The 57,671-nt window shown below is 44.6% G+C and carries 57 protein-coding genes, 1 other RNA gene and 1 other annotated feature (2 of these 59 only partly in view); of the genes, 16 read left to right on the plus strand and 42 right to left on the minus strand.

The features are described 5' to 3' along the window. The 5 genes from FFM64_RS03140 to FFM64_RS03160 form a co-directional block, all read right to left on the minus strand. Positions 1 to 1,143: the 5' portion of a glucose-6-phosphate isomerase gene (locus FFM64_RS03140; RefSeq protein WP_137606548.1), read on the minus strand. It extends 207 nt beyond the left edge of the window; only the first 1,143 of its 1,350 coding nucleotides appear in the window; its start codon is at positions 1,141 to 1,143; its stop codon lies beyond the left edge, outside the window. A 223-nt stretch (positions 1,144 to 1,366) separates the two neighbouring features. After that, positions 1,367 to 2,224, minus strand: coding sequence for a GRP family sugar transporter (locus tag FFM64_RS03145; RefSeq protein ID WP_137606549.1), 858 nt, complete (start codon positions 2,222 to 2,224; stop codon positions 1,367 to 1,369). A 227-nt stretch (positions 2,225 to 2,451) separates the two neighbouring features. After that, positions 2,452 to 3,633 (minus strand): class I SAM-dependent methyltransferase, encoded by a 1,182-nt coding sequence (locus tag FFM64_RS03150; protein ID WP_137606550.1) that lies wholly within the window; start codon positions 3,631 to 3,633, stop codon positions 2,452 to 2,454. 234 nt (positions 3,634 to 3,867) lie between these two features. After that, positions 3,868 to 5,385 carry a sensor histidine kinase gene (locus FFM64_RS03155; RefSeq protein WP_137606551.1) on the minus strand — a complete coding sequence of 506 codons (1,518 nt, stop codon included), beginning with the start codon at positions 5,383 to 5,385 and terminating at the stop codon, positions 3,868 to 3,870. Then, entirely contained in the window at positions 5,382 to 6,110 is a 729-nt protein-coding gene (locus FFM64_RS03160; protein WP_137606552.1) for a response regulator transcription factor, read from the minus strand. The genes FFM64_RS03155 and FFM64_RS03160 overlap by 4 nt, the downstream gene beginning before the upstream one ends. 281 nt (positions 6,111 to 6,391) lie before the next feature. Between FFM64_RS03160 and FFM64_RS03165 the strand changes: the two genes are divergently transcribed. The 5 genes from FFM64_RS03165 (at position 6,392) to ssrA (ending at position 9,505) form a co-directional block, all read left to right on the plus strand. Continuing rightward, positions 6,392 to 6,841 (plus strand): LytTR family DNA-binding domain-containing protein, encoded by a 450-nt coding sequence (locus FFM64_RS03165; RefSeq protein ID WP_137606553.1) that lies wholly within the window; start codon positions 6,392 to 6,394, stop codon positions 6,839 to 6,841. Further along, complete coding sequence (locus FFM64_RS03170) at positions 6,838 to 7,284, plus strand: DUF3021 domain-containing protein (protein ID WP_137606554.1); 447 nt, start codon at positions 6,838 to 6,840, stop codon at positions 7,282 to 7,284. The genes FFM64_RS03165 and FFM64_RS03170 overlap by 4 nt, the downstream gene beginning before the upstream one ends. Before the next feature lie 46 nt (positions 7,285 to 7,330). Further along, positions 7,331 to 7,963: a pentapeptide repeat-containing protein gene (locus FFM64_RS03175; protein ID WP_137606555.1), complete on the plus strand. Its 633-nt coding sequence runs from the start codon at positions 7,331 to 7,333 to the stop codon at positions 7,961 to 7,963. Positions 7,964 to 8,143: 180 nt separating this feature from the next. Continuing rightward, positions 8,144 to 9,070: a DMT family transporter gene (locus FFM64_RS03180; RefSeq protein WP_137606556.1), complete on the plus strand. Its 927-nt coding sequence runs from the start codon at positions 8,144 to 8,146 to the stop codon at positions 9,068 to 9,070. 66 nt (positions 9,071 to 9,136) lie between these two features. After that, positions 9,137 to 9,505: a transfer-messenger RNA gene (gene ssrA / locus FFM64_RS03185) on the plus strand. 195 nt (positions 9,506 to 9,700) lie between these two features. Here ssrA and FFM64_RS03190 read toward each other — a convergent pair. From FFM64_RS03190 to FFM64_RS03220, 7 genes are all read right to left on the minus strand, one after another. Continuing rightward, a complete protein-coding gene (locus FFM64_RS03190) occupies positions 9,701 to 10,255 on the minus strand; it encodes an ECF transporter S component (RefSeq protein ID WP_137606557.1) in 555 nt (184 codons plus the stop codon). Between the two features lie 93 nt (positions 10,256 to 10,348). Further along, the gene (locus FFM64_RS03195) at positions 10,349 to 10,669 is read right to left on the minus strand and encodes a hypothetical protein (RefSeq protein ID WP_137606558.1); all 321 of its coding nucleotides are present in this window, start codon (positions 10,667 to 10,669) and stop codon (positions 10,349 to 10,351) included. Positions 10,670 to 10,926: 257 nt separating this feature from the next. Further along, complete coding sequence (locus tag FFM64_RS03200; RefSeq protein WP_137606559.1) at positions 10,927 to 12,102, minus strand: MFS transporter; 1,176 nt, start codon at positions 12,100 to 12,102, stop codon at positions 10,927 to 10,929. Positions 12,103 to 12,199: 97 nt separating this feature from the next. Beyond that, positions 12,200 to 12,967, minus strand: a complete 768-nt coding sequence (locus FFM64_RS03205; RefSeq protein WP_137606560.1) for an NrtR DNA-binding winged helix domain-containing protein — start codon at positions 12,965 to 12,967, stop codon at positions 12,200 to 12,202. 60 nt (positions 12,968 to 13,027) lie between these two features. Then, on the minus strand, positions 13,028 to 13,189 hold the full coding sequence (locus FFM64_RS03210; protein ID WP_137606561.1) for a hypothetical protein: 162 nt from the start codon (positions 13,187 to 13,189) through the stop codon (positions 13,028 to 13,030). Between the two features lie 460 nt (positions 13,190 to 13,649). Continuing rightward, positions 13,650 to 14,522 (minus strand): alpha/beta hydrolase, encoded by an 873-nt coding sequence (locus FFM64_RS03215; protein WP_137606562.1) that lies wholly within the window; start codon positions 14,520 to 14,522, stop codon positions 13,650 to 13,652. Positions 14,523 to 14,547: 25 nt separating this feature from the next. Then, positions 14,548 to 15,444, minus strand: coding sequence for a C40 family peptidase (locus FFM64_RS03220; RefSeq protein WP_137606563.1), 897 nt, complete (start codon positions 15,442 to 15,444; stop codon positions 14,548 to 14,550). A 162-nt stretch (positions 15,445 to 15,606) separates the two neighbouring features. Here FFM64_RS03220 and FFM64_RS03225 point away from each other — a divergent pair, with 162 nt between their 5' ends. Further along, on the plus strand, positions 15,607 to 16,071 hold the full coding sequence (locus FFM64_RS03225) for an Lrp/AsnC family transcriptional regulator (RefSeq protein WP_137606564.1): 465 nt from the start codon (positions 15,607 to 15,609) through the stop codon (positions 16,069 to 16,071). Between the two features lie 42 nt (positions 16,072 to 16,113). Here the strand turns inward: FFM64_RS03225 and FFM64_RS03230 are convergent, their stop codons facing one another. The 4 genes from FFM64_RS03230 to FFM64_RS03245 all read right to left on the minus strand — a co-directional run bounded on the left by FFM64_RS03230 (position 16,114) and on the right by FFM64_RS03245 (position 19,372). Next, the gene (locus tag FFM64_RS03230) at positions 16,114 to 16,347 is read right to left on the minus strand and encodes a hypothetical protein (protein WP_137606565.1); all 234 of its coding nucleotides are present in this window, start codon (positions 16,345 to 16,347) and stop codon (positions 16,114 to 16,116) included. Between the two features lie 118 nt (positions 16,348 to 16,465). Further along, the gene (locus FFM64_RS03235; RefSeq protein ID WP_137606566.1) at positions 16,466 to 17,059 is read right to left on the minus strand and encodes a TMEM175 family protein; all 594 of its coding nucleotides are present in this window, start codon (positions 17,057 to 17,059) and stop codon (positions 16,466 to 16,468) included. Positions 17,060 to 17,143: 84 nt separating this feature from the next. Next, positions 17,144 to 18,697 (minus strand): ABC-F family ATP-binding cassette domain-containing protein, encoded by a 1,554-nt coding sequence (locus FFM64_RS03240; RefSeq protein ID WP_137606567.1) that lies wholly within the window; start codon positions 18,695 to 18,697, stop codon positions 17,144 to 17,146. Between the two features lie 87 nt (positions 18,698 to 18,784). After that, the gene (locus FFM64_RS03245) at positions 18,785 to 19,372 is read right to left on the minus strand and encodes a GNAT family N-acetyltransferase (protein ID WP_137606568.1); all 588 of its coding nucleotides are present in this window, start codon (positions 19,370 to 19,372) and stop codon (positions 18,785 to 18,787) included. 174 nt (positions 19,373 to 19,546) lie between these two features. Here FFM64_RS03245 and FFM64_RS03250 point away from each other — a divergent pair, with 174 nt between their 5' ends. Continuing rightward, the gene (locus FFM64_RS03250; protein WP_223876879.1) at positions 19,547 to 19,927 is read left to right on the plus strand and encodes a VOC family protein; all 381 of its coding nucleotides are present in this window, start codon (positions 19,547 to 19,549) and stop codon (positions 19,925 to 19,927) included. A gap of 580 nt (positions 19,928 to 20,507) precedes the next feature. On the opposite strand, the gene nagE is transcribed toward FFM64_RS03250, so the two are convergent. From nagE to FFM64_RS03280, 6 genes are all read right to left on the minus strand, one after another. Then, on the minus strand, positions 20,508 to 22,493 hold the full coding sequence (gene nagE / locus FFM64_RS03255; RefSeq protein WP_223876880.1) for an N-acetylglucosamine-specific PTS transporter subunit IIBC: 1,986 nt from the start codon (positions 22,491 to 22,493) through the stop codon (positions 20,508 to 20,510). 224 nt (positions 22,494 to 22,717) lie between these two features. Further along, positions 22,718 to 23,689 (minus strand): ketopantoate reductase family protein, encoded by a 972-nt coding sequence (locus FFM64_RS03260; protein WP_137606570.1) that lies wholly within the window; start codon positions 23,687 to 23,689, stop codon positions 22,718 to 22,720. Between the two features lie 499 nt (positions 23,690 to 24,188). Further along, the gene (locus FFM64_RS03265) at positions 24,189 to 25,079 is read right to left on the minus strand and encodes a DegV family protein (protein WP_137606571.1); all 891 of its coding nucleotides are present in this window, start codon (positions 25,077 to 25,079) and stop codon (positions 24,189 to 24,191) included. 168 nt (positions 25,080 to 25,247) lie between these two features. Then, entirely contained in the window at positions 25,248 to 26,555 is a 1,308-nt protein-coding gene (locus tag FFM64_RS03270) for a homoserine dehydrogenase (protein WP_137606572.1), read from the minus strand. Positions 26,556 to 26,590: 35 nt separating this feature from the next. Next, positions 26,591 to 27,460 carry a homoserine O-acetyltransferase/O-succinyltransferase family protein gene (locus FFM64_RS03275; RefSeq protein WP_137606573.1) on the minus strand — a complete coding sequence of 290 codons (870 nt, stop codon included), beginning with the start codon at positions 27,458 to 27,460 and terminating at the stop codon, positions 26,591 to 26,593. Positions 27,461 to 27,851: 391 nt separating this feature from the next. After that, the gene (locus FFM64_RS03280; protein WP_137606574.1) at positions 27,852 to 28,298 is read right to left on the minus strand and encodes a hypothetical protein; all 447 of its coding nucleotides are present in this window, start codon (positions 28,296 to 28,298) and stop codon (positions 27,852 to 27,854) included. A 519-nt stretch (positions 28,299 to 28,817) separates the two neighbouring features. On the opposite strand from FFM64_RS03280, the gene trpX reads away from it, so the two are divergent. The 3 genes from trpX to FFM64_RS03300 are packed head-to-tail and all read left to right on the plus strand — an operon-like array spanning position 28,818 to position 31,493. Next, positions 28,818 to 29,822, plus strand: coding sequence for a tryptophan ABC transporter substrate-binding protein (trpX, locus tag FFM64_RS03290; protein ID WP_307722839.1), 1,005 nt, complete (start codon positions 28,818 to 28,820; stop codon positions 29,820 to 29,822). Further along, entirely contained in the window at positions 29,819 to 30,727 is a 909-nt protein-coding gene (locus FFM64_RS03295; protein WP_137606575.1) for an ABC transporter permease, read from the plus strand. Before trpX ends, FFM64_RS03295 begins: the two co-directional genes overlap by 4 nt. After that, positions 30,714 to 31,493, plus strand: coding sequence for an ABC transporter ATP-binding protein (locus tag FFM64_RS03300; RefSeq protein ID WP_137606576.1), 780 nt, complete (start codon positions 30,714 to 30,716; stop codon positions 31,491 to 31,493). The genes FFM64_RS03295 and FFM64_RS03300 overlap by 14 nt, the downstream gene beginning before the upstream one ends. Before the next feature lie 491 nt (positions 31,494 to 31,984). On the opposite strand, the gene FFM64_RS03305 is transcribed toward FFM64_RS03300, so the two are convergent. From FFM64_RS03305 to hisJ, 13 genes are all read right to left on the minus strand, one after another. Beyond that, positions 31,985 to 32,857: an NAD(P)-dependent oxidoreductase gene (locus tag FFM64_RS03305; protein WP_263389374.1), complete on the minus strand. Its 873-nt coding sequence runs from the start codon at positions 32,855 to 32,857 to the stop codon at positions 31,985 to 31,987. 1 nt (position 32,858) lies between these two features. Continuing rightward, a complete protein-coding gene (locus FFM64_RS03310) occupies positions 32,859 to 33,620 on the minus strand; it encodes a TerC family protein (RefSeq protein WP_137606578.1) in 762 nt (253 codons plus the stop codon). Positions 33,621 to 33,740: 120 nt separating this feature from the next. Continuing rightward, positions 33,741 to 34,805 carry a histidinol-phosphate transaminase gene (gene hisC, locus FFM64_RS03315; RefSeq protein ID WP_137606579.1) on the minus strand — a complete coding sequence of 355 codons (1,065 nt, stop codon included), beginning with the start codon at positions 34,803 to 34,805 and terminating at the stop codon, positions 33,741 to 33,743. A gap of 11 nt (positions 34,806 to 34,816) precedes the next feature. Continuing rightward, positions 34,817 to 35,137, minus strand: a complete 321-nt coding sequence (gene hisE, locus FFM64_RS03320) for a phosphoribosyl-ATP diphosphatase (protein ID WP_137606580.1) — start codon at positions 35,135 to 35,137, stop codon at positions 34,817 to 34,819. 17 nt (positions 35,138 to 35,154) lie between these two features. After that, positions 35,155 to 35,472, minus strand: a complete 318-nt coding sequence (hisI, locus tag FFM64_RS03325) for a phosphoribosyl-AMP cyclohydrolase (protein ID WP_137606581.1) — start codon at positions 35,470 to 35,472, stop codon at positions 35,155 to 35,157. Continuing rightward, the gene (gene hisF / locus FFM64_RS03330; protein WP_137606582.1) at positions 35,469 to 36,227 is read right to left on the minus strand and encodes an imidazole glycerol phosphate synthase subunit HisF; all 759 of its coding nucleotides are present in this window, start codon (positions 36,225 to 36,227) and stop codon (positions 35,469 to 35,471) included. Before hisF ends, hisI begins: the two co-directional genes overlap by 4 nt. Beyond that, complete coding sequence (gene hisA / locus FFM64_RS03335) at positions 36,221 to 36,940, minus strand: 1-(5-phosphoribosyl)-5-[(5-phosphoribosylamino)methylideneamino]imidazole-4-carboxamide isomerase (protein WP_137606583.1); 720 nt, start codon at positions 36,938 to 36,940, stop codon at positions 36,221 to 36,223. Before hisA ends, hisF begins: the two co-directional genes overlap by 7 nt. Beyond that, a complete protein-coding gene (gene hisH, locus FFM64_RS03340) occupies positions 36,921 to 37,547 on the minus strand; it encodes an imidazole glycerol phosphate synthase subunit HisH (protein WP_137606584.1) in 627 nt (208 codons plus the stop codon). Before hisH ends, hisA begins: the two co-directional genes overlap by 20 nt. Continuing rightward, on the minus strand, positions 37,548 to 38,132 hold the full coding sequence (gene hisB, locus FFM64_RS03345) for an imidazoleglycerol-phosphate dehydratase HisB (RefSeq protein ID WP_137606585.1): 585 nt from the start codon (positions 38,130 to 38,132) through the stop codon (positions 37,548 to 37,550). 12 nt (positions 38,133 to 38,144) lie between these two features. Next, positions 38,145 to 39,431 (minus strand): histidinol dehydrogenase, encoded by a 1,287-nt coding sequence (gene hisD / locus FFM64_RS03350; RefSeq protein ID WP_137606586.1) that lies wholly within the window; start codon positions 39,429 to 39,431, stop codon positions 38,145 to 38,147. Then, positions 39,428 to 40,087, minus strand: a complete 660-nt coding sequence (gene hisG, locus FFM64_RS03355; protein ID WP_137606587.1) for an ATP phosphoribosyltransferase — start codon at positions 40,085 to 40,087, stop codon at positions 39,428 to 39,430. Before hisG ends, hisD begins: the two co-directional genes overlap by 4 nt. Beyond that, complete coding sequence (locus tag FFM64_RS03360; RefSeq protein ID WP_137606588.1) at positions 40,080 to 41,231, minus strand: ATP phosphoribosyltransferase regulatory subunit; 1,152 nt, start codon at positions 41,229 to 41,231, stop codon at positions 40,080 to 40,082. The genes hisG and FFM64_RS03360 overlap by 8 nt, the downstream gene beginning before the upstream one ends. A 215-nt stretch (positions 41,232 to 41,446) precedes the next feature. Next, positions 41,447 to 41,680, minus strand: a binding site (T-box leader). A gap of 58 nt (positions 41,681 to 41,738) precedes the next feature. Continuing rightward, entirely contained in the window at positions 41,739 to 42,575 is an 837-nt protein-coding gene (hisJ, locus tag FFM64_RS03365; protein WP_137606589.1) for a histidinol-phosphatase HisJ, read from the minus strand. A 170-nt stretch (positions 42,576 to 42,745) separates the two neighbouring features. On the opposite strand from hisJ, the gene FFM64_RS03370 reads away from it, so the two are divergent. Both FFM64_RS03370 and FFM64_RS03375 read left to right on the plus strand, forming a co-directional pair. Continuing rightward, positions 42,746 to 43,675 carry a VanZ family protein gene (locus tag FFM64_RS03370; protein WP_223876881.1) on the plus strand — a complete coding sequence of 310 codons (930 nt, stop codon included), beginning with the start codon at positions 42,746 to 42,748 and terminating at the stop codon, positions 43,673 to 43,675. A gap of 299 nt (positions 43,676 to 43,974) precedes the next feature. Beyond that, positions 43,975 to 44,883, plus strand: coding sequence for a magnesium transporter CorA family protein (locus FFM64_RS03375; protein WP_137606590.1), 909 nt, complete (start codon positions 43,975 to 43,977; stop codon positions 44,881 to 44,883). A gap of 103 nt (positions 44,884 to 44,986) precedes the next feature. On the opposite strand, the gene FFM64_RS03380 is transcribed toward FFM64_RS03375, so the two are convergent. Next, positions 44,987 to 46,045: an aspartate-semialdehyde dehydrogenase gene (locus tag FFM64_RS03380; protein ID WP_137606591.1), complete on the minus strand. Its 1,059-nt coding sequence runs from the start codon at positions 46,043 to 46,045 to the stop codon at positions 44,987 to 44,989. A gap of 190 nt (positions 46,046 to 46,235) precedes the next feature. Between FFM64_RS03380 and FFM64_RS03385 the strand changes: the two genes are divergently transcribed. After that, complete coding sequence (locus FFM64_RS03385) at positions 46,236 to 47,189, plus strand: linear amide C-N hydrolase (RefSeq protein WP_137606782.1); 954 nt, start codon at positions 46,236 to 46,238, stop codon at positions 47,187 to 47,189. Positions 47,190 to 47,270: 81 nt separating this feature from the next. Here the strand turns inward: FFM64_RS03385 and FFM64_RS03390 are convergent, their stop codons facing one another. From FFM64_RS03390 to FFM64_RS03410, 5 genes are all read right to left on the minus strand, one after another. Then, positions 47,271 to 47,492 (minus strand): CREC-EF hand family protein, encoded by a 222-nt coding sequence (locus FFM64_RS03390; protein WP_137606592.1) that lies wholly within the window; start codon positions 47,490 to 47,492, stop codon positions 47,271 to 47,273. Continuing rightward, positions 47,489 to 48,121, minus strand: a complete 633-nt coding sequence (locus FFM64_RS03395; RefSeq protein WP_137606593.1) for a TMEM175 family protein — start codon at positions 48,119 to 48,121, stop codon at positions 47,489 to 47,491. The genes FFM64_RS03390 and FFM64_RS03395 overlap by 4 nt, the downstream gene beginning before the upstream one ends. A 153-nt stretch (positions 48,122 to 48,274) precedes the next feature. Beyond that, positions 48,275 to 50,452, minus strand: a complete 2,178-nt coding sequence (locus tag FFM64_RS03400) for a SpaA isopeptide-forming pilin-related protein (RefSeq protein WP_137606594.1) — start codon at positions 50,450 to 50,452, stop codon at positions 48,275 to 48,277. A 251-nt stretch (positions 50,453 to 50,703) separates the two neighbouring features. Beyond that, positions 50,704 to 51,270: a hypothetical protein gene (locus FFM64_RS03405; RefSeq protein WP_137606595.1), complete on the minus strand. Its 567-nt coding sequence runs from the start codon at positions 51,268 to 51,270 to the stop codon at positions 50,704 to 50,706. Positions 51,271 to 51,320: 50 nt separating this feature from the next. Further along, complete coding sequence (locus FFM64_RS03410; RefSeq protein ID WP_137606596.1) at positions 51,321 to 51,761, minus strand: GNAT family N-acetyltransferase; 441 nt, start codon at positions 51,759 to 51,761, stop codon at positions 51,321 to 51,323. A 220-nt stretch (positions 51,762 to 51,981) separates the two neighbouring features. On the opposite strand from FFM64_RS03410, the gene FFM64_RS03415 reads away from it, so the two are divergent. From FFM64_RS03415 to FFM64_RS03425, 3 genes are all read left to right on the plus strand, one after another. Then, complete coding sequence (locus tag FFM64_RS03415; protein WP_137606597.1) at positions 51,982 to 54,144, plus strand: LTA synthase family protein; 2,163 nt, start codon at positions 51,982 to 51,984, stop codon at positions 54,142 to 54,144. 104 nt (positions 54,145 to 54,248) lie between these two features. Then, complete coding sequence (locus FFM64_RS03420; protein WP_137606598.1) at positions 54,249 to 56,042, plus strand: glycerophosphoryl diester phosphodiesterase membrane domain-containing protein; 1,794 nt, start codon at positions 54,249 to 54,251, stop codon at positions 56,040 to 56,042. Positions 56,043 to 56,174: 132 nt separating this feature from the next. Beyond that, positions 56,175 to 56,687 (plus strand): hypothetical protein, encoded by a 513-nt coding sequence (locus tag FFM64_RS03425; RefSeq protein ID WP_137606599.1) that lies wholly within the window; start codon positions 56,175 to 56,177, stop codon positions 56,685 to 56,687. Positions 56,688 to 56,799: 112 nt separating this feature from the next. Here the strand turns inward: FFM64_RS03425 and FFM64_RS03430 are convergent, their stop codons facing one another. Then, positions 56,800 to 57,671 carry the 3' portion of an NAD(P)/FAD-dependent oxidoreductase gene (locus FFM64_RS03430; protein WP_137606600.1) on the minus strand. 130 nt of this gene lie beyond the right edge of the window, so only the last 872 of its 1,002 coding nucleotides appear in the window; its start codon lies off the right edge, out of view — the gene reads right to left on this strand; the stop codon is at positions 56,800 to 56,802.

Raw genomic sequence — 57,671 nt, forward strand, 5'->3', positions numbered from 1 at the left:
CATGTTAGGAACACCGCCATCAACGTGGGCCATAATAACCCCTTCAAAGGCTTTGGTGTTAACTTGTGCCATCGTCTTACCTTCAAGATACTTCAAACCATCAAGGTTTTCAGCTTCTTTAGGGATGTCAACGTCACTAGTGGCGTTTTCAACTTTGATGACAGTTTCCATCAAGTTACGACGACCTTCTTGGATATATTGACCCAATGAATGTAAGTCAGTCGTAAAGTTAGCTGATGATGGGTAGATACCCTTTTGGTCTTTCCCTTCGGATTCGCCCATTAATTGCTTCCACCATTCTGAGAACATCGCCATATTTGGTTCGTAGTTTTCAAGAATTTCAGTAGTATAGCCCTTCCGGTATAAAATGTTCCGGAAAGCAGCATATTGGTATGCTTCGTTCTTAGTCAAATCAGCATCACTGTATTGACTGCGACCATCAGCAGCACCCTTCATTAATGAATCGATGTCGCCGCCTGAAACAGCAATTGGCAATAAACCAACTGGGGTCAAAACAGTGAAACGACCACCAACATCATCAGGAATAACGAATGTTTCGTAACCTTCAGCGTCGGCTTCTTGCTTCAACGCACCACGTTTGCGGTCAGTTGTGGCAAAAATACGGCCTTTGGCAGCTTCTTCACCATACTTAGCAATTAACTTTTCCTTGAATACTCGGAAAGCGATTGATGGTTCAGTCGTTGTCCCAGATTTTGAGATAATGTTAACAGAGAAGTCACGGTCACCGATCATGTGCACTAGATCGTTGACGTATGAAGGTGAGATAGAGTTCCCAGCAAAGACAACTTGTGGGAATTTACGGTCTTCACGTGAAAGTGATGACCAGAATGTTTCATGTAAGAATTCAATGGCTGCCCGGGCGCCGAGGTATGAACCACCGATCCCGATTACTACTAAGACATCTGAGTCTGATTGAATCTTCTTTGCTGCCGCTTTGATGCGGGCAAATTCTTCCTTGTCGTAATCTGTTGGTAAGTCAATCCAGCCGCGGAAATCATTTCCGGCGCCAGTGCCTTCACGCAGCTCCTTGTCAGCAGCTGTGACCATAGCTTGCATTTCGCCAAGTTCGTTATCATGAACGAAGTTAGTTAAATTAGAGCTGTCAAATGAAATGTGTGCCATTTATTATTACCTCTTCCTATACATATTTAACAACTCATATTATACAATACGAGCGAACCTAATGAACAGCGCTTACCTCGCTTTTTCGTAAATTTTCGCGAATTATGTAAAAAATAAGCAAATTTATAGCAAAAAAAAGGCGCTGATAACGAAAAGTTATCGCGTCTGATTACGTTTTGACCCATAAAAAAATAAATTAACTAATTTTCAAATAATACATTGCCTAAGCCTTCATCAAAGACAGCGCAATCCCACCTATGATGACTAAAATCGACCCGATGACGACGTAAACCATTTCACGTTTCGTCTTATGCTCGCCTAACAGATAAATACTCCCGAAAGTTGAAATCACAATTCCCATCTGTGATAGTGAATATGCGATTGCTTGACCGATCTGGGCCATCGCCATAAACATGAACAAGTTACCAACGCCCCATACAAGGCCGGTAACGATGTTACGATACGTTGCTTGGTCTTTCCAAGGCTTATCTTTAAAGGACCAGATTAACGCCCCAATCAACATCCCGACGGCTTGTGGCATTACGACCGCCTGTGCATTCACATTACCATAATGCACAACAATGGTGTAACCCGCGAAACCAATCGTCGAGATGATTAGTGCCCGAATCCCAACGCCCCAGCTTTCAGAAGCGCGCCGGTTCGGATCTGAACGGTCAGTCAATGACGTCAGAACGGCCCCAGTAATCAAAACAATGACTGAGATTGAGCCAATCCAGTACATGTTTCCGTGCCATTCATTAAATAGCAATACTCCGGCTAAGGCATTGGCCACTAACTGCATCCCAGTTGACATTGGGGTTGTCCGTGAAATCCCAATCGCCTTCATTGACGTGAATTGTTGTCCCTGACCAACACTCCAGAATAACCCGGAGATGATCCCAGTCACCCAGACCGCCGTAGTTAAGGATGGTTGTTTCACAATCCAAAGAATGAGTCCAAAAACCAAAGCACCCATTGTCATACCAAGGGTCTGTTGCCGCGCAGAACCACCCATATGACCACTAATTAAGCCGATACTACCCCACGCAATCGCAGGAATCAGTGCAATTAGAATTCCCATTAATCATAATCCTCATTTCTATTTTTTCTCTCGTGCCTAACGACAAGAAATAATTTTATCAGGAAAGTAACCGTTTTACCAGCGTTAAATAGCGTTACAGGCTAGAATATAATTATTTTTATATTTTCATGAATTCGTTTTCTTTATCAATAGAGACCGTTTTCAAGTACTGAAAACGGCCTCCAAAATACGGTTTAAATTTTTTTTATTTACGCAGTTATTTTGGCCTATTTATCTAATGTTAAGACCAAAACCTTTAAATAGTTACTTGCAAGATATGCCTTGCGCGTCACAAAATCTTCTGGCAAGCGCAACGTTTCAGTAACCGTATAAGTCCGATCACTACCAATGAAGGCATCGTCAACAGCTTCACTGAAACGCTTCATGGAGAAATTATTTGCAGTCGTTGCCACGACCAATTGACCATCACGACGGACCGTTGGTAAAGCTTGTGCTAATAAATCAGTCAAATCCATTGCCACTTGGAACTTTTGCTTCTTCACCCGGGCAAAGGTTGGTGCGGTCACAACAACCACATCATAACTTAAATGATGCTTAGCCGTGTAATCCAAGTAATTTGGCACTTCAATCGTCCGAATTTCATGCTTGTCGGGGTCAATGTTATTCATTGCCAATTGTTCAGCAGTAGCAGTGGCACCTTTTTTAGTCGTTTCAATTGAAATCGTCTTGGCAGCCCCAGCGACAGCGGCAGCCGCAGTGATTCCATTTTCCTGGCTAAATAAATTCAAAACCGTTTTACCTTGTAATTCGGCACTTGCAACCCAATCACGAATGGGACGCATATCAAGCAAGAGACCGGTCGTCAAATCATCTGCCAAATGAACGGGGTAAGTCACTTCACCTTCAGTAACCAATAATGGTTCGGGGGCAGCAGTCCCAGTCACGAGCTGACTCTTCAAGTTGGCTTCACCAACGTTGAAACGTAACTTCGCATACAGTCCTTTAAATTGATGATCAGTGGCCGTTTCAAAAGCGGCATAAATCATTTCGCGTTGTTGATAAACGCCTTCTGCGTACCAAGTGAAGACATAATAGTCATCATATCGATCAATCGTGACACCACCCAAGCCATCACCAGCCGCATTAAACACCCGTTGTGGGACGCCAGCTGGCATCGTTGTTTGCCGCCGTACCAAAGCCGTTTTAAATAATTTGCGGAAATAATCCACCGTTGGCGTTTGGGTTTCGTCCACACTCAAGACCCAGCCGAGTTGGCGACGATGCTTCGCAATTAAGGCATAGCCCATGAATTGCGTGCTAGCCATTAAGGTTACAAATGAGCCATCCGTCAATTTCATGCTTGGATCTTTAAGGTCATCTTCAACTAATAAGGGATAACCATCCTTAACTTTCCGTTGAGAATTCCCGGTAATTTGTACTTTTTGCATAGTTTGTTGCTCCTATTCGTTCAATTCTGGCGAAACTAGCCGCGACCTTTTGCGGACGGACCAGTTTCTACTTATTTATCTAAAATAGCGGTAAATCGCTGTTCACAGCCATGTTAAGAGTAACATACTCACGGCTTGAGCGCGACCAGTAGTTCACGTCTCACGCTATTAATGAGACAAGCAAAAAGTGGCTCAAGTAAACTGCACTCAAACCACTCGCTATCAAACCACTATTTAATCTTCAATAATTGGTTTATCAAAGCCCTCATCTGGGAATGTCACGGTGAAGCGTGTTCCTTGATCCGGTTCACTTTCAACTTCAATCGTCCCACCATGTTGCTGGACCAATTGATGTGAAATCGCTAACCCTAAGCCAGATTCACCATACTTGGTGTTTTTCCGCGATGGGTCAGCCTTGTAGTACCGTTCCCAAATATTCTTGACCTGATCCGGCGTCATGCCAATACCATGATCTTGTACGACAACAACCGTGGTATGGGGGCCACGACTAGCCGTCACTTCGATAGTTCCCTGCTGGGAGAACTGGATGGCATTTTGCATAATGTTAAATAACACTTGGACAAAGCGATCGTAGTCCGCCCAGACCGGTAATGTTTCTGGTGTGCTGAGCTCAAATTGATCCTCAGAAGCAGCTGCTTTCTTTGTGAGTTGTTCAACTAAGTTATGCAAAACTTCGCTTCCATCAAAATTGGTCTTGTTCAATGCAATCTGACCGGTGCGAATTTTTTCATAATCCAAGTTTTCGTTAACCAAACGAATCAAGCGTTTAGTCTCATTTTGCATCAATTCGATTGAATGTGCCTTATCCTCTTCGGGAATCGCATCATAGGCGAGTCCTTCCAAGATTCCGTTAATGGTCGTTAGCGGTGTCCGCATTTCATGAGCCGCATCCGCCATAAACTCTCGACGACGTTTCTCTTGGCGTTTAATCTCTTCATTAGAAGCTCGTAGTGAACTGACCATGCCATTAAAGTCATCCGCCAAATCGTCAATTTCATCTTTATGATTACTATCCACGTGGATATCAAAGTCACCACTTGCAACCGAATGCGTCGCATAACGTAGGCGATTAATTCGCCGAACCGAGTAACGCGCAAGGATGTAGCTGAGCAGTAATGCGGCAATCCCGGAAACTAGCAACGCAATAAACAAGTTATTTTCAATCTGTTGCTCATTAGCTTGCAACGTCTGTTCAAATGACCCAATCGAGATTGCGCCGACAAACTTTTTAGCCGTACCATTTTTATAGAACAACGGTACCAGGACGTCAATGGTCCGTAGTGCCGGCGTATTGACCGGCCGATCATGATTACGTGACTTGAACGAAACATGTGGTGACTTCGTAATAGTCTTATTCTGTTTCAGCTTCTGCCAGTCCTCTGGTGAGATGCTGGGCGCATAAAAAGACCCGTTCGGCATACTATCCAAGCCAATTGAGGTGGGGTAAACGACCCGTTTGTTGGCATCGTATACCGAAAAATGAATGTTTTGATCACGTAAAATTGCAGTCCCATCATTTAGAAACTGTTGGTTAAACCCCACGACTTTCTTGGTTTGCGTGTTATACCGAATCGCTTCTTTTTCGATACTCGTCGCATACTGTTGAAGTTGTTGCCAAGAGTTTTGGTAAATCATGGTTTTAGTCGTTCGGATAAACGCAAATCCCAAAACGACAATTACCGTGATAATAACTGCGAAAAACGCCAGCATTTGTTGGTAAATCAGTTTCATTTAGCGTCAAGGCCACTGTCATCGAACTTGTAGCCTACCCCCCAGACCGTTTGAATAATTTGAGGACCGGCTTTTTCAATTTTCTGACGTAATTTTTTAATGTGCGCATCAACCGTTCGTTCGTCACCATAATATTCATAATCCCAAACTAATTGGAGTAATTGTTCACGTGAGAAGACTTGGCGCGGTTTTTGAGCTAACGTCTTCAGCAAATCAAATTCCTTCGGCGTCAAGTCTTCAATCTGCTTGCCAGCCAAGTAAGCTTCACGCGTCTTCGTATTTAACTTAAAGTGATCCGTTTGCACATCAAAGTCACTGATGGCATCATCCGCCTGTTCGGCCGGTGCTGCCTTGCTTAAATCGGCGCGCCGATGTAAGGCTTTAATCCGTGCAATCAATGTAATTGGGGAAAATGGCTTGGTGACGTAATCATCCGCGCCCATTTCCAATCCCAAAACTTGGTCACTTTCGGAGTCACGCGCCGTCAGCATAATAATTGGTACAGTTGGTGAAGCCTTGCGAATATCTGCACTAACCGCCATGCCGTCTTTTCCTGGCAAATTAAGGTCCAACGTAATCATGTCCCAGCTATCAACATCCTCATTGAACATGTCAACCGCTTCATTCCCGTCATACGCGAAATGGGCATCCCATTGTTCTTTCTTAAAAAACATCGCCATCATTTCTGAGACGGATTTGTTATCTTCAATCATTAATAATTTCATTTACATCGTCCTCCAAGTTTATCGGTTTAATGACACGATAAATTCAGTTGGCATCCGGTGAGTCACCAAACACTCAACCCAAGTTTAATCATACCCCACTTGAGGTTAATTATCAGTGTTAGTATATCAAGAAATTTGTAACAAATCGTGGTTCAATTGTGAAAGAAATGTGGCGATAACCACTTAGTCCGCTAAAGTGACCAATTGGCTGTCATCGCTAGTCAACTGATCCACCCACCATTTATACTGATGCTATAACCAGTTAGAAGGAGTGCGAGATAATGAAAATCACGTATGATCTATCCGTCAAACTCTTGTCAACATTTGTCACGATCCACACCGCCCACCAAGATGCGCAGACCAATGCGCTTGCTCAAGCTATTCAACAAGCCGCCGAGCCACTGACCGTCATCGGGCACAGCAATAAGCGACGGCGCGCCATTCCGATCTATACAATCAATCGTTGTTACCACGAAGGCAAACACGTTTATTGTGAGCTGGTTGATGATTCTGAGCGCTACCAACTATCACAACCCATTTATCAGCTCGCCGACCTGCTTCCTACCAATCTATTTTTACGGGTCTCACAGTCAGAAATTATCCGAATTGCTTTTATCAAAAATTTCAGTCTAACCAAGGCTGGCATGTATCAAGTCAACCTTCGTGACGGCACGACGACCTTTGCGTCACGCCGTTACACTCAGAAGTTAAGAAAGGACGTTTTAAAATGACTAAATTACTAAAACTCATTATGCGCAGTGCCACAATCGGCATCACGATTGGTTATCTAGTTGCGCTAAGCTTTTCCGAGATTTATCAGACACACGATTTTGTCCCCTCCGCGTCGGCCTATGTCACTAGTTTTTCATCACCATTAATGGCAACCTTAACTTCCACCGGGCTTTGGGCCATGATTGGAATCGTCTTCGGTCTGGCTAGCCTAACATTTAAACGGTCAAGCTGGAGTATTACTCGTCAAACCGTCGTCAACTTCTGCCTCACCTACCTGGGATTCACCCCACTAGCCATCTTATGCGGCTGGTTCCCACTTAATGTGCAATGGCTCCTGAGTTTTACCGGCATTTTCATTCTCATGTATGCTGGTATCTGGCTTAATTACTACCTGGCAAACTATCACGAGGTCAAGCGTCTCAATCGCCTCTTAAAAAAGTAGTCACTTCCTGCTATATTAATATAGGAATAAAAAGGAGCGACTCTCGATGCAAACACCTAGAATTAACTTTGCTGGTTTAAGTACTACCGATTTTCGTGAAATCTACACCAATGAAGATCAACTACTCACGAATGCCTCAGTAACTGATCAACTTATTGCAACTCAAAACGCCGAGCACTTCATTATTGAACAAAGCCAATTTAAAAAAACGACTTTTTCAGCAGATAACTTTTTTCGGATTGAAGTCACAGATGTTATTTTCAAAGATTGTGACCTCTCCAATTGTCAATTCGAAAAATCGAGCTGGTACCGCGTCCAATTTATCAATTGTAAATTAGTCGGCACAACTTTTGATCACAGTCTTTTTAAAGCCGTCAGTTTTGACAACTGTAACCTCAACTTTGCCAATCTAAATGAAATGAAACTGGTCAATGTGACCGCCAAGGACAGTCAGCTGACTGAAATCAACTGTATGGAAACGAGTCTCAAAACAGTCCATCTCACCGATTGCAATCTGAATAATGCCGATTTTACCAACACACCGCTGAATAATAGTGATCTGCGTCGCTGTGAATTTGACGCACTCCGAGTACAACCAATCGACATTCGCGGTTGCCGCGTCTCTGCCGCCCAGGCGCTCTATTTCGCAAACCAGTTTTTAGCGTTACGCATCGACTGACTTGTTAGAGCTATAGTCTACCCTAAACTAATAACTTCATGATAATTGCGTGAAGAATCACTGACGTCACCGCTTATGTTGACTAAGCTTTGTTATAATGAAAAACGCTGGTTAATTTTCAGAATAAGGGGTGTCATCAATGATTTTAAAAGTTACACGTGACGGGGAGGCACCTGTCCAATGACGCGCCAACATCATTTACGCGGGGTCTTACTCGCGAGTATCGCTTGCATCCTCTGGGGGATTTCCGGAGTAGCAGCTAGTACCCTTTTCATCAATAATGCTCACATCACGCCACTTTGGCTCACACAAATTCGAATGATTAGTGCCGGCATCATCATGTTGGCTTGGGGGCAGTTAGCTGGGACTAAGCCACTCGCCATTTGGCATCAACGGCATGATACGTTTCAGGTCATCTGCTACGGTTTGTTAGGTCTGATTCCGGTACAGCTCTGCTACTTTGAGGCAGTTAAGTTCGGAAATGCGCCCATCGCAACCATTATTCAATTTCTAGGACCGTTTATTATTAGTGCCTATTATTTCTTATTTAAGCATACCAAGCCGCACCGCGCCGAAGCAATCGGCATGTTGATGGCCTTCGTTGGCACACTGCTAATTGTGACTCACGGCCATCTGAATAGCCTAGCCATTTCACCGGTCGTGCTCTTCTGGGGTGGCCTGTCGGCAGTTGGCGTTGCCACCAACACGTTGATTCCACGACCGTTATTGCCGAAATATGGCGCTTTGACCGTTACTGGTTGGGGATTATTAATTGCCGGGATTTTTCTAATGTTTTTGAAACCAGCTTGGACCATCAAGCTAAGCCTAACGCCAACTGAATGGTTGCTGATTGCAGTCATTATTCTCTTAGGGACAGTGGCACCATTCTTCATGTTTGCACGGAGTTTAAATGATATCTTGCCGACCACAGCGAGTTTGTTGGATGCCTTTGAACCACTGGCCGCAACAGTTTTTTCTGTGACTTTCTTGAACGTTCAACTGACCGGCTTTGATTTATTTGGTGGCGTCCTGATTATCCTTGCCGTCATGGCACTATCGATAAATGTTCGCAAGATGATGGCCTACCTGCACCGTCAAACTGACTGAAAACGATACAAACATATTAGTTGGCAGTGCACTGGCACTATGCTAAACTAAATATGTATCGAATTTGGGGATGTTCTGGATTCGACAGGTATAGTTTGAGTTCGGATTGCGATTCGTGGTTGTGCCACGTAAAACCACTCAGTTTATTTATAACTGCAAAAAATAATAACAATTCTTACGCTTTAGCTGCCTAAACAGCGCTAACCGTAGATCCTCCTAAGATCGTCCATGTCTTAGATCTGGGTCCTAAATTTAGTGGACTTACGCTCAATGCTCACACCTGAAGCAACGAGAAGAGACTAATCGGGTTAGCTGTTACTGGGTGCCCTGACATACGGCGTTTGTAATGGCGAATTTCAAATAGTATGCATATGATCGTAGATATTCGAAAGGCAATATGCTTGGACGCGAGTTCGACTCTCGCCATCTCCATAACAGTTAGTCACCTACCAGAACAGGTGCGCAGGAATGCCGGTATGACGGCATTCCTTTTTTTTGTTTTAAGAACTGATAAGAAGCATTTGGAACACTAAAGGAAACATTTTGGAAACATCCTAAGCTTAAAAATCAGAATAGCCAAAGAAGCAGCACCTCCCCAAAACGGGAAGTGCTGCTTCTTTGTTTGCTCACTCAGCTAAACCGTTTTCGACTAAAACCAAGTTGAGCCAGCAATTTATAGATTAATGGGACTAATACAAAACAGGCTACCGAATTGATAGTTGCTGCTAATAGACTTGAAAAAGCCCCAATCATCGCAACCTTCAGGGACGTCCCAGCCATTAACGCAACAATCACACCGTTGCCCCACGACGTGATAATTTTAATCACACCGGCAGCTAATGAAACCACGTACAACTTCGACAAGTGTTGTTCATCATAACCCATGAGGCGGAAAAACAAACTAACCGTGGCGGCTAAGATAAGTGCCTCTAAAACGGTTAACCACGATGTGGCAGCATAGCCATTCAGAATATCAAATAATCCAAGCCCAATTGCACCAGCAGCGGCACCATAGCCAAATCCCAATTGCATGACGGCGATAACTGTTAGTATGTTACCAAAGTGAATAAACGGTCGACCTACAATTGCGGGTAACGGAATTCGTAAAATACTAATCCCAATAAAAATAATTGCAGCAAACAGTCCCGCAAAAACAATCTTTCTCAATTGGACATTTTTTCCCATAGGGCACCTCTTTCAACAATTTACTAATTTCATTTTAATGCAATTGTCAGTAAAATCATAGTCCTGTTTTCCAGGTGCCACTCACGCCTAGCCCTAAGAACGATCACGTCTCAAAGACATCAGTTGTCCGGGTTGCGCTGGTGATGTCATCACTAATTGAGTGACGGCTAATAAGTCGTAAGCTGCGCGGGGCATCTGGTACTCATGGCAAAATAAATAGTAGCCCAGATCTACGCCGATTTGACGCGCCACTGCCGCACTATCCCCTGTCAGCTGGAGACGATGTCCCGCTCGCCGCACTAACCGTTGCAACACCGGATCTCGCCGAATTTCAACATTTGCGCTCGCCAACATTAACTGTGACCGCAAACGCGCACTCTGCTCAGCCTTCACACGTAATTCCGCATTTACCATTTTCTTCACCCCGCTCATATTATCGGCTTAATCATAGGTGTTATTTATAGGACTCGCAACCCAATGCACCTCTAAAAAGGCCCATCGAACGGGGATTTTATCGAATGATAAATGAATTTATTGCCATACATTCACGACTCATCAGTCGTTGTCGAACAACTGCCGAACATCAATCCATTTGAAAATTATATTACGAAACTATTTTGTCATAAAAAAAACTTGGATAATTAATATCCAAGTCTACATTTGAAACAGTGTTAACGATCTTCATCGTGCAGACCGACCAATAGGACGATAACGCCAATAATTAGCGCACCGACAAAGACCATAAAAATTGCTGGAATCTTGAAACCAACTGCAATTAATGACCCTACAAGGTATGGCCCGATGGTTGCGCCAATTCGACCAATGGATTGGGCAAAGCCCATCCCCATCCCACGTACAGACACATCAAATTGTCCAGGTGTAAAAGCAATCATAATTCCCCACGCACCTAATGTAAAGAACGATAACCAAGCACCACTAATGAGAATCATTGTCTCCGTCGTGGCGGTTCCAAATGCCCAGGCACTCAGCATCGTGCCCAACAAATAAACAGTCAAAACGGCCTTGCGTGGTAATTTGCCGATTAACCAAGCCGCTAAGTAGTAGCCAGGTAATTGTGCCAAGCTCATGAGCACCGTGTAACCAAAACTATGCACCACGGAAAAACCGCGCATCACTAGTACACTTGGTAGCCACAAGAACATGCCGTAATAAGCGAACATGATTATGAACCATAACGTGCTCAAACAGAACGTCGCACGGCGGTACTGCGCTGACCAGACTTCTTTCAGTGCTGGCCCAAAACCAAGTTTATTAGTTTCCTCAGTGAGTGTCTTTTCAGGTAAATGCCGTCGCATTAGTAGCGCATAAAGCCCCATCAAAGCAGTGATGAGCACCGTCACTCGCCAGCCAAATTTCGGCATAACCACAAATGACAAGATTGACGCCAGAATCCACCCAAATGCCCAAAAACTATCAACTAAGACTAACATCCGAGCCCGTTTCGTTCCGGTAAAATGGTCGGCAATAATCGTTGCGGCTACTGGTAATTCGCCCCCAAGACCAATCCCAGTAATAAAACGGACCGCTAAGAACCAACCCACGTTTGGTGCCATCGTCAAAAGCAAATTCCCGAATGAGAATAATAGTAACGTCATAATCAAGATTGGCTTACGACCGATCTTATCAGCTAAGTAGCCACAGCCTAAGGCCCCAATCATCATCCCTAACGAGGTCACCGCACTGACCGCACCCATTTCACTAGCGGACAAGTGCCAACTTTGCTTAATCACTGGCATGATAAATGACAGTAACGCCACATCCAAGGCGTCAAAAAGCCACGCCGTCCCAATTAATAATAAGAGCTTATTACCCTTTACTTCCATTATGCCAATCCCCCATGATTGTCCTAAATAACAGCACTGTTTGATTTAGGTATTTTATACCTTTAAGGTGCCATCAGATTACCATGTGATTTTTTGACTGTCAACTGCGGGTCTTCAAAGTATACACTTTCGCCGGTCGACCAGAAGCCTGTTGATGAGCTAGACCAATTTCGTTAAAGAGATGGACATGTGTCTTGCGAAAATTTGAATTATCAATGGCACTCAACGGTTTACGCAAAATAATCGCATACAGTTCACGCGCCTGTTTCAGCGTAAATTGCGGACCAAGCACTAACAAAATCGTGGGCGCATAATCCAAACGGTTACGCACGCGAATTAAGGCGGTTCGTAAAATCAACGTATGATCTGCCGTTAGACCATTCTTCGTCACAAATGGGGCTTGATCCTGATAATAAGTTGCTGCCGGAACCGTCTCTGGTAGTCCTGTAAACGTTAAGTGATGTCCTTGTAAATTATAACCTTTAGAATCTGGACAAATTGCGAACCAGTCAACTGCCCGGGCCCCATAGCCTGGAACTAGTTTGGGCATCGTTGGTAAATAGACCATATAGGTCAGCGCCAGTTCACGATCACCCGGCCCACGATGAGGATTCGTAAACGTCGCCAACTGTTCGGTATGCCCAATTGGCAAACGTAAGCCTAACTTTTCACGGACTAACCGCAGTGACGCAGCATCTGCACTTTCATCTGCCCGTAAATAAGTGGTCGGCAAACCCCAGGTGCCTTGAAATGGCGCCTCTGAACGCTGTAATAATAGTACCAGCAATTGTTGCGTGGTTGCATCAAAACTCCAGATCACATTCGTAATACTGATCAAGGGGCGATTAACGACTTGATTGCCACTCATATTGAAACCATCTCCTACAAAAAGGCCACGACAAGTTGCGTCGTGGCCTACCGTTATTTTTTAATTCATTTGTAAAGCTTGTACGGTCCAGCCATTGATTGCTGACTTTTCGATAATCGCTTTTTTGATTTCCCAGACATCCGCCTTGATGTAGCGTTGTCGAGCGGTCATTAACGGAATATCGGAATAAACCTGTTGACCTTTATTAATTGTTACGCGCATTTAATTACGTCCTTCCCTAATGCTCAGGAAATTTGGTAAATAATTCTGTGTATTGATACTGGGGCAGAGTACTTTATACTAAAAATTACTTTCTTCAAAATCTGAGATGCTTATTTAAGCCATGGTTCGGTTGATCCACATATCCCGAACCAAGTATTAACTCTAACATACTCCCCCATCTTTAGCTAATGGTTTGACCTTGAGTTTGATTTTTCTTAAACTTTTCAATCAAATCAGAGTTGTTAGCGTTGTCATTTTGAGCTAATCGCTATAAACTTGAGATGGTTAATTAAGGGGGTACTAGTCATGCGCAATTATAAAACTTTAGTTTATGGCGGCATCTCAGCTGTTTATCTTGTCGCTTTGTTCGCCCTATATCACTTGATTCGCTTAGCTTATTTTATTTTCTTCCTATAATAAAAGCGCTGACCCTCAAAAAGTCAGCGCTTTATTTGTTCGCTTAACGATGCCACAAATAATTATCGACCGCTAAAGCCACTTTAGGATTTTCATGTAATTGGCTATGTTGTGCCTTTTTACCATGGAAATCTTTCTCAGTGTAAGCCACCTGACGACCACGTAATAGATACTTGATTGACCGCGCCGAAACATTCGTCACGAAACCATCCTCATTGGAACCATCGTCTAAATTACCAACAATATTGAGTAAGTGAACGCCCTTAGGGAAGTTGGTCCGTTTGGCAACCAGTAATTGGTAAGCCGCGTGTAATTCCGCAGGTTTCCCAGAAGCTAAAAAGCTATTTTGATTGGCGACATCGTCCTCACCAACAACCCCATCAAACGGCCCGGCAATCGTCACTAACTTATTCACTTTTGGGAAGCCACTAGTCTGCTTGGTCATCAACATATTGACACTCGCCACACAACCAGCGGAATGGGCCACGATGTTATACGACTTGAAAGTATGTTGGGCTTTAACTGCACTAATCACGGCAGCCAGCCAAGCACTCTGTTGATCATACTGGGCTAAATTATTTTTAAAAACCACCTGAATAATTGGATTCCGGGTGCCATTTTTCCAACTGCCGTTCAGGCTAATCGTCCCATCAGTCCCAACGGTCGCCACGATGACCTTATGTGCATGCGCCGTTTTTTCAGCGTGAGCAATCAGCGTATTGGTCGATTTAGCACTACCTTGGAACCCATGAACATAAAACGTTGGCCGCTGACTCGTCACGTATGGTGACTGAACTGTTTTCGTACTGGCACTTGTCGCCGACTTAGTTGCTGGTGCTGATTTACCACAACCACTTAACCCAACGATCACTAATAATCCTAGACATAGCCATTTTATTAAACTTAACTTGCGCACTTTGATGTTTCCTCAATCTCCTTAATTAGGCCCAATTTCTTCTAATCTGGACTAATTCATCTTTTAAATATGTTGCTGAAAGCTGTAAATACGTCACGTGCTTCCCAGGCGTCGGTGAATGCAACAGCCAACCATCACCTGCGTACAACGCGACATGATGTAAAGCGCCCTGGCCCTGTTGATGCGCAAAGAAACATAAATCACCCGGTTGCGCATCAGTTAACGCAACTTGGGACCCATTAAATACTTGGCCACTCACATCACGGGCAAGCGTTACCCCCAGACAACGATGCAAGCTGTAGACAAAACCGGAGCAATCAAAACCATACGCACTGACACCACCCCATAGATAACGCAAATCTAAGAACGCGGCGCCTAATTTCACCAAAATTTCGCCACGGGTTAAATCCGCGGTCGGAAAATCAAATTGGGTCGCACGCTTAGCGACCTTAGCCGGCCCCAATGGCGTTTGAACAAGATCATACATGGCTTCTTTACTAGAAATAACAGCTAGTTCAGTCCCTAAACTTAACTGTAGCAACGTACTACCATCTGGACGTAACAATGGTGTAAACGGTCGTCGAATCACCACCGTCGCACCAGTTTGGACCGGTAATTCGGCGGTGGACAAGTGTCCTGCCCATAGCCACCCCGGATAACCTTGCGGCCGTTGCGGGTCTTTTTGGGTCATGACATAACCATACACCCAGCCACCAACCTGCCGCTCAATGAGCACCGGATCATTGAATACCGCTTGCGTCACCGCTAAATTCCCTTGTTCTAGCCCGAGCGTATCAGCATCCGTCATCTGACCAGTCCAAGTACTAAGGCCCTCTAAATCAAGGGCATGGGCATCAATTGACCGTAAGCGTGGCTGCCGCCAAACTGTCGTCACTGCTGCACAAACATGCGCAATTTGCATGTGACCGCCTCCCTTTTAACAATTATTTCATAATCGTATTTTACCCCCAATGATATTCAACCGTAAAGTCGCTATCCTTTCTTTGTAAAGTTAAGGCTAACATTAAAAAATGCTGTGAAAGTATGCTATGATATGACTAATATCTTAGGAGGCGTTTTGGCAATGGATAAAACCGACTTAAAAATTCTGAACGCCTTACAAGCGGACGCTCGGATTTCGCTCAAGGCTTTGGCAGATCAATGTTTCATTTCTTCACCCGCCATTTCAGCGCGAATTACTCGACTCAAAAGTAGCGGTATCATTCGTGACTATCAAGCGAACTTAAATTATCAAAAACTAAATTATCGGATTAAGGCCTACATTCAATTACAGCTTGAACCAACGCAAAAAGAACGGTTTTACCCGTTCGTCGAAGGCGTTCCGAATATCTTGGAGTGTGATTGCGTGACGGGTGAATATTCCCAAATTCTGAAGGTCATCTTTGAATCAACACAGGAACTGGATGATTTTGTCAATCAATTACAGACTTTTGGTAAAACCAGCACCCAGATTGTCTTTTCAACCAGTGTTCCCAATCGTGGCTTCGAATTGCCAGCGGATCATGATATTAGTCATATTGTCGATTAAAAAAAATTTGAGTTCTCCCACATGAGAGACACTCAAACTTTTTTAGTCTGGATACTGATTCATCACATAGATTGCCAGCGTCCCGGTTAACCATAATCCGACTAATGGCAACAAAACGAGTGCGCCAAAAGTATACCAGCCAATGACCCCCATAAAAAGGATCTCAATACTGTGTACCATCACTAATAATTGCAAATAACCGCGGTATTGCCATTGAAACAGCATTCCAATTAGAAAAAGTCCTAACATGACACTGTAAAATAACGAATGTCCCATTCTGTCTAACCCCTTTTTTGAAAATTAGCGCTGAATTTTCAAGCTGATTTCATTTTCACGGAATTTGACTGGCGACACAATCGAGGTAAAGTAAATCTTTAGTAACTTTTTGGTAAACTCAGGCAACTTGATCACTATCAGTGGTCGTAAAGACGGCCATGATAATTAATTCAATCACCGTAAAGACCAGTGACAGTGGCGGCCAAACCAAGAGTACCAATGCAGCCATTGCAAGGGTAACTAACCAGAACCACCAACTTGTATGTAACCGATAAACTAGCATCCGACCAATTTTCGCACTCACTTCCGGATGCTTACTTTGATTGGCAGCGATAATGGCATGCGATAACACCACATAAGCAACGGCCCACAGGACAAAAATTAAAAAGTAAAATAATTCCGGTTGTGGTTTGGTAATAAACCTCCCAGCCCAAGCCGTTGCCACGGGTAACAACGACATTGAAAGTAACCACAAGTTATTCAGCCAATAGATTTTCTTCGTGACGCGCTTCGTCAAAGTAAACATATAATGATGGTTATACCACGCGACTCCGATAAATAAGAAACTAATCAAGTACGCAGCTAAATAACTGCTATTTTCCGCCAACGCAGAAAATGTCGGTTGCTCCGGTGTTTTAAATTCCAACACCATAATCGTCATCACGATTGCAATCACTGCATCCGTAAACGCTTCTACCCGTCCTTTGTTCATATGCCATTCCTGCTTTCATTTTCAATCATAAGTTAAATAATAGCACGAAAAAACGACACCCATCACTGGATGACGCTCATCATTTTAGCCTTGACGTTCTTTAAGACTTAATTTTTCAACGTTTAATTCTTTATCGACCCAGCCATCCACAAAACTGCTTTCATGACTAACCAAGATCAAGTTTCCTGGGAAGCTCTGAAGAGCCTGTTTTAAGCCTTCTTTAGTTTCATCATCCAAATGATTGGTCGGTTCATCCATAATCAAGAAGTTGCTTGGAATGAGTTCCAATAACGCCAACTTGACCTTGGTCTGTTCCCCACCACTCAATAAGTGCATTGGTTTCATGGCATTGGCAGCGTTGATCCCACACTTGGCTAATTTCGTCCGAATCGTCTTCGGCAACATTGTTGGATAATCATTTTGAATGGTCTGTAATGGTGTCCAATCCGGATGATCCCAATCTAAATCTTGATTGAAATAATTGATTTTAGCCGATGGTGAAAAGTTTGACTTACCACCTAATGCTGGAATGACCCCCAAGATTGATTTGATCAAGGTTGACTTACCAACCCCATTGAACCCTTTAAAGGCCAGCTTTTCGCCATTCGTCATCGAGAATGTGACGGGTGCCAATAATGGCTTGCCATACCCAACAGACAACTTAACGACAGCCAAAGCGTTTTGCGAGCCCGTATCCAAATAAGGAAAAGCAAAGCTCGCATGCGCATTTTCACTCGGTGGATCGACCCGATCCAAATGCGATAGCATCTTTTCCCGTGACTTAGCCATTGTCGACTTCGAACCAGCCTTGTTTTTGCGAATGAACTTTTCAGCCTTGTCGATCACAACTTGTTGTTTTTCAAAGGCTTTCAATTGCGCTTGCTTCCGGGCTTCCTTTTGACGCATTGCTGATTTGAAATCACCACGATACTTAATAATCTTGCCAAAGGCGACATCGCAAATACAATTCGTGACGTTCTGTAAGAAATCATAATCATGGGAAATGACCATGACAGCGCCGCGGAACCCATTCAAATAGTCTTCCAACCATGAAATGTGCGCCGTATCCAAGTAGTTAGTCGGTTCATCCAAGATAATGACATCTGGATTTTCAAGCAACAACTTAGCCAAGATAATCTTGGAACGTTGCCCACCAGACATCTCACTAATTACGTGGTCGCGGCCAATTTCATCTAAACCTAGACCAGTAATGACCCGTTCCATTTCGGTTTCAATATCATAAAAATTATTGGCTTCCAAAGTTTCCTGAATCCGACCGGCCCGTTCCAGCAAACCATCATCCATACTCGTTGCATAGTCGGCGTAATATTGCTGCATATTAGCATCCATGTCGTACAACCGTTGGAAGGCCGTTTTCAAGAAGGCATACAACGTCATACCGGCAGGAATATCTGCATATTGGTCTAAATAACCCGTCCGCAAATTCCGTTGCCACTTGATCTCACCTTCCAAAGGTAAAATTTGTCCCGTTAAAATCTTAATTAGGGTACTTTTGCCGGCCCCATTTTGACCGACAATTCCCATATGATCGGCCCGTTCTAGTGTAAAGTTAGCGTCTTCGTATAACTTACGATCGGCGAAGCTTTGCGACAGGTCTTTTACTTCTAGTAAAGCCATTTTGTTTTCATCCTACGCTTTCATTAATTAACTCTGCAAAACAGGCCCCGTTGACTAACGAGGCCTGCAAACTAAGGTTTAGCGGCGCTATGCCATGACTAAATCCTTATCTAACTCATATTGCATGTGGAAATACATGTGATCCCCAATCGGCTTAATCCCGACCGTTTCATAATCATGACGATCATAAAGCTTCTTGGCGCCAGGGTTAGCCATATCAACGTTTAAACCGATCCGTTTTTGACCGGCTTGACGGGCGTACTTTGGCAATGCCGCTAATAAACGACCACCAATCCCGTGTCCTTGATAATTAGGATCAACCGCAATTGAGTCCAAGTACCATTCATGTTCATAACTCTCTGCTTCAGCTTCAAACGCTGAACCAAACGCATCGTTGCCCGCGGTGACCCGCGCTAGCACGTCATCCACGGCATCTTCATTCTTGTCCGGGTAACCAAATGCCACCCCGACCACTTGACCATCGGCCTCGGCCACTACCGTTGTTGCTTTTTCAGACAAATAAGCTGGTGTCTGATAAGCCGCAGTAATGGCCTGCTCTAAGTCAGGTTCTGGAATGTCGTCTAGTTCCTCAAGTTGCATTTCATCAAAGATCATATTAATTAGCGGTGCTATCTGGCCCGCGTCATCCTGATCAGCTGGTCGAATCGTTATCACAAATAGTCCTCCTTCTTAGTAGTTAATACCTTACTATGAATCGCCGTGGTTGTCAAAAGTCAAGCTGCGTCAAAAGTGCTCCACTAACCGTTGATGACCGTTTTTCGGCTGAGACTGGTTGGGTCTGCACGTGGTATACTTGACGTTGAAATAATTTTGAAGGGATTTGAGCCTGTGAATATTCGTGACATTGATCATATTGTCCTGACCGTCACTGATTTACCACGTACCTTACGCTTCTACCATGAAGTTTTTGACTTACCAATCATTACTTTCGACGGCGACCGCCAAGCCGTATTAGTCGGCAAGCAAAAGATTAACTTTCAAGTCGTTGACGAACCGCACGAACCAGTTGCTGCCAAACCAACACCAGGTAGTGCCGATCTGTGCTTCATCGCCAAAGATCCGATTGAAAGTATCCAGCACCATTTGAAGAGTTACTTTGTTGAAATTGTTGCAGGTCCGGTCGAACGAACTGGTGCGCATGGCAAATTAACTTCCTTATATGTGCGTGACCCTGACAACAACTTGATTGAAATCAGTAATTATCACTAGAACTCAAAAATCGTCCAGCCGAATTGGCTGAACGATTTTTATTATTTAACAAAAGGTTGAAAAACTTTAAGGCATCACAAATGTCACAGTACCAGTAACCATTACATCTAAAGTAGACTTACCTAAATTTAGCGCTCCGTCAGTCAAAATCGGTGTGCTGTGGGGGACGGCGCCAGCCAAAGTACGGTCTGGTGCCTCACTTCAAAGCCGAAAAACCACGTCTTTGAAGTGCCCCGTGAGATTAGTCAACCAAGAACGCCGACTAATCTCGCCGACACCGCACACCGATTTTGACCGACTCCGCTAAACGTAAATAACTACTGACTTAGCTAGAGGCTAATGCCGATAGCATCAGACGTGCAGGTGGCGTTTAACCGGCGCTTTTTTCCGGCCTTACCCCACGGACGATCCGGTAGATTTGCAGTTTTGGCAAAGCTTCCGAGCGAGGATCAAGACACTTCTAAGGCTTGATCCGGTCTCTCGTCCGCATGTTATCGGCAACAACCGGAAGCGGCAGTGAGCGACTAGTTTTCATAGGTTGTAAAAATCAGTTGCACTTTTCTGCTTACGCGTTTCATTATTATTCGGCGGCACCAACAATATCCCCAGCTACAACCGATTCAGTTTGATTCAACGTTAATTTTTGAACGTGATCCATATTCGTAATCACAACCATCATCGTGGTGGCCTTGCCTGCCGCCTTGATGGCATCTAGATCAACAGTCGCAACCGCGGTACCAGCGGCAATTTGGTCACCCTTTGAGACGTGTAGTGTGAATGGTGTGCCACCCATTTCAACGGTATTAATCCCCATGTGTAGCAAGATTTCCAACCCTGAGGCCGTCTTTAATCCCAATGCATGTTTGGTTGGGAAGATACTGGTTACTTCACCACTGACCGGCGCCACAATTTCGTTAGTCGTTGGTTCGACCGCATAGCCATCTCCTAACAGCTTCTGCGCGAAGGTCTCATCCGCAACCGCACTAATTGGCATCAAGGACCCAGTGGCTGGTGCTTGCAATACCGTTGTTAACGGCACTTGTGTCGTTTCAGTGGCAGTTGTTGCGACCGATCCGACCGTTGGCGTTTCAACCGAGTTCGTAGCTGTTGCTGGCGTCATTGCGACCTTACCTTCAAATAGGGCCTGTAACGCTTCTGCCACGAACTGTACTTCCGTCCCGATGACAATATGAATATTGTGAACATCCAAGATATTCAATCCTGGGACCCCCGCTGCCTTAACAGCTGGTTGATCAACTTTACCAGTATCTTTCAATTGCAAACGCAAACGCGTCGTACAGTTGCTAATCACACTGATATTATCATGCCCACCAATGGCCGCATAGATCTGTTTGGCTTGGCGCATGAATTTATCATCCGTTGCGTCAGCCGCGACCATTGCAGTGGCACCCGCATCAGTCGCAACCGCAGCAACGGGTTCACGACCGGGTGTTTTTAAATCAAATTTTTTAATCGCAAAATCAAAGCCAAAGTAATAAATAACTGCCATCACTAAACCTTGAACAATTAGCATATAGGGTTTATTCGCCAGTGGCATCCGGAAACTCAAGAGGAAGTCCACCAAACCACCACTAAACGAAAAACTTGCCGTCCAATGCATTAACGCCGCGAAGCCTAACGAAAGGCCCATAAAAACTGCATGTAACACGTATAATGGCCAAGCAACAAACATAAACGAAAATTCCAAGGGTTCAGTCACACCGGTGAAAAATGAGGCGAACGCCCCAGCTAACATTAAGGAACCCGTTTCTTTCTTATTTTCAGGTAAGGCATTGCGGTAAATCGCGTACGCCCCGGCTGGCAAACCAAACATCATGATTGGGAAAAAGCCGGCTTCATACATTCCAGTCACACCTTTAACACCCTTGCTGGCCCAGAAATTGCCAATATCGTTAATCCCGGCAACATTGAACCAGAAAACTGAGTTCAAAGCATGGTGTAAGCCAGTTGGAATCAATAATCGGTTGAAGAAACCATACAATGCCGCGCCAACAAAGCCCAGTTTAGAAATACTGGTGGCAAAGGTCACCATAGCACCGTAAACGACTGGCCAAGCGAAATACATGGCTGCGGTAAAAAATAGCATCGCAAATGCCGCAATGATGGGCACTAATCGCTTACCACTAAAGAAAGAGAGCGCCATTGGGAGCTTCACTTCATGGAAACGATTATACAGTGCGGCGGCAATCAAGCCAGCACAAATCCCAACCAACACATTTTGATCAACGTACTTGAACGCCTCATTTAATGAAGTTGGTTTAACATTTAATAAATTAGCCAACCCAATTGGATTGGTTGGATTAAGCATCGTCGTTGGAACCAGATAGGCTACGACCCCAGCAATAGCTGCCGCGCCATCCTTATTCGCAGACATCCCAATCGCCAAGCCAACGGCGAATAGTAGCGCTAGGTTGTTTAAAACAACATCCCCACCGTTAATCATAAAGCGAGATAAAATCCACGCTTTTGGTAAATAGTTACCGAGTCCCACTAAAATTGCCGCCGCCGGTAATGTGGCGATTGGCAACATGAGTGATTGACCCATTCTCTAAAAATATGTCTTCATACCAATTTCTCCCTGATCTCTTTTTCAATACGTTGTAAATCCTATCACAACGTAGTGTTTCAGGAAAGTTACTCCAGCGATTTTCAGTATAGACCAATTGCAACTGTGAACGTTTCCAACCTTATAATGTAACCTATTTAATTCTATAAAAAAAGTTCTGAAATAATTCAGAACTTTTTCATAAAGATTCTTCAAATATGCATTTAGACCTGAACCGGAACTGTTGGCTGTTTATACTGACGCATCATTTCGGCTAAATGGACTTCTTGGGTCACAAATTCATGCACGCGACAAACATAATCATGCTCCCGGCCAATTTTAGCAATATAGCCGTTAATATAATCGACTTCCGTTGGGCGTCCCTTGGAGAAATCTTGATACATTGAAGGGTAATGGTATTTATAAGCGTGACTGATTGTTTCCACGGAATCAATTTCTTCTTGCCGAGTTTCAATCAGCTTAATCCCCGCCCGTTCGCAAGCATCATAGGCTTCATTAAAGAGTTGCGTCGCCATGTCTTTGACTCCAGGATAAGTAATGAATTGCCCCATTTGAATTTCAAACATCGTGCATAGACTGTTGGTCACCGCATTAAACACGACTTTTGAAAGACACATGCCCATAAAGTTATCGGACCAAATTGGATTCAAATCGGCAGCTTTAAAATCTGCCATGACTTGATCAGTCACTGCGCCACGCTCGCCAGCATACTGGCTCATATGCATGGTCTCACTCCCAACAGCCCCCATAAAATCGACCGACCCAGGACCATTGAGAACCGTTGCAATCATCGCCGTGCCGCCAATGATATGCTCGGCTGGAAAATATTGTGCAATTTTTTCGAAATGCCCCATCCCATTCATCGCCGAAAAAACAAACTGGTCGTCATGAAATAAATGAGCATCGCGCTTGAGCTCATCCGCAAGCTGCATCTGTTTCTTAAAGATGATCCAGACATCAGGATGCCCTTTATATTCCTCTGGCGTATAAATATTGATAGGAACCAGTCGTTGATCAACATGATCACGAGCCACTTGCACCCCACCCTGTTCGCGAACCTTGGTCACATTTGGCAACCAACTTTCGATAAAATCAACATCGACCCCAGCATTTTCTTGCAACATGACGCCGTAACGATAACCCATTGCACCCGCACCAATCATTCCATATTTCATCACTAACAACTTCCTTTCGACTAATTGATATGTGTAAATCTTTTATAATATGACAAAACTAAGTATAACGACTATGTGTTTTGATCTTTTTGACACTTATGTGTTTAAAACTGGACGAAAAAACGGCCTTCGGATAATCATATCCAAAGGCCGTTTACACGGGTTCCCACCTTAATTTGATTAGCCCTCACAAGCTAATCCTCAGCACGTTCAAAAAAACTAAACGTGTGCACGTTAATGGGTGCGCCCAGCAAACCTCGAAAAGTTCGCGCCAAGGTCTGAGCTTTAACTAAATTGCCATGACACCTTCCCAACTAACGGTGCTTTCTAAGCATGTCAACTTAACGACTCCTTCAAACCATTATGGCTTTTCATCAAGTTTTAATGTTATTACCATATTATCATTTTACGATTTTGTCAAACAATCTAGCAGAAACCATTGATTCTTAATCAACAGCTAGTCAGATTGCGATTCAAGCACCTTGCTGACTTAAGATTCTTAATTGGTCTGATTCAACGTATTTAATAACGGCTTCCAATCTAATGACCAGATCAAGCCCAAAGCATGCTCACCAGTCAGTGTTCCCATTAACGGCCCAATTTCACCCGTTTTAACCCGAACAGCTGGAAATTGGTAACGTAACTCACTAGCCCAATCTTCTGCGATTTGAGGATCGTTCGCGCTAATCACATCTAGGCGGACCGGTAGTTGTTGCGTAATCACAAAGCGGTCAAACTCATCTTGAACCGCCTGTTGTGCATTCTTTAAAGTTCGTTCCTTGCCCAACACTTGTAATTTGCCATGATCGTTAAATGTAATAATTGGCTTATTGCGCAACACCATGGTCCCCGCTAAACTACTATTGTTATAAATGCGACCATTCTTGACTAAATGCCGCATACTATTGACGATAAAGACCGTCTTGGTCATGTCACGGAGCCGGTGTAGTTGTGTCAGAATTGCGTCTAAGTCATAGCCCGCTAAGGCCATGGCTGCCGCTAACTTCACCATGTTAGCCGTCCCCGCACAAGCTGTTTGGGAGTCAAAAACTTGCACATCCAAGCCTTCAACCGATGGCGCATAAGTTTTCAGATTATTAACGTAGCCACTAATTCCGCTACTGAGCCCAATGACCAGCACATGATCGACCCCAGCTGCCTTCAACTCATCAAAGACCAGTTGCATTTCCGGCATCGAGATTTGTGACAAAGTCGGGATATCCTTTTCGACTTTTAATAACCGATAGAATTGATCGGCGGTAATATCAACATTTTCATGATAAACGTGATTACCAAACATAATCGGATCCTTGACCACGGTAATTTTATAATCAGCCGCTGCACGTGCCGATAAATTGGCCGAGCTATCAGTGACAACCGCAATTTTCATTTGTTTCACTCCAATTCAGGATGGCCGTAACCCTAATCAGTCACGGTATACTAGCCACCTTTTAAATACGCTCAAGTGCACGTATTGACGTTTTAAGTCATCAAAAAAAGACACTTACGTACAGTATACTGTACGCAGGTCTCTTTTTTCAAACTTGTCCAAACAGAATTAAGCTAATTTAACAATCTCACGTGCGACTGGCTTTGAACTGGTCTGTCGCTTCGCAGTCAATGCCCAATCCGTTGAAAAAGCAATTGGCAACGCCGTGACCGCCTTGTGCCCACAAAGTCTAATAAAGTCTGCCAATTGGGTTGGTGTGATTGGACTCGACTCATAACAATTTCTTGTTTGACCAGTTATTGAGAAATGACGATTATTAGCGCATTTTTCTATTGTGATTGTTGATAATTTTGTAAATAATAAATAACGCTGCACAGTTTGACTTAATGACCGTACCGATAATTGGGCTTGGTTCCGATTAAATGCCGTGCCACAAGCCGGTTGCCCCAAGTGTTGGGCCGCGACAAGGACATCATTTAAAACACTATTAGCCGTCGCGGTACTGCCGGCACCAGGTCCGGTGTATAAACTATGACCAATCGCCTGGCTCGTCACGGCGACACCATTTTGAACCCCGTTAACACGGCTTAACGCTGACTGATTGGGGACTGCCACCGGCGCCACGCGACAATAAAGTTGTCCCGCCTGCTGTTGAGCCTCGGCTAACAATTTCAAGTGGTAGCCAGCCTGCGCCGCTTGCTGGCATTCTATCGCCGTGATCGCCGTCAGTCCAATTGGCTGAATCTGTGACAAGGTCAAGGCTTGACCGAACGCAAAATGGCTCAGAATCATCAACTTATAACTGGTATCCAGACCGCTCACATCGTTGGTCGGATCACTTTCAGCGTAACCGGCTGCTTGTGCCGCTGTTAGCGCTTGTTGGTAGGACTGCCCAGTCGCCGTCATCACACTCAAAATATAATTAGCTGTACCATTGATGATCCCGACAACTTGCGACACGCTATCGGTAGCATAACTATCCGTTAACGTCCGCAAGATTGGGATTCCCCCAGCAACGCTTGCTTCATAAAACAAATCACAGTGTTGCCGTTTGGCGAGTGCGATTAGCCGAGCTCCCGCGGTCGCTATCAGATCCTTGTTCGCAGTGATCACCGATTTGCCATGTTGTAATGCCGTACTTATCGCAGCCTCTGCCGTCGTGAGCGTACCCATTACTTCAATCACAATTTGAATATGCGGATCGGACACAACCGACTGAATCGAGTCTGTTAATCGCGTCCCAATTGGTAACTCAACCGCACGGGGAGCGTTTAAATGATGGACGGCAACTGCTGCTAAGTGTAGCCGTAGTCCCTGTGTCTGTTCAATTTTTGACGCGGCTTGTCTTAGCCGCGTGATTACACCACTGCCCACGGTTCCGAATCCTAGCATGCCCACTTCGATTGTCTCTGTCATTTAAAACACCTTCCTGTGCTAAATTTTAGGCGAGCTTACAGGCTCACTTTTGCCAATACCAGCGTTTCAAGCCAATTTTGATAAAACTGACAACTAGCTGTTTGCCAACTATAGTTAATCTGTTGTAACGACTGATCGGTAAAATAATTCTGAGGTAAGTTGATTGGGAGTTGCTTACGACGATCCCGAAAATACTCATTAGCTAACGTCTCAGCCTCATATTCTGGATGACCGGTCACGTAGACGGCCCTGTGTTGTGGTGCCGCTAAAATCAGCGGCCCAATCTCATCATTTTCTGCGACGACTTGTAATCCGGTCGGCAAATTAGTGGGTATCACCAATCTTGTATGTCGCGATTGGGGCATTTTCAGTGTCCCGTCAGCGCTTAAGCCACTCACCAAATGCGATTGTGTGGCCACATTGCTGGCCTGATAGATTCCAAATATTTTTTGTTTGGCGAGTTGTTTTTGAATATTAAATTGATAATATAGCCCAGCTTGGGCAGCCCAACATTCAAACAGGGTTTCAGTCACGTGTGTCTGTGCCCAATCGACGATTGTTTGAAACTCTTGCCAGTAGTCAACCGCTTCAAAGGACAACTGCTCAACTGGTGCACCGGTCACGATCAAACCGTCATAGTGTTGGTCAGCAATCTCTGCTAGTGTCACATAATTTTTAGCAACCAATGATTTTGGCAGACTCTTAAAATGATGCGTCTCAGGATACATAAAAGTCACTTCAACATCTACGCTCAGAGCAGCAAAGCGGTTTAAAAATTGCCGTTCAGTCGTGGCTTTAGTTGGCATTAAATTTAAAATTAGAAGACGACTTGGTTGCGTCCCGTGTGGCCGATTAACCCATTGTTGCTGCGCTTTTAATAATCCATTCACTACCGTTACTGTCATCTGCTGACTCCCTCTCTGCCGGTTACAAACCAAAAAAAGCTTTCATCCATTAGTCTCTCTAAAAGAAACTAACGGACGAAAGCTTTCGCGTTACCACCGTAATTCATTGTCATCTCACAATGACAACCTCGACAAGTACCCTAAAATGAGGATACTCCGCAATATATCGGTTGCCACCGCCATGCGTAGCCATTGTGACCCGCATCATGACTCCAAGCTCATCTTCACGTCATTGATAATTGCTCCTCACACCATTTCGAAGCTCTCTGAAAAATTATCGCCAACGCTACTCTTCTCTTCAACGTCTTAATTACTTTTTAATTTAAGGCTAATTTACCACCGGTTTTTCTAATTGTCAACTCATAATTCGACTTCTTTGGTTTCTAACAACTCAAGCCTCTGCCGGATTATTCCAGGCAATAATCTGCCGAACTAAAGTAGCTTGATCAACTGGTAATGCCTGTCGGCGGCGTTTCAAAAAAGGATTGGCCAACTTGACGTGACTGGGATAACTGATTTGATAGCCGACTGAAGTTGTAGAAAAATCAGTCATTTTTTCACCTTGGTAATCGTTGATATAAGGTGCGACACGCCCTGAAAATTTTAATTTATCCCCAGGTTTTAGCTCGCCTAAACGACGAAAGTCTTTTGTTAAATCTAACCACAAATTCAGCATCAGCAGCTGTTTACCATTCAACCGAATCGTAGTTAAGAGAACTGTGGGAACGTCATGAGCCGCCCCAGGTCGCGTGCCATACCGTTCAAAAACACCAGTAAAATGATAACGGGCTGCCGTTCCCAAGTCTGCCAATTGTTGCTGCATCGTCAACTCACTCAAAGCTATGTTCCCCTTTCATTTGCTAACCAATTATAGCAAACGTACGTTCGACAAACTAGTGATAAGCCAATATTTATCTTTTAATTTTTTAAATCAATTCAGACTAAAACAAATTTTTATTACAATATAAGCCCGCATTTCTTTTCAAACCAGTGGGCGCGACTTTCACAACAAATTCTAATTTTTAACTTGACAGCCTTTTTATCATTGCCTATACTGAATTTATTCAATAACGAAAGCGAGGAACCAAGGATGACAATGCAAGTAAGTTTCAATTTGAATAGTTCATGGCAAAGCCGGCGATTCAGATTGTAATTCCGTCACACGGATACAATCTGGCAAACAGTTTGTATCTGTGCCGACTTAACTTTGTTATCTAAAGAAGTCTGCATGGGTTTTAGACACAGCAGGCTTCGGTTCCGTAAAGGGCAGACCAGAGCTTACTGGTTTGCCCTTTTTTATTTTGTCTCACCCATGCCCTGCAAAAAAGGTTTGAAAATTTTAAGTTGAGGTGAACATATTTTGAAACGTATGATTGCATTTATTAGTGCGTTAGTCGTCTTCCTCGGGGTTGCCTTCTTCATGACAGGCAATGGCAAGCAAACAGCTAACACCAAAAAAGTTCCGACCGTTGGGATACTCCAACTCCAGACCCATCCCGCATTAGACGCGATTCATCGCGGTGTTGTCGCGGGATTAAAAGAATATGGCTATGTGCCAGGAAAAACGGTCAAGATTGATTACCAAAACGCACAAGGTGATCAAAGCAATTTAAAGACTATGAGCCAAAAATTCGTCAACGAAGATGCTGATGAAGTCGTTGGGATTGCGACTCCCGCTGCTCAAGCTTTAGTTTCCGCGGCTGGTAAATCAACGCCAGTGATTCTCGCTGGTATCACAGATCCATCCGGAAGCGGCTTAATTAAAAGTGATTCACACCCCGGCGCTAACGTTACTGGGACATCTGGTGAATCACCATTAAAGTCCCATCTTGATCTCATGCGTGAACTCGTGCCAAACACCAAAACGGTCGGCATCATTTACACAACTTCCGATCATGGTGGTGAATATAACGCCAAGAAATTCGCTAAGATTTGTAAACAAGAAGGCGTTGCCTACAAGATGTTTACCATCGCAAATACCAATGACATGCAAACTGTTGCTGAAAAGATGGCTTCCGAAGTTGATGCGGTCTATGCCCCACAAGATAACGGCGTTGCGAGCGCAATGAAGACTTTAGTCTCCGTCACCAACAAAGCCAAAGTCCCAGTCATTCCAGCCGTAGACACCATGGTAAAAGCTGGTGGACTTGCCACCTTATCCGTTGATCAGTATCAATTAGGTAAACTTTCCGGTGAAATGGCCGCTAAAGTCTTAAAAGGTAAAGATACTTCTGATTATGCAATTAAGGTCATCAGTAAAGGTAAAATGACCCTCAATTTATCAGAAGCGAAAAAACTTGGTATCACCTTCCCAGCCAGCGTGCTAAAGGAAGCTAAAACGAAAGGGGTCGTTTATCAATGAGTATGATTGTTTCTAGTATTGGGCAAGGCCTCTTATGGGCCTCACTTGGGGTTGCTTTATTCCTCACCTTCAGAATTTTAGATTTTGCTGATATGACCGTTGAAGGCACTTTCCCATTGGGCGCCGCCGTGGCAGTCACCGCGATTGCTAATGGCATGAACCCTTACTTGGCTTCTGGCTTGGCCTTTGTCGCCGGCGCGCTTGCTGGCTTGATCACCGCCCTGCTTTACACCAAAGGAAAAGTTCCCATTTTACTCGCTGGGATTCTAGTCATGACCGCTTGTTCTTCCATTAATTTGCGCGTCATGGGCGGCAGTTCTAACGTCTCACTCCTAGGTAAAACGACGATTTTCTCCGGAGCCTTCTTAAAATCATTACCAAAATATTTTGACAGTGTTTTTGTCGGCTTAGTCGTGATCGTCATTATTACGGTCCTCTTAATACTATTTTTACAAACAAACTTAGGCCAAGCCTTTATTGTCACCGGCGATAATCGCGTGATGGCCCGTTCCATTGGGATTAACACCGACAACATGACGATTATGGGATTGATGGTCTCTAACGGGATTATCGGTCTCGGCGGTGCCCTGATCGCCCAAAACAACGGTTACGCCGATGTCAGCATGGGAATTGGGATCATCGTAATTGCTTTAGCTTCCATCATTATCGGTGAAGTTGTCTTTGGTGAATTGACTTTGAACCAACGTTTAGTTGCAGTGACCCTAGGTAGTGTTATTTACCAATTCGTTCGCTTACTCGTCTTGCAACTCGGTTTCAATACCAACGATATGAACCTCTTGTCTGCCTTAATCTTGGCCATTTGCTTGATGTTGCCACGATTGAGCAAAGCACTACATTTAAATCATGTCATCAAGAAGGGAGTTGCCAAATATGACGCAGAATAAAGCCCCATTATTATCATTGACTAACATCGTCACCAAGGTGAACGTAGGCACACCGAACGAAGTCTCAATCTTACAAGGTTTAAATTTGGACGTATACGATGGCGACTTCATCACCGTTCTCGGTTCCAACGGCGCTGGTAAATCGACCTTATTCAACACAATTGGTGGCGGCTTACCAGTCGACAGTGGTCAAATTTCACTGAATGGCAAAGACATCACCCATCTTTCCGTTGAAAAACGCACGGCTTTCTTAGCTCGCGTCTTCCAAGACCCTAAAATGGGTACGGCACCACGAATGACGGTTGCTGAAAACTTACTTTTGGCGATGCACCGCGGCAAGCGGCGAACGTTACAATTACGCCGACTCAAGCAGTCACTTCCACACTTCAAGGAAATCACCGCCACGATGAAAAACGGTTTAGAAACGCGGTTGAGTACCGCCACAGAAAACTTATCTGGTGGCCAACGACAAGCATTGAGTTTCTTAATGGCGACCGAACAACGGCCAGACTTACTATTATTGGATGAACACACAGCGGCCTTGGATCCCAAGACATCCGCTGAACTGATGCATCAGACCAATGAACGCGTCACCCAAGAGAAATTAACTTGCCTCATGATCACTCATCATTTGGATGATGCTTTGAAATATGGTAATCGTTTAATTGTGCTTGACCAAGGAAAAATCAAATTTGATGTCCGTGGTGCTGAAAAAGCGGCATTAACTAAAGAAAAGTTACTAAGTTTCTTCGATACGATCGAATAATGAGCTTCGATCTATCAAATACTAAAGGCCGCAAGTTAAAAATTGCCAGCGCCACTACATCAATAATCAGGCAGGGAAAAATAGTACATTACTGCCGCTTCCGGTTGTTACTGATAACATCCAGCTAATCAGTAGTTTTAAGGGAATAAATCAGTTATTTATGCTTAGCGGAGTCAGTCAAAATCGGTGTGCGGTGTCGGTAAGATTAGTCGGCGTTCTTGGCTGACTAATCTTACGGGGCAATTCAAAGACGTGTTTTATCGGCTTTGAATTGAGACGCCAGATCGTACTGTGGCTGGCGCCGTCCCCCCACAGCACACCGATTTTGACTGACGGAGCACTGAATTTGGGTGAGGCTACTTTAGATATAACCGTTACCGGCACTGCTGCCATTGTGATGCTTTTGAAACTTTTAACCTTTAGTCAAAATATAAAAGCTGTTCAAAATCCGTTTGAGATTTTGAACAGCTTTTTTTGATAAACTATCAGGCCTAGACCGACTTGGCATCGTAACTATTAATTAGCCCTTGTGTCCCCTGATCACCAAGGTCTTTCACATCAACCATCACTTCATACAACCGCTTAGCTTGAGCTGTTGCGACAAGGTCTAAGCCCATCGCATCCGCCTCACTCAATGCAATTCGTAAGTCTTTTAAGAAATGGCGGGCGAAGAAACCAGGCGTGTAATCACCCTTTAGGATTCGTGGCACATAGTTATCCATGCTCCAATTATCAGCACCACCACTTGATAACGTGCTCAGTACCTTTTTCGGGTCGAGCCCAGCGGCCTTAGTATAAAGTAACATTTCCGTTAACCCAGTCATGGTGCCAGCAATCATAATTTGATTCGCCATCTTTGCGTGTTGACCGGTGCCAGCGGGGCCAAAGTGATTGACTTGATGCCCAATCACCTTAAATAAAGGCTGCATCGCTTCATAAGTAGCGTCATCACCGCCGACCATAATGGTTAAGGTGGCGTTCTTTGCTCCGATGTCCCCACCAGAAACGGGCGCATCCAAGGCATGAAAACCATGGACGGTCGCATAATCAGCGATTTTAGCGGCTAATTTTGGCCGACTAGTCGTCATATCAATCACGGTTTTACCAGCTTTTAAGCTCATAAAAATTCCCTGATCACCAAAATAGACTTGCTCAACATCCGCTGGGAAGCCCACCATTGTGAAGACAACATCGCTTTGTGCGGCCACCGCTGCTGGGGTATTTGCCCAAGTGGCACCTGCCGCAACCAAGGCATCCGTCTTGCTTTTAGTTCGATTATAAACTGTTAACTGGTAACCAGCCGCCATTAAATTCTTCGCGATGGCGGCACCCATGACACCCGTACCAATAAATCCTAATTGCATGTTACTCACCTTTCTTTGACTCATCGGCTGATCGACGGTGTTGACGGCTATAATGAATAATCATGGTAATCACAAAAGCCGCTAACACAATTACCCCGAAAGCCGATGCTGGAATATCCCAACCAATAACTGGAATTGAGACAAATAACTTCAAAGCGATAATGACAATCAAACAATAGGCCATGGTCTCTAATTCCGGAATCTTGCGCATTAAACGCATGATTACTTCAGCGATACCTCGCATGCAAGCAATCCCAATCATGCCACCAATCAACACAATGACCGGATTATTGGAAATCGCCAGCGAGGCTAATACTGAATCAATTGAAAAAATAATATCCATCATTTCAATTTGAATCACTACCGACCAAAACTGGCTCAAACCCATAAACCGGTGCTGCTTATGTGGCTTACCGGTTTGCGCCGGTCTTTTCGTAAAGAAACGGTAAACTAAATAAAATAAGTAACCGGCACCAAGGACTTTTATTTCCCAAAAACTAATCAAGTACGTGCCAATGCCGATAATCAGAAAGCGAAACAGATACGCGCCCCATAAACCATAGAATAATGATTTCTCACGATCTTGTAAATTGTCCAAACTTTGCGTCTGAGCGGCCAGCACCACCGCATTATCCACCGAGAGCAAACACTCGATAATTGCCAATGACAAAATAACCAACCAGTCATTGGCAGAGGTGAAGACTTGCCCCCAGTTACTGGCGCTGAAGAATGGCCCATACAGTTGTTCGATAAAATGTAACACGCATAAACCTCTTTCCAACTTAATTTGGAACTATACTTTTAGTATACCCGTTTTAATCAAAACTTTAACGACTTAGTTCGCTGGCGACACTCAAAAAGCCTCCCATCATCGGGAAGGCTTTTAGTTTTGGGCAATCAACTTTCTTAATGCTTCACCGTCAGTGGCGGTACCAAATGTCATCCGCAACCAACCAGCACGCAGGCCGGTTCGCAAACTGTATCCGTGATGCAACAGATAATCAGCCAATTTGGTTGCTTTGGGAACCGTAAAGAAGATAAAGTTGGCATCACTGAGATCATATCGAATGCCTTGCTGGTCAAAGAATGCCATCCAGGCTTGGCGTTCGGCAGCATTTTTTGCCACCGTCTCCTTCACAAAAGCCTGGTCTTTTAACGCGGCTAACGCGGCTACTTGAGTAACTGAATTGACATTGTAAGGTAACCGGACCGCTTGCATGGTCGGCGCATAAGTCTGCGAAAAGACCGCGTAGCCAATTCGAAAGTTAGCCAACCCGTATGCCTTGGAGAAAGTCCGCATGACAACAACATTATCGTACTTTGCGGGTAACTGCATCGCCGTTAAGTTGGCCGCATCACTTGCAAAGTCAATGTAGGCTTCATCAATCAGGACCATCGTTTCGGCTGGTACTTGCTGAATAAATGCTTCAATGTCTGCTAGTGATTCACTTGTGCCAGTTGGATTATTGGGATTACACAGCCAAACCATCTTCACCGCTGGCGTCAGGGCGTTAATCAGCCCGTCAAAGTCGACCTGGTCATTGGCTAAAGTTGGGACCGCAACTAACTTGGCGCCCTCAATTTCTGCATGGAGTGCATATTCGGAGAAAGTCGGTGCTGAAACCAGCACTTGATCACCGGCAGCTAAGAAGGTTCGGGACACCATCGCAATCATTTCGTCCAGACCCACACTAAAGACTAATTGGGCTGGATCAACGTGCTGCTGTCTGGCAATGGCCTGACGTAACGCCAACGCATCACCATCTGGATAACGATTGCTTTCCGAAAAGTCCCAGTTCTTAACCGCCTCAGCAACCTTTGGCGAAGTCCCATAAGGATTTTCATTGGCTGACAGGCGCACTAAGCGGTCAATGCCTAATTCTGCTTGCAGCGTGGCGAGTGTTTTTTCTGGCACATAAGGTTGTAACTTGCGCACACTTTCCTTCATATATAGTCCTCCTACAAATTCTTGATTTCGGGACGATCCTTAAAATCACTCATTTTCCCCTCACGTTTTGCCAACTCGGCTTTAATTTGATCAAAGCTGACACCACGTTCAACCAGCAAGACTAACACGTGATAAAACAGGTCCGCAGTTTCGTAGACTAATTGCCCATCGTCTGGATTTTTGGCCGCGACGACGACTTCGGTGGACTCTTCACCAACCTTCTTTAGAATTTTGTCCAACCCTTCCGTAAATAAATAATCCGTATAAGAACCCTTTTTAGGTGTCTTTTGGCGTTGTGCGATTAATTGATATAACTCTTCCATATTTTGCATTATTAAAATTCCTCTCTTTATAAAACTGGCTTGAAGAAACAACTGGTATGACCGGTATGACAGGCTGGCCCATGGGGGGTGACTGCAATCAGCAAAGTGTCATTATCACAATCCAATGTGATCTGAACGACGTCTTGTAAGTTGCCACTAGTAGCCCCTTTATGCCACAACTCCTGTCGTGAACGGGACCAGAACCAGGTTTGACCCGAGGCAAGCGTGCGCCGATAACTCTCTGCATTCATCCATGCCACCATCAGAACTTCCTTGGTGGTCGCATCTGTCACGACCGTTGTCACTAGGCCATTACCCTTTTCAAAATCAGGTTGTTCAGTCATCGAACGACCACTCCCTTCGCTTTAAGTGACTGCTTAACTTGCCCAATCGTCAACTCCCCGTAATGGAAAACGGAGGCCGCTAAGGCACCATCGACCGGTGACTGCTGAAACACGTCTGTAAAATCGGCCAAGTTGCCCGCACCACCTGATGCGATGATTGGCACGTTCACGGCGGCACCTAATTGTTGATACAATCGCAGGTCAAAGCCTGCTTTAGTCCCGTCACGATCCATGCTGGTCACCAATAATTCCCCGGCACCCAAGCTGACCGCCTTTTGAGCCCAAGCAATGGCTTCAAATGAAGTGGCTTGTTGCCCACCATGCGTATAGACACGATACTGTCCGGCTTGCTCATCAAATGCCGTATCAATTGCCACCACGATGCACTGATTACCAAACTTTTTAGCGCCCGCTTGAATTAATGTCGGATCAGCCACCGCCGCCGAGTTAATCGCAATTTTATCAGCACCAGCCTTTAAGAGCCGTTGCATATCCGTCACACTGCTGATTCCACCACCAATTGTCAGTGGCATAAATACTTGTGCTGAAACTTGTTCAACAATGTCTGTCATCGTTTTGCGCTGTTCATTAGTCGCTGAAATATCTAAGAAAACCAATTCATCGGCGCCTTGTTGCTGGTAGGCCGCCGCAATTTTAACCGGGTCGCCCACATCCGTCAAATTAACGAAATTAACGCCCTTTTTGACTCGGCCATCAGCGACATCCAAACACGGAATCAATCGTTTTGCTAACATCCGTCCACCTCCGCCAGCTCGGCCAGGGTGACCGTGCCTTCATACAATGCTTTACCAATAATCACATCTTTAATACCCATCGTTTGTAACGTTTGCACATCGGTCAAATTACGGATGCCACCACTGGCTACCAAGTTAGCATTTGGCAATTTAGCCCGTAGCTGCGCTAACAACGCCACATTTGGACCGGTCATCGTGCCATCACGAGCGACATCCGTCACGATAAAATGTTTGGCGCCACTTGCCATCATCGTCGCAATCAGCTGACTCATCTTCGTTTGCGATTGCTCAAGCCACCCATTAATCGCCACCTGACCATTTTGGCCATCGACGCCAATGACAATCCGATCACCACCAAAATCCACTAATAATTGTTGCACCAATGCTGGATTGGTCAGTGCCGCTGAGCCTAAAATCAAACGGTCTACGCCTAATTTTAAATAACGTTGGGCTAAGTCATAGCTTCGAATCCCGCCACCTAGCTCCAAAATGCCATTAAACGCCGCTCGAATTGCCATAACTGTTGCCATATTTTCTGGCCGACCGGACTTCGCACCATCTAAATCAACCAAATGTAACTGTCGTAATCCGGCGGCAGTGATCTGCTGTGCTTGGACCACTGGATCGGCATTGATTAATGTCGTCTGATTGTAATCGCCTTGATATAATCTGACGCTTTGACCCGCTTTTAAATCAATTGCTGGAAAAATCATTGGCACTCACCATTTCCTTAAAAGTTGCTAACTGCGCTAACCCCACTTGACCACTTTTTTCCGGATGAAATTGCATCCCAATCACATTTTGTCGCTGCACAATGCTGGGGACTTGAACACCGTGTTGCACGCTGGCAACGACCTGACTGGCCGGACTCACCGCATAATACGAGTGCACGAAATACGTATACTCATGATCAATTCCGGCAAATGGACTCGTCGACTGTTGGAGCTCGTTTTCGTTCCATCCCATCTGTGGCACCTTGACGCCTATATTTGCTGGAATTGCAGTGACTTGACCGCTTAACAACCCCAACCCAGCGTGCTCGCCATATTCCGTACTACTTTCAAATAAGAGCTGCATCCCTAAACAAATTCCTAACACCGGCTTACCGGCTTGACCCAACTGTTGTAACACCGGTACTAAGTCACGGGTTCGCAATGCCTGCATCGCAGCGGCAAAGGCGCCAACTCCTGGGAGAATCACTGCATCCGCAGCGGCTAATTTATCAGGATCAGCCGTTAATTGCGTGGGAACTTGCAAATAATTGAACGCTTTTTGGAGGTTACGGGTATTTCCCGTATCGTAATCAACGATGGCAAACATCTAAATCACACCCTTAGTCGAGTTCACGCCAATAATGGCTGGATTAACCGTGACTGCCCCCCGCATCGCACGGCCGAACGCCTTAAATAAACTTTCAACTTTGTGATGCGTATTCCGACCATATAAAATACGAGCGTGTAAATTCATCTCCGCCGCAAACGCGACCGCTTGAAAGAAGTCTTCTACGGTTTCCGTATCAAGACCGCCCAGCCGCGGATTTGTCAATTCGGCGTCAAAAACTAGATAAGAACGCCCACTCAAGTCAACACTAACTTGGCCCAATGTTTCATCCATCGGCACAAACTCCGTACCATAGCGTTCGATGCCAACTTTGTCCCCCAAGGCTTGTTTGAAGCATTCACCGAGGACAATGCCTGTATCTTCAGTCGTGTGATGTGGATCGACGTCCAAGTCACCGTGGGCTTTAACGACCAACCCGAAACGGCCGTGCTTAGCAAATAGGGTCAACATGTGGTTCAAAAAGCCAATCCCAGTATCTATCTCAATGCCACTCTGTTCATCTAAATTCAAACTAATCTCAATTTGCGTTTCTTTCGTTTCACGTTTAATCGTTGCTTGTCGCATGAGTATGACCTCCTAGTCGTAATACGTGTCAAAACGGGATTCAATGGCGCGTGCATGGCCTTCCAGCCCTTCAACACGGGCAAGCGTCGTAATGGCTTTAGCCTCTTTCGCCAAAGCTGGTTTCGTGTACTGAATAAACGACGTTCGTTTGACGAAATCATAAACACCCAGTGGTGATGAGAACCGCGCCGTACCACTCGTTGGTAAGATGTGGTTAGGACCGGCCACATAGTCACCCAGTGGCTCACTCGCATAGCGTCCTAGAAAGACAGAACCCGCATTCTTAATTAAAGCCAAATACTGGGTGGCATTCCCTAGTTGAACTTCCAAATGTTCTGGCGCCACCGTATTCATCAGCTCAAACATGTCTTCAACACGATCAACCACGGCAATGAAACCCTTGTTGGCCACTGATGCGGATGCAATTTCGGTTCGTGGCAACACTTTTAATTGTGACGCCACATTCTCGTCAACCGCAGCGGCTAATTTGGGACTATCCGTAATCAAGATTGGGCGAGCTAACTTATCATGTTCCGCTTGACTCAATAAGTCGGCCGCCAACTGACGTGGATCTGCACTATCATCCGCGATGATGCCGATTTCTGACGGTCCTGCCACCATATCGATTGCGACTTGACCAAAGACCTGCTTCTTCGCAGTGGCGACAAAAACGTTCCCAGGACCAATAATCTTATCCACTTGTGGCACGGATTCCGTGCCATACGCCAATGCAGCGATGGCCTGGGCGCCACCAACTTGATAGATCGCATCGACGCCGGCGATTTTAGCCGCGGCCAAAACGGCGGGATTAATCCCATTGGGTTGCGGTGGCGTCACCATAATAACTTCATTGACGCCCGCGATTTTGGCTGGCAAAGCACTCATTAATAGCGTTGAGGGATACGCCGCCGTGCCACCTGGGACATACAGACCAACCCGATTTAAAGGTAGTAACTTTTGACCACGTAAGACGCCTGGTTGTTCCGCATCAATGAAACCGGTCGCCTTTTCTTTTTCGTGAAAGCTCGTAATATTACGTTTGGCTAACAACAAAGCGTCTTTGACTGCTGGATCTAATTGCTCATAAGCGGCGTCAATGTCTGCTTGCGCCAACTTGAAGTTGTCGATAGTCACGCCATCAAATTGCTGTTCGTAATCCTTCAAAGCTTCATCACCATTTTCAATCACGTTGGCGATAATTTTTTGAACCGCGGTCACGACTTTTTGATCTGTCAATTGCTGGGTTTTAGTCTGAACTAACTTTTTTAAACTAGCTAAATCTTCATTAATAATCTTCATTGCATAATCTCCTTTTCAGCGTCTGTCTGAACGACCGCCGCTAACCGATCAACTAACTCATAAATGGCACTCTGATGTTGCTTTAGCGCTAACCGGTTCACCACTAACCGCGTTGAAACCGGCTGTAAATAGTCATAAATTTGTAACTGATTTTCGCGTAAGGTTGTCCCAGTCTCGGTAATATCCACAATGGCATCCGCTAACCCAGTCAAAGGTGCTAACTCAACGGAACCTTCAATTTTGATAATCTCGACGTCTTGACCTAATCGATCAAAGTAACGTTTCGTAATCAAGGGATATTTGGTCCCAATAATCTTCCGCTTAGGAGCAGCTGGATCAAAGTCCGCCGTTGAAGCGAGAATAAATTGACACTTGCCAACTCCTAGATCCAATAGCTCATACTGGGTACTCCGATGTTCGACCAGAATATCGCTACCCACGATGCCAATATCAGCGGCACCACGTTCCAAAAACGTTGTGACATCGGGACCTTTAGCTAAAATAAACTCATAGGGTTGCGTCGGTGCCTCAAAAATCAAGCGCCGCTCCTTATGGCGAATCAAGTCACAATCAACGCCTGCTTGTTCCAACAACGGCAGCACTTGCTGCTCCACTCGCCCTTTGGTCAAAGCAATTTTCAAACGTGTCTCACTCATTTTCGTCACCTTCCGTCAAATCAATCAATTGTGCGCCCAACGCTGCAGCCTCGGCCCGCGCCGCTTGGAGGTCTGGGGCCAAACTAAGCTGTCCTTGGGTGCTTTTCGCCAATAATTTCTCTGCTTGTGACCACTGTCGCGGTTCAAAATAAATCAATTGCCGCGGCGTCGCCGGCGCTTGGGTGAGCGCTAATTCCGTTAAAAGATCAACATCTAAGCCCATCCCAACTGCCGGTTCACTTTTAGCTTGAAAATTGGCCAGCAATTGATCATAACGCCCGCCACTGAACAGATAACCTGCACCGGCTTGTGAATATCCCCGAAAGGTCAGTCCCGTATAATATTTCTGCGGTGCTTGGCTACTCAAATCAATCGAAACCGCCTGATTGGGCATTGTTTGCGCCATCCAAGTCACCACCGCTTTTAGCCGCTCAATCGCTGGCTGAACGCTGACAGGTAATGGGGCGGCAGCCAACTGCTTAAAAATTGCGGTTGGCTGACCAAACAATCGTGGCCAATTTTTCAAAAAGTCGAATAATGGCTCGTCCTGATACGCCGCAATCAACGCGTCATATTGTGGGACCTTTTTATTAAATAACGCCTGTTTAATCGCGGTTTGTTGTGCTTGATCTGGCGTAAGACTGGCGACGACTTGCTGGGCAAATTGCGCGTCGCCCAGTTCGATTTCAACCGCGTCATCAATCAATTCAGAACTCAACTGATTGGCAATCGTTAAACATTCCAATTCCGCCTTAAGTGACGCATATCCAATCAACTCAATGCCAGCCTGAGTGATCTGATTATAAGAACCTGATAACCGGCGGCTCACGCGGAAAATATCGCCGACATAACCAAACTTCTGCGGCAACGGTACCTTAGTCGCACTGAGAAAACGGGCGATTGGTAAAGTTAGATCCGGTCGCAACACTAAAGTCTGTCCTTCTGGATCTAATAGCCGATAATACTGATAATTTCCCATTTGGTAAGGTGTGAATACGGCCTGATTTTCTAATAATGGCGTGGCAATTGGTGCTAAACCACGCTGCTTAAAATGGGCTTGGATCACCGAGATTAATTGTTGTTTGGTGGCCGCTCGTCGTCCAAATTCATCGCGCGTCCCTAAGGGTAATAGATTACTTAACATTGCCAACGCCTCCTTGGTGTTTTTTGACTAATTTATTTTTTCGACGGTTGCTATCTTGATAGCCGAAACGTGTTCGCTCGGACAGCGGTTTCCGCTTGCTACGCTAATCACAGAATGCATAAAACGCATTATGTGATTAGCTAGGCAATGCTCAACCACTACCGTCCTCTCTCACACTCTGTACAAAAAAAGCGCCCCTCAGCAAAATAACTCTGCTAAAGGACGTTTCCACGTGGTTCCACCTTATTTCGTTACTAGCTCACACTAGTAACCTCATGTTGACTTGAAGTCAACTTGGCTAACGAAACCATTCGGCTAAGGCTAATTATTCTGGTTCACCTTAGCAGTTCATAGATGTGTGTTCGTTAGAAATGTCTGCTTGGTTCTCAGCTGCCCAAACTCTCTGGATGAGGAAATTTCTAATTACTTTTTCTAATCACAACCGTTTATTAAAATTTGATTAGTTATTTAATTTAAAACTCATTCTAGTGACTTTTAACCTCATTGTCAACCATTAATTAATTTTTTAACCAAATGCTGCCCACGACCAACACTCATAATGTCATGCGCGTCCGAGCCATAAACGAGCGGAATGTCACGACTTTGAGCCCGCTTTAAAATCTGATCACCCGGATAAAAATCGTTACAAAATGGTTTATACAAACCAGCTAAATTTAAATCTAGTTCGCGATTTTGCAAGTGAATCAAATCCAAAATTTGATCAATCAAATGCAAATTTTGCTCATCTAGCGGGGCGGTTAAATTAAAATAATCTTGGTATTTTCGTACCAAACTCATGTGGCCGATTCGTTGCGGTGCATAGTCCCCGAGGTCAGCGGCCACTGACGCCAATACCGTGTCATAATAATGTTTAAAGACTACTTGCGGATCCGCAAACCACTGTTGAAAACCGGCTTTAAAATCGTCGGTCCCGTTGTCGACGCACCAAAATCGATTGGCATGACCACGCATAAAATGCACCGACAGAATGCTCTCTTGCGTTTGCGGCCCATATTCGTTTAGAAAATTGCGGGTCCAATCAGTGTGATCCGGCAAAAAATCGACTTCAAAACCAATCGTTATTTTTATCTTAGCCGCATATTTGGCCTGCAGTTTTCGCGCCAATGCCAAATAGATTGGAACTTGGGCCATCGTCAATGAAGCCTCGGTAAATCCACTGTCATCACCGGCATATTGACGACGAAAATCTGGTGGTAACGGAGCATGCTCAGTGAAACAGTACTTCTTCATGCCTAACTGAATCGCCCGCTGAACCATTTCTTCGGTGGACTCACCACTGCCGTGCGGACAAAGTTCCGTATGAGTATGTCCATCCATCAGCATTTTCTCATCTCCTTTTAATAATTAATCACTATTTAACCGCATCCACGTTAAAATAGCAACTGCCATTCAGCGGCTATAAACCATAAGAATTGAATAATGATGTGCTTTAATCCCTAATCGTCACAATTATTAGGTACAATAGTCACAATTAGTTTACAGGGGGCCATCACATGTATGAATTCATCGTTAAGTTATATCATCTGGGGCTTTCCAGCCATCTTGTCAGTGCGCTTTTGGAACCCGTCCACATCCTGATCTTAGCATTACCACTGATGACTTTTTCGGTGGCAATACTAGTCTTAGCAGGTCAACTACAAACCAAAAAATCTTTAACAGAACGCAATATTATCGGAACTTACTCCTTTATTTGGTACCTGGCTGCGGCGTACTTACTCGTCATTTTGCCGTTGCCTGCTCGCAGTACCGTCTCAAGTTTAACGACTGCTGAATACAACCTGCATCCCTTTTACTTTCTCAGTCAATTAAAATTACTGACCCCTTTCCAATTACATGATTCCAGTACTTGGCTAACGGCAATTAAATCCTCGACATTCTTTCAACCGTTTTTCAACCTCCTATTCTTCATGCCCATTGGCGCCTATTTAAAATGGCGTCATCACTGGCCGCTTTGGTTGATCACACTAAGTAGTTTTACGCTTTCACTATTTTTTGAAACGACTCAATTAACTGGATTATACGGCTATTATTCTCGGGCGTATCGCATGTTCGATGTCGACGATCTCATGATGAATACGTTAGGCGGCATTTTAGGTGCAGTTGTTTTAGCGCTCATTCCCCAAAAGTGGCATGACCGTGACCACTCTACCGAGTTAACGCAAGCTGCACATCCTATCAACTGGCGCCGGATCCTGGCTTTGCTCATTGATTGGAGCCTAGTCGCCGGCTTCGACCTCATCTACTTCGTCCTAGTCAAACACTTTAATTGGCCATTATCACGAGATCCACGCTGGCTTTATTTGGTTAATATTTTTCTATTCTTCTGGTTGCCAGCACGTTTAAATCATGGCAAAACACTGGGTGGTTGGATGACGAATAATCGCGTGATTGGGACGGTCAAACAGCAACGGGGTGGCAGCTAGCCATTCACTACGGCGGCTTGTACATCGTCGGCCTACCATTACTCTTTTTAGATTTGTGGATCTTCAATCAACTAGGTGATATGCCGAGTGCCGCACTGAATCGCCTCGATATTTATCTAGTTTTAGTCTCGCTGGTCTTACTCATTATCAGTTACGATCTGATTCTCACCTTTTTCAGTCGTCGCCATCAACTCTGGTGTGAACGTTTAAGCCGAACGACCGTTAACTAATCCCGTCTTTGCGTTAGGCCTTAAATCATGTTAAATTGAAAGTAAATCAAAACTCTGGAAGTTATAAAAATGATAAAAGTACAAGCATTGAGCGACGACTTTCGTTGGGTCGCCGTGAACAACTATACTGACAATGACTATAGCCAGCTCGTCAATGAAGAAGGCGTCACCGATGAAATGCTCGGCTACGCCACCGACCAACATGAACGTGGCCGGCTGGAATATGATCCCAAGAGCGCTATTACGACCATTATTTTCGACGTCGTCACGCATAATGATGGTGAAGGAACCTATACGGCCCAAGTCAGCTTTATGTTAGTTGATCGAACGCTTTTGACCTTCACAACCGATCAAACCGATTATGTCGAAGATATTCTGGCAGACGTCATCGATGCTGACTGGGAAAAAGTCCAACATCCGTTCGATTATATTTTTGATGTGCTTTACAAACTGTCACGTCAGTATTTTCAGGCCATCAATAGCATCAATAAGGAACGCCAAGACATCCAGTTCAAAATGCGCAAACAAATTCAACGATCCGTTATCTTGCAACTAATGGAATTGGAAACAACCCTTGTTTATTTTTTAACCTCGCTAAAAACCAATAACGATTTATTGCAACAGTTGAAACGCTTTGGCCCCATCAAGTTCTCTGCTCGCCAAAAAGAACGGCTCGATGATATCATCGTTGAAGCCCAACAAGGGTTGGAAATGGCCAACATTGCTTCGGATATCATCGGTCGGGTTTCCAACGCCTATTCTAATATTTTGGATAATTCTTTAAATAACACCATGTGGCTGTTAACGATTTTCTCCATCGTTCTGACCATGCCTAATATTGTTTTTGGCTTTTTCGGTCAAAATGTTGAACTCCCCTTCATGAAAAACCCATTTGGTTGGGAAATCACCGTCATTATTGCGATCGCGCTCTGTGCCCTCACGATTTGGTTACTGCGGCGTAACTCATTCCGCAAATAAAGTACTAACTAATTTTGTTCAAAAAAGCGACAGTATCGGATTGCCATGCAGGCTTTTCGATACTGTCGCTTTTAAAATTCAAATAAGACCTAATTCAATCATTTTAAAGATGTAACAACCCTAATTTGTCCAAGTGTTCTGCAATCTGAACAGAATTCCAAGCAGCACCCTTTAACATATTGTCAGAAACATCCCACATTTGGAAAGCTTGGGAGGTTTCTTGGTCTGGACGAATCCGACCAACAAAGGTGTCACGCGACCCTTCAGCGTTATGAGCTTGCGGGTAAACTTGATTGTCTGGGTCGTCTTGTAAGACGACACCAGGTGCGACAGCCAAAGCATCTTGAATGCCCTTGACTGTTGCTTTTGGATCTTCAACTTCAAAGTAAACAGATTCGGAGTGACTGACTGGCACTGGAATCCGCACACAAGTTGCCGTTACTTTGATGTCCTTACTATCCATATCGCCGCCACACATGATCTTTTTAGTTTCATGGATCATTTTCCATTCTTCATGGGTGTAGCCGTCTTCTTCAAATACGTCAATTTGTGGTAAAGCATTGAAAGCAATTGGATAATGCTTCTTGTCACCAGAAACAGGCAAGATATGAGCTTCCATTTCTTTACCGTCCAAGTAAGCTTGCGTTTCATCACGCAATTCCTTCAAAGCCCGATTACCCGCACCACTAACTGCTTGATACGTTGAAACGATGACGCGCTTCAATCCAAAGGCTTTGCGAATTGGTTCCAAGGCAACGACCATTTGAATCGTTGAACAGTTTGGATTAGCAATAATCCCATGATGTTGATACAAGGCGTCCTCATTAACTTCTGGGACAACCAAAGGTACCTTAGGATCCATCCGGAAGGCACTAGTGTTATCAACAACCACGGCACCACGTTTAACAGCTTCAGGGGCGAATTTCTTCGAAACGGAACCACCGGCAGAGAACAAGGCCAAATCAATTCCTTCGAATGATTCTGGGACAGTTTCTTCAACGGTCAAATCTTTGCCATTAAATTTAAGCTGTTTCCCTGCTGAACGACTTGATGCTAATAGTTTTACTGAGTTAACTGGTAAACTAGTTTGTTCCACCATTTTGATCATCCGTGCACCAACTGCACCGGTTGCACCGACGATCGCGACGTTATATCCACTCACAATGAAGACCTCGCTTTGATAGTTATTGAAACATTATTATAGCACAATTTTAATAATTAAAAAATAATGAGATTGTATTTGACCAATTTCGTGCGATAAACTATTCTACAGTCTTCAAGCGGCTAACAGCTATGGCAATGACTCAAAAGTGTATACTGAAGTTATTAACCATTATGAAAGGAGCCTGATGATGTGCACCAGTCTAACTTATACCAATACTGCTGACCAACATTTCTTTGCACGAACAATGGACTTTCCGACGACTACCCCATGGCGACCAATTTTTCTGCCACGTCATCATCGCTGGACAACTGGGCTCAACGCAACCCGCACCACCAATCAGGCAATTCTCGGTGGTGGCCGCTTACCCATCGGAATTGCTGATTTCTTAATGGCCGACGGTATAAATGAAAACGGTATCAGTTGTGCTGAACTCTACTTGCCACACGCGGTTAAGTATGAACCTACCGCACAGTCTGGAAAAATCAACTTAACCCCACAAGACTTTATCAACTGGGTTCTCGGTGAGCACACTAGCCTGGATGCAGTTGTTAGCGAGCTATCACAGGTTTGTCTCGTGCACCAAACTTGGCACGGTGAGTCTTACGTCTATCCGTTTCACTGGATTTTGAGCGACACAACTGGGCGTAGCCTCATCATTGAACCAACCGGTGGACCACTGAGTGCGCAACCCAATCCCAGTGGTGTGCTCACTAACACACCGGTCCTAGCCAAACATCTCGAAAATTTAAATCACTACCTTGGTGTCCCGGAAACCGTCTTTACTCCCGCCACCCAGCAAGCTGCACAACACTGGATTCAAACCGATCAACCCTTACCAACCGGCAGTATTCCAACCAACCGTTTTAACCAGATGGCGATTCGACGCCTGGGAACGCCCAGGCTGACTGCCGCGACAACTGTCCCCACGTTATTTGACTGGCTAAATGACGTCCGGATTTCCTATGATCCGGCCAAGCGGCACCAGCTCAGTCACAATTACACTCATTACCGCAGTATCATTGATTTAGATCAACGACAGTATTATTTTCGACCGCGAACCACCGAGCAATTACAAACCATTCAACTCACCGATCATATGTGTCAGCAATGGCAAACGCCCGAGGTATTCCCTGCGGATTAACCGTTGACACAAAAATGGCAGCCCACAGGCTGTCATTTTTGTTTTATCAGACCATCACAAACAACTTGTGTGACCACGGCTTTAATGACGTCGTTTTAGAAAATGGTCAAACTGTTCATTAACAACTTTGATCACCTTGGGATCATGTAAATCGCCGTCAGCCGGCCGGGTATCGCCAGTAACTTCACTAACGACTTGTAAATAACCAAAGAGAACTTGGCTGGGATCTAAATGATACTGTGTCGCTAAGTGCACTGCAAAGTCATAGCGATCCGGTCCTAATAATGCTGAATAATCTGTCATGCGTCGACTGCTCCTTTCGATTGTTCGAGTTGCTTACTCATCCGTAAGTAGGCGAAGAAATGAAAAATAATTCCCGCTGCCAATAAAAGAGCTCCCAGCCAAACCGACCAGAACGTCATTACAATTGCCAGCCCATAAATGATCACACTGCGAACTGGGTCAAATTTGATTGCGGCATAAAAATCGTTGGAGACCGCTGCATTTTTCAAATCTTGATGATGGTGCAAATACGCATACATCAGATAAAACGTCGCCGAAATGAACAGTGCAACCAAATCGTAGATAATAAACGCGGTCTGCATATCGGCTCGATTACTACTAGTCAGTGCATCCGCCACCAACGACATCGGATAATCCAAAAGCGTAATACTAAATAACATGAGTAAATTTAGCATATTAACATTGCGATCGATCCGTTTCAACATACTAAAGTAGTCATGATGAAACAACCACAAGGTCCCTACATAAAAATACGAAAATGCATAGGATAAAAATAATGGCCACTGTGCCAATAAGGCTGGCAACAACTTCCCCGTATGGTAATCCGGAATATGAAATTCCAAGACCAAAATCGTAATTAAAATAGCAAAAATACCATCGCTGAATGCTTGAAAGCGATCTGTTTTCATTCACTTTGCCTCCCACAATTTCATTAGAATAACATAATTTTAGTCTAAATACTGTTCTCAAAGTTTACAAGCGGTTACACCACCGCAGACTTGAAGTACATAAAAAAGCGGCGTAACTTCGATTGAAGTTACGTCGTCTTTTTAGCACTCACTTTAGTAACGATTCCGGCGCCAGTCCCAACTACCAAGTGCAAAAACAATCATCATGATTGTCACTCCGGCAACGGAGATTAAGGTCTCATCATCCGATTTTTCATTGGTTTGTGGTAACCCTTTACCTGGCTTACCAGTACTTCCAATCGGTTGACCATCAATCGTGCCACCCGGATATTGATCCGTAATTGGCGCAACTGGTTTTGGCGTCGCGGTGGAATTACCACCGGTTTGTGGCAATGATGAACTGTTATCAGAATCCTCTGCACCAGGTAATCCTGGTTCATTTGGTTCCTCAGGTCCTGGATTTTCAGGTTCAGGCTCCGGCTCACTAGGCGTCACTGGTGGTTCAGGATTTTCAGGCTCACCAGGCGTCTCAGGTTCGCCGGGCTCCTCAGTCAACGGTGTATCCTTAGCCGTCACAGTCAAAAGTTCCGTTTCACCAATTTTAACCGTAAAGGTGATTGGTGTCGCATTTAACTCATAGCCTGACGGTGCCTTGGTTTCAACGAGCCGATAGTCACCGGCGGCTAAATCCGACACGGTCAGTTGACCGGCTTCATCCGTCGTCAAATCGGTTTTCAAAACTTTACCATTGGCATCCTGTAACTCATAAACCGCTCCCGCGAGCACTTGACCAGTCTCGTCATCGGTTTTCGTTAACTGAACGCGTCCCTTAGTGACAACCGGTGTCTTATCATCGGTTGCGGTTACACTAAGTGGTGCGGTCTGATCAGCGACAATGGTGACCTTAATTGGTGTCGTGCTCAACTCGTAGCCAGCTGGGGCTTTCGTTTCAACCAGCGTATAATCGCCAACAACTAAATCATTGACAGTCAATTCGCCAGCAGCATCAGTCGTTAAATCTGATTGAATCACCTTGCCGTTAGCATCGCGTAGCTCATACACTGCCCCTGCTAACTTTTCAGTCGAGCCGGCCGCTAATTTCGTCAGGGTGAAACCACCAGTCTTTGGTGGAATCACAGTTGGCTCATCAGTTTGCGTCAAATTGGTTGTCGGTGTGCCCGACCCATTCTCAACATCAAAGGCAATCGGTGTTTTATTGATGTCATAGCCTTCAGGGGCTTTGGTTTCAATCAAAACATACTTACCTTCAGCAAGTTGATCGACAAACAACCTACCTTCTGCATTCGTGGTCAAGCCGGTTTGAATGACTTCACCATTGCTATCTTGCAACTGATATTCAGCTCCTGCTAAAGCAGCACCAGTTTTGGCATCAGTCTTTTGTAATAAAAACGCCCCCAAAGCTCCTGGGTCACCTTCATTACCACTACCGCCATTACCAGTCCCATTGCCGCCCCAGGTGACGTGACCACCGACCATGACACCGTTCATGGTCGCGTCATTCATCCAAGAACCACCGTTGGCACTGACATTTGATAACTTGACGTTGTACGTCATGTTAACCGCAGTATGCACGCCTTCAAAAACAAAGGTGAGCTGTTTACCATTCACTGTCACTTCCGGTTGAATCGGTTGACCAGCAGAAATAAATTCGCCTTTGTCATTGTACATCCCAGTATCCGCATGAACGGTTCCGGAAACATACATCTGATTAGGGCCAATCGTATCTGTGATTGTAACGGTTCCGAGATCATTGCCGCTTGGATTAAAGGCAATGTTCCAAGTTAATTGGGTCGGTAAGCCATTCTCGTCTTTTTCACTGACCCAACCAATCTTATTCAGCGCCCAATCTTGTCCGTGGGTGCCGTTATCCGCGGTCCCTTTTGCATATAAGTTCAAGGTACCTTGTCGATCTTGTGTCCCAATTAATTGTTCGGTAAAGGTAATCGTCCCAGTACTTTCACCAGCTTTAATTGTGAAAGTCCCGATCGTTGCGCCGTTGTCATCCTTCAAATCAAAGCTCAAATCAGACGTGGCTACCGTATTACCAGGTAAGGTCACTGGTGCAGTATCACCTGCTTGAATCTTTTGACCATTGGGAATCGACCAATCGTAACTGACTTTGTAGTTTTGCCATTTACTTAAATCAGTTGGATCCGTCACGACCGTCCCATAACGATCTGTCACGGTCGCTTCACTACCAGTCAGTCCAGTCGTATTGATTGTTGCCGCTCGGGCTGACTGACCAAATGAAAAAATGACCAGTAGTAACGTCAGCAATCCCAGACAGACTGAAATTAACTTCGTGCGCATATTATTTCTCCCCCATTCTCTCAATTATTGCCATAACCTACGTTTTAAACATGGTCCTCACTCCTTACTAGGAAGTTACACTCAGAGTATTGAGTCCCTAACGAAATGGTTAGCTAAACTCATTTGTACAATACTGCAATCATGCGGCTAAGATGTACTTATAAGCTTTATTTGGAAAACTGACAAACTAAAAAATCACCGACCAATTGGCCAGTGATTTTAATCATTTTCATTCAATTTATGGTGTTTAGCTACATAACTCTTTCAGAACCAATCGTTTGGCAGAATTGTTCATAAGGCGTCCCTTTTGACCAGCGACCGAATTGTGCCTCGCTGATCTTCTCCCAATCAAAATCAGCGCCCACTTTAGCCAAACCAAGTGGGTCAGTATACGTCAACTTTTGCGACTGTAACCAATCAACCAAAACTGGCACCACGTTTGGCGCCGAAACCAACAATTCATAGTGATTGCTAGTCGTCGTCAATTGAAGTGTTACCGTGTACTGCGCCCTCATTGGCACGACTGGCCCCGGAATGCGGACCATGGCATGATACATTGCCAATTCAACTTGTGTTAGGTCACCCGACGTCAACGTTTTAAAAGCCTTGCCCTTTTCATCGCAAAAAGTCAATTGATCATGGTCAATTTTGAGTAGCCCATGTTCGAATGGGGTGTACGTAATAATCTTTGCGAACAATCCCTTGGGTTTGTGCTTTTCAGGATACTGTTCACCATTAATCTGAACCGCCATATAAGTGGGTTTATCCGCGATATTCCCCGCAATATCTACCATTGTCACTGTTGTTGGTACTCCCATGAAAAGAATCCCTTTCTGTTTCCCCGTTTCTCCCTATATTAATCGTACCACTATTCAGCCAGTTGGCGTGTCATTTCTTGATGTTCTAAACCAGCCTCCATAAAACGGTCACCAACGGGGTGGAAGCCAAGTTGTCGATAAAAGCCCTGTGCCGTCACTTGCGCGCCCAAAACCAATTCAGTAAACTGTTGTTTCTGCCCCTCTTGGATCATTCGACGAACAATTGCCTGCGCATAACCGTGACCACGGGCGGACTTCAACGTCGCGACGCGTTGAATATGCCCTTTTCGTCCAGATTCCGGCGTCATTCGCGCCGTGGAAACTGGTTGGCCGGCATCATCGTATAACACGTAATGCCAAGTGGCGTCCGTCACCGTATCCAATTCTATTGCCGGATCAATTTGCTGTTCTGTAATAAAAACTGCTTTTCGAATCATGATCGCATCCGCATAAACTTGCGATGTGGTTTGATTACTCATTTTAATTTCCAATCAGATGCACCACCTTATTAATAATGTTGAGAATACCTGTTCTGTCAATCAGCGTCAACTGTGGTGCGTGTGAATCGGGCTACGTTAACTTATTAAGCTGGCTTAAATTAACCCATTCTTAAAAATGTTAACGATTTCCGTTCAGTTGGTTATGTTAAAATGACTTGATGACTGTTTTTCGAGTCATATCCAAATTTGACACAAATGAGGTCTTATAAACATGCTTACCAAACTCCGCCAGCGCCTCAACACGCGGATTGGGTTCTTTTGGCTATTAATTTTCTTGTTTTGGGCCAAGACCCTCTTTGCCTATTTTGCCGAATTCTCCTTGGGAGTTTCCGATATTCTGCAAGTGTTGTTGCTGCTCGTCAATCCGTTAGCAACCTCGGTGTTTCTGTTTAGTCTAGCCATGTATATTCGCAAAACTGGTTTTTATTATTACATTCTATTACTCATCGACGCTTTAAATACAGTGTTGTTGTACGCAAATGTCATTTATTACCGCGAATTTACCGACTTTATGACCGTCAGCACCATGACCGGCGTCTCTAAAGTAAATCAAGGCTTAACAGGATCATCGTTTGCGTTAACTAACTGGTATGACTGGCTCTACTGGATCGATATTATTGTTTTACTGGGCTTATTTATTTTCCACGTCATTAAACATGATGATCGCCCACTTGCCAAACAGACTGCCTTCGCCTATACATCGGTTGCCATTGCCAGTTTTGGGCTTAACCTAACCTTGGCAGAATCCAACCGACCACAGCTCTTGACGCGAACTTTTGACCGCAATTACATCGTGAAATATCTCGGGCTGGATGCCTTTACCGTTTACGATGGGATTAAGGATGAACAAACCAACCATCAACGGGCGAGTGCCAAAAAGTCCGAATTGGATACCGTCCAAGACTTTACGAGTGCCCATTATGCGGCGCCAAACGCGCAGATGTATGGCATGGCTAAGGGAAAAAATGTCATTGTGATTCACTTGGAAAGTTTCCAACAGTTCTTAATTGATCGTAAAATCAATGGTCAAGAAGTCACGCCATTTTTGAATTCGCTCTACCATAGTAATTCAACTTATGCGTTCAAGAACTTCTTCCATCAAGTTGGTCAAGGCAAGACTAGTGATGCCGAAAACATGTTGGAAACCAGTACTTATGGCTTATCAACGGGGTCACTCTTCTCCCAATTAGGCTCTGATAATACGTTCCAAGCGGCACCAGCAATTTTAAATCAACGTGCCAAATATTCCTCGGCCGTTTTCCATGGGAATGTCGCGAGCTTCTGGAATCGAAATAACACCTATAAAAATATGGGTTATCAATATTTCTTTGATGCAAGTTACTTCGATACCACAGGTGATAAATCTACTGGTTATGGTTTGAAAGATAAGCTACTCTTCAAGAATTCCGTCTCATACTTGGAACGCTTGCAACAACCGTTCTATGTAAAGTACATTACGGTAACGAATCACTTCCCATTCTCGATGGACAAGGAAGATACGGATTTCAAGACCACCGATACGAGTGACAATGCCATTAACGGTTATTTCCAAACGGCGCATTACTTGGATCAGTCAATCAAAGAATTCTACGATTACTTGCAAAAAGCAGGCGTGTTGAAAAATTCGATGATTATCCTTTATGGTGATCATTACGGCCTATCTAACAGTGAAAATACGACGTTAGCGCCAATCTTAGGCAAATCAGCGAAAGACTGGACGGCTTACGATAATGCCCAATTACAACGGGTACCGTTCATGATTAACATGCCTGGCACGACCGGTGGAAAGATTGAATCCACTTATGGTGGTGAAATCGATGTGCTTCCAACAATTTTGCATTTGCTGGGAATTTCTAGCAAACGCTATATCCAATTTGGGACCGACTTATTCTCCAAGAACCATGACCAAGTCGTTGCCTTCCGCAACCGTGACTTTGTGACACCAAAGTACACGGTGCTCAGTGGGAAAATTTACGACAACGCCACTGGCGAAAAACTGGATGCCACCGAAGCGGAAGAAAAAGCGATTGACGCCGATCAGAAGAAAGTTAATCAGGAACTTAGTTTATCGGATTCCTTAAATTCAAAAAATCTATTGCGTTTCTACACGCCGAAAGATTTCAAGAAAGTTGATGCCTCCGATTACAACTATGCGAATGGCTTACAGAAGGAAATCAAGATTCAAGATGCTTTGAAACAAGCTTCAACGAGCCTCTACTCAAAGAATGGCAATAAAACAACAGCGGACCTCTATTCAACGGATGCCCCTGAAGATTCCCATTCCAAGACCGATTCGACCCGAATCAAGATTACCAATCCTGATGATAATGATAGCAACACCACCACTAGCAGCAGTAGTTTCAGCTCAAAATAAGTTCTTCCAAAGTTATCGCCACGCGAATTGTGGTGATAACTTTTTTTATTAAATGGTAAAATAAAACACATAAATAATCAGCGTTACTCAGAGGAGGCTTCACCATGGGGGCATGGCGTTTTTGGGCACACGGTAGCCGACGATTCTTCAAAAATTGGGGCAGTTACGTGGCCTTGATCTTTGGGACAAATTTAGTTATCAGCTATTTAGCAGTGCCTATTTTTACTTGGTTACTCGAACAACTCTTAAAGTGGCAAGGCGTCAGTTACGTTTCTTATACCAATGTTGGTAGTATTTTGGGTCAAACGCCGTTGGCAGCTTTAGGCATGCTAATTTTATTACTAGCCATCATTATTTTGGTTTATTGGCAGTTTGCCTTTTTATTGCTTGGCATTATTAATATCATTAAAGGCCGACCGCAAACCGTCCGTGCCGTTTTGCGTGATACAGTGACCAGCTTGAATCACACTTCCATCGGGACATTTATTTTTTTCATTGGCTACTTCATGGTCATCTTGCCCTTTGGGAGTTATATTTTCACGACCCCACTGTTGAATAAGGCCCAGATCCCGGCCTTTATTGTCAGTTTCTTATTGGAGAATCCTTGGATGGCCATTGGCTTAGCCCTGTTCTATCTTGGTGCAGGCTATGTTGGGATTCGCTTAATCACCCTGCTGCCACTCATGATTATCGACCAGCTGCCTTGGCGCCGGGCATTAAAAACAAGTTGGCAACAGAGTGCGCATCGGACCTGGCGCGTGCTCTGGCATATCTTAGTCATTCTATTGATGGTCACTGGTAGCGTTGCAATCGGCTATGCGCTTATTTACCTATTGCAATTGTGGCTTGATACGACCAGCTTTGCGATGGCTGGCGCGACTGTTAACCTCTTCATCATGGAGATTTTTACCGAAATTGTCATTTGCTACACCGCGGCCATCTTCATGATGTTGATTATTGCCTGTTACCGCCAAGATTTGACCTTACCAAGTCGACCAGCATTGGCCTTCAATGAACCCGCTAAGTTGCTGCACTGGACACGTGGAACGGTCACAACTGGAATGGTCGTGGTCAGTGGTTTATTGGTCGCCTTTAATCTGATTTATTTAAACGGACTCGCCATCACGAAACCCATCATGATCTCGCATCGAGGCGTTGATGAGGGAAATGGTGTCCAAAATACGATTCCGGCACTGATCAAAACCAGTCGTGAAAAACCGGACTACATTGAAATGGACGTGCAAGTCACTAAGGACCATCAATTTGTCGTCATGCATGATAATAATTTAAAAAATCTGGCCGGCATCAAAAAGAAGCCGTATCAACTCACTTTGAAACAGCTACAACACCTGACCGTTCACGAAAACGGTTATCAAGCCAAGATTCCAAGCTTCGACGACTATTTACATGCTGCGCAACAACAGCACCAAAAATTGTTAGTTGAGATCAAAACGACTAAAGGCTATACCCGTACCGATACGGCGCGTTTCATCAAGCTTTACGGTCCGACGCTATTGGCCGATCATGACCAGGTACACACCTTGAGCTACAAAGTCATGACGGATTTGAAACGCCTAGATAAAGCGCAATTTGTGAGCTACATTTTACCGTATAATTTAACCTTCCCGCATACGACTGCGAATGCCTATACGATGGAGGCCACCACGTTGAATGATCACTTTGTTGACAAAGCTGATCGATTGCATAAACAAGTTTACGCATGGGACATTGATGATACAGATCTCATGGATCAGATGATGTTCATGGGCGTCAATGGGATTATCACGGACAATCTGCATGAAATGCAGACCGAAGCTAAAAATAATACCGATCATCCAAGTTATGCCAAATTGTTATTAACCTTTATGAACGAATTAAGCTTAACGAGTAGCGATTAAAACAGTATTTTATAAAAAATGACCATCATTGCTTGTATTTATCCAAACAATTGGTGGTCATTTTTTATTGTTGACACCCTGGAAAGTGTTGGGTATGCTAAAGGTAAATTACAACCTTGAGGAGCGATTAATATGCCAAAATGGGAAGACCTGCTGATCATGTCCTGCAACGACTGTCTCGCCTTACCTGATATTCAAAACAGACGGGAACATCAAATCATTCTTAATTTTGCCCTCGTCACTTGGCTCAATGTTCTCGCACTACTCTTCAGTTACTGGCAAGATTCTCGGCTACGGCTACCACAACTTATTAGCCCAATGACTATTTTGCTCATCGTTAGCCTACTGATTCTTAGTTGGCTAACACACCATTTCTTTCAGCGATACTATCCGACCCCAATTATTCAAGTCCATGACGCTGTCGAAGCAACCTATTGGCGGCGACGAGTCTTGCTGCGCAGCGGATACGATGGCATCAGTTACATGTTGATTTTCTTAATCGTCTGGTTAATTCAATACTATAAACTGCCCCATTTCACAGCCATTCCATGGACTGGCCTGATATTTGCACTGATTGGGGTTGGAATCAGCATCACCATCAAATACAATCGACTAATCACGCGCTTGAATTTTCCTAACAAGTGACTTTGCCGTTTTCAACCTTAGAAAATGAGACAAAATGTGACTCACCGTTTCAAACAATGGTGAGTCACATTTTTTTGTAAACCTATCTTTAATTGTTCATTTAACACTTTTGCTAATGTGCTTTTTTTTCAAATAACGTTGTGCTATGCAATGGACTCCGCCGTTCTGGATACAGCTGCATCATTAGCTGATTAACTGCATTGGGTGCCTCGCCAAATCCACCGGCAATCAACCCTAACTTGCCAGGATACGTCACCGTATCACCGATCGCCGCAATCCCAGGAATATCGGTATTCATCTGCGTATCCACCGTGATCAACCGATGCGACATGGTTGGCGTGACTTGCCACTGTTGAATCACTTTGTTATCCGCAATAAAGCCATAATTGACCAACAAGCTATCAACGGCCAACTGTGCTTCATCGGTACCACGCACTTCTTTCATCGTCAAAGCCAATTGCCCGTCCGCTTGCTGGGCCATCGCCTTAATCAAAAACGGCGTCTTGATAATAACGCTAGAAGCCTTCAACAAATCAACACTATGTTCCATCCCCCGGAACTGTTCTCGACGATGCATAATATAAACTTGCTTGGCAACTGGTTCCAACATTAGCGCCATATCGATTGCGGAATCACCACCACCGGCAACCAGCACAACCTGATCTTTAAATTGTGCCAAACTCGGAATATGATAAAACAATTGTTGACCCTCGAATTGGTCAGCATTCTCAACCGCTAATTTACGTGGCTGAAAAGCGCCACTCCCCGTCGCCACAATGATAGCTTTAGACGTCGACTTCACACCGTCACTAGTTGTCAGGGTAAAGTTTCCCATCTCACCGGTAACATCCGTGACGGCACGGTTTAGCTGCACGTCAATGGGAAACTGTGTCATTTGTTTGGCCAATTGCGTGACTAAATCCCGAGCGCGAATCTCGGGATAACCGGCAATGTCATGAATCATTTTTTCAGGATATAGCGCCT

The sequence above is a fragment of the Lactiplantibacillus daoliensis genome, assembly GCF_005405005.1.
Classification (GTDB): Bacteria; Bacillota; Bacilli; order Lactobacillales; family Lactobacillaceae; genus Lactiplantibacillus; species Lactiplantibacillus daoliensis.

Coding starts and splice junctions, on each gene's coding strand:
- FFM64_RS03370 (WP_223876881.1), top strand. CDS start 42,746: ATGTATGAATTCATCGTTAAGTTATATCATCTGGGGCTTTCCAGCCAT.
- hisH (WP_137606584.1), bottom strand. CDS start 37,547: ATGTTTGCCATCGTTGATTACGATACGGGAAATACCCGTAACCTCCAA.
- hisE (WP_137606580.1), bottom strand. CDS start 35,137: ATGCAAAATATGGAAGAGTTATATCAATTAATCGCACAACGCCAAAAG.
- FFM64_RS03160 (WP_137606552.1), bottom strand. CDS start 6,110: ATGAAATTATTAATGATTGAAGATAACAAATCCGTCTCAGAAATGATG.
- hisD (WP_137606586.1), bottom strand. CDS start 39,431: ATGAAGATTATTAATGAAGATTTAGCTAGTTTAAAAAAGTTAGTTCAG.
- FFM64_RS03235 (WP_137606566.1), bottom strand. CDS start 17,059: ATGAACAAAGGACGGGTAGAAGCGTTTACGGATGCAGTGATTGCAATC.
- FFM64_RS03165 (WP_137606553.1), top strand. CDS start 6,392: ATGAAAATCACGTATGATCTATCCGTCAAACTCTTGTCAACATTTGTC.
- FFM64_RS03415 (WP_137606597.1), top strand. CDS start 51,982: ATGCTTACCAAACTCCGCCAGCGCCTCAACACGCGGATTGGGTTCTTT.
- FFM64_RS03170 (WP_137606554.1), top strand. CDS start 6,838: ATGACTAAATTACTAAAACTCATTATGCGCAGTGCCACAATCGGCATC.
- FFM64_RS03270 (WP_137606572.1), bottom strand. CDS start 26,555: ATGACAGAGACAATCGAAGTGGGCATGCTAGGATTCGGAACCGTGGGC.
- FFM64_RS03385 (WP_137606782.1), top strand. CDS start 46,236: ATGTGCACCAGTCTAACTTATACCAATACTGCTGACCAACATTTCTTT.
- FFM64_RS03230 (WP_137606565.1), bottom strand. CDS start 16,347: ATGGGACATTCGTTATTTTACAGTGTCATGTTAGGACTTTTTCTAATT.
- FFM64_RS03420 (WP_137606598.1), top strand. CDS start 54,249: ATGGGGGCATGGCGTTTTTGGGCACACGGTAGCCGACGATTCTTCAAA.
- FFM64_RS03375 (WP_137606590.1), top strand. CDS start 43,975: ATGATAAAAGTACAAGCATTGAGCGACGACTTTCGTTGGGTCGCCGTG.
- FFM64_RS03265 (WP_137606571.1), bottom strand. CDS start 25,079: ATGAAAATTGCGGTTGTCACTGATAGCTCGGCCAATTTATCGGCACGT.
- FFM64_RS03260 (WP_137606570.1), bottom strand. CDS start 23,689: ATGAAATATGGAATGATTGGTGCGGGTGCAATGGGTTATCGTTACGGC.
- FFM64_RS03360 (WP_137606588.1), bottom strand. CDS start 41,231: ATGTTAAGTAATCTATTACCCTTAGGGACGCGCGATGAATTTGGACGA.
- FFM64_RS03225 (WP_137606564.1), top strand. CDS start 15,607: ATGGATAAAACCGACTTAAAAATTCTGAACGCCTTACAAGCGGACGCT.
- FFM64_RS03220 (WP_137606563.1), bottom strand. CDS start 15,444: ATGCAAATTGCGCATGTTTGTGCAGCAGTGACGACAGTTTGGCGGCAG.
- nagE (WP_223876880.1), bottom strand. CDS start 22,493: ATGGGTCAATCACTCATGTTGCCAATCGCCACATTACCGGCGGCGGCA.
- hisA (WP_137606583.1), bottom strand. CDS start 36,940: ATGATTTTTCCAGCAATTGATTTAAAAGCGGGTCAAAGCGTCAGATTA.
- FFM64_RS03195 (WP_137606558.1), bottom strand. CDS start 10,669: ATGGTAAATGCGGAATTACGTGTGAAGGCTGAGCAGAGTGCGCGTTTG.
- FFM64_RS03395 (WP_137606593.1), bottom strand. CDS start 48,121: ATGAAAACAGATCGCTTTCAAGCATTCAGCGATGGTATTTTTGCTATT.
- FFM64_RS03275 (WP_137606573.1), bottom strand. CDS start 27,460: ATGACAGTAACGGTAGTGAATGGATTATTAAAAGCGCAGCAACAATGG.
- FFM64_RS03295 (WP_137606575.1), top strand. CDS start 29,819: ATGAGTATGATTGTTTCTAGTATTGGGCAAGGCCTCTTATGGGCCTCA.
- FFM64_RS03155 (WP_137606551.1), bottom strand. CDS start 5,385: ATGAAACTGATTTACCAACAAATGCTGGCGTTTTTCGCAGTTATTATC.
- FFM64_RS03240 (WP_137606567.1), bottom strand. CDS start 18,697: ATGGCTTTACTAGAAGTAAAAGACCTGTCGCAAAGCTTCGCCGATCGT.
- FFM64_RS03305 (WP_263389374.1), bottom strand. CDS start 32,857: ATGCAATTAGGATTTATTGGTACGGGTGTCATGGGTGCCGCCATCGCG.
- FFM64_RS03425 (WP_137606599.1), top strand. CDS start 56,175: ATGCCAAAATGGGAAGACCTGCTGATCATGTCCTGCAACGACTGTCTC.
- FFM64_RS03400 (WP_137606594.1), bottom strand. CDS start 50,452: ATGCGCACGAAGTTAATTTCAGTCTGTCTGGGATTGCTGACGTTACTA.
- FFM64_RS03300 (WP_137606576.1), top strand. CDS start 30,714: ATGACGCAGAATAAAGCCCCATTATTATCATTGACTAACATCGTCACC.
- FFM64_RS03175 (WP_137606555.1), top strand. CDS start 7,331: ATGCAAACACCTAGAATTAACTTTGCTGGTTTAAGTACTACCGATTTT.
- FFM64_RS03210 (WP_137606561.1), bottom strand. CDS start 13,189: ATGCGCGTAACAATTAATAAAGGTCAACAGGTTTATTCCGATATTCCG.
- FFM64_RS03190 (WP_137606557.1), bottom strand. CDS start 10,255: ATGGGAAAAAATGTCCAATTGAGAAAGATTGTTTTTGCGGGACTGTTT.
- FFM64_RS03205 (WP_137606560.1), bottom strand. CDS start 12,967: ATGAGTGGCAATCAAGTCGTTAATCGCCCCTTGATCAGTATTACGAAT.
- hisJ (WP_137606589.1), bottom strand. CDS start 42,575: ATGCTGATGGATGGACATACTCATACGGAACTTTGTCCGCACGGCAGT.
- FFM64_RS03145 (WP_137606549.1), bottom strand. CDS start 2,224: ATGGGAATTCTAATTGCACTGATTCCTGCGATTGCGTGGGGTAGTATC.
- hisB (WP_137606585.1), bottom strand. CDS start 38,132: ATGCGACAAGCAACGATTAAACGTGAAACGAAAGAAACGCAAATTGAG.
- hisC (WP_137606579.1), bottom strand. CDS start 34,805: ATGAAGGAAAGTGTGCGCAAGTTACAACCTTATGTGCCAGAAAAAACA.
- hisG (WP_137606587.1), bottom strand. CDS start 40,087: ATGAGTGAGACACGTTTGAAAATTGCTTTGACCAAAGGGCGAGTGGAG.
- FFM64_RS03180 (WP_137606556.1), top strand. CDS start 8,144: ATGACGCGCCAACATCATTTACGCGGGGTCTTACTCGCGAGTATCGCT.
- hisI (WP_137606581.1), bottom strand. CDS start 35,472: ATGACTGAACAACCTGATTTTGAAAAGGGTAATGGCCTAGTGACAACG.
- FFM64_RS03150 (WP_137606550.1), bottom strand. CDS start 3,633: ATGCAAAAAGTACAAATTACCGGGAATTCTCAACGGAAAGTTAAGGAT.
- FFM64_RS03390 (WP_137606592.1), bottom strand. CDS start 47,492: ATGACAGATTATTCAGCATTATTAGGACCGGATCGCTATGACTTTGCA.
- FFM64_RS03405 (WP_137606595.1), bottom strand. CDS start 51,270: ATGGGAGTACCAACAACAGTGACAATGGTAGATATTGCGGGGAATATC.
- hisF (WP_137606582.1), bottom strand. CDS start 36,227: ATGTTAGCAAAACGATTGATTCCGTGTTTGGATGTCGCTGATGGCCGA.